52 protein-coding genes, 1 tRNA gene and 2 riboswitches (1 of these 55 cut by a window edge) are annotated in these 57671 nt (G+C 46.0%); of the genes, 26 read left to right on the forward strand and 27 right to left on the reverse strand.

Features of this window, described 5'->3' with window-relative positions; genetic code table 11:
- A partial coding sequence (locus QT973_RS02605; RefSeq protein ID WP_333390522.1) for a pentapeptide repeat-containing protein occupies positions 1-819 on the forward strand: 819 nt, incomplete at its 5' end.
- Between the two features lie 508 nt (positions 820-1327).
- On the opposite strand, the gene QT973_RS02610 is transcribed toward QT973_RS02605, so the two are convergent.
- Positions 1328-2209: a choice-of-anchor L family PEP-CTERM protein gene (locus QT973_RS02610; protein WP_333055039.1), complete on the reverse strand. Its 882-nt coding sequence runs from the start codon at positions 2207-2209 to the stop codon at positions 1328-1330.
- Between the two features lie 527 nt (positions 2210-2736).
- Positions 2737-4464, reverse strand: coding sequence for a gamma-glutamyltransferase (ggt, locus tag QT973_RS02615; RefSeq protein WP_333055038.1), 1728 nt, complete (start codon positions 4462-4464; stop codon positions 2737-2739).
- A gap of 1269 nt (positions 4465-5733) precedes the next feature.
- Here ggt and QT973_RS02620 point away from each other — a divergent pair.
- Positions 5734-6837: a site-2 protease family protein gene (locus QT973_RS02620; RefSeq protein ID WP_333208807.1), complete on the forward strand. Its 1104-nt coding sequence runs from the start codon at positions 5734-5736 to the stop codon at positions 6835-6837.
- A gap of 283 nt (positions 6838-7120) precedes the next feature.
- Here the strand turns inward: QT973_RS02620 and QT973_RS02625 are convergent, their stop codons facing one another.
- The 3 genes from QT973_RS02625 to QT973_RS02635 form a co-directional block, all read right to left on the reverse strand.
- Positions 7121-10705, reverse strand: a complete 3585-nt coding sequence (locus QT973_RS02625) for a PAS domain S-box protein (protein ID WP_333270003.1) — start codon at positions 10703-10705, stop codon at positions 7121-7123.
- A gap of 423 nt (positions 10706-11128) precedes the next feature.
- Positions 11129-11353 carry a hypothetical protein gene (locus QT973_RS02630; RefSeq protein ID WP_333055032.1) on the reverse strand — a complete coding sequence of 75 codons (225 nt, stop codon included), beginning with the start codon at positions 11351-11353 and terminating at the stop codon, positions 11129-11131.
- A 108-nt stretch (positions 11354-11461) separates the two neighbouring features.
- Entirely contained in the window at positions 11462-11851 is a 390-nt protein-coding gene (locus QT973_RS02635) for an AbrB family transcriptional regulator (RefSeq protein ID WP_015179394.1), read from the reverse strand.
- A 265-nt stretch (positions 11852-12116) separates the two neighbouring features.
- Here QT973_RS02635 and QT973_RS02640 point away from each other — a divergent pair, with 265 nt between their 5' ends.
- The 4 genes from QT973_RS02640 to pyrR all read left to right on the forward strand — a co-directional run bounded on the left by QT973_RS02640 (position 12117) and on the right by pyrR (position 15369).
- The gene (locus tag QT973_RS02640; protein ID WP_333055030.1) at positions 12117-12560 is read left to right on the forward strand and encodes an RrF2 family transcriptional regulator; all 444 of its coding nucleotides are present in this window, start codon (positions 12117-12119) and stop codon (positions 12558-12560) included.
- Between the two features lie 37 nt (positions 12561-12597).
- Positions 12598-12999 carry a GFA family protein gene (locus QT973_RS02645; RefSeq protein ID WP_333055028.1) on the forward strand — a complete coding sequence of 134 codons (402 nt, stop codon included), beginning with the start codon at positions 12598-12600 and terminating at the stop codon, positions 12997-12999.
- 344 nt (positions 13000-13343) lie between these two features.
- A complete protein-coding gene (cbiB, locus tag QT973_RS02650) occupies positions 13344-14423 on the forward strand; it encodes an adenosylcobinamide-phosphate synthase CbiB (protein ID WP_333055097.1) in 1080 nt (359 codons plus the stop codon).
- Between the two features lie 412 nt (positions 14424-14835).
- On the forward strand, positions 14836-15369 hold the full coding sequence (gene pyrR / locus QT973_RS02655) for a bifunctional pyr operon transcriptional regulator/uracil phosphoribosyltransferase PyrR (protein ID WP_333055026.1): 534 nt from the start codon (positions 14836-14838) through the stop codon (positions 15367-15369).
- Positions 15370-15631: 262 nt separating this feature from the next.
- Here the strand turns inward: pyrR and QT973_RS02660 are convergent.
- Positions 15632-15704, reverse strand: a tRNA-Ile gene (locus QT973_RS02660).
- 185 nt (positions 15705-15889) lie between these two features.
- On the opposite strand from QT973_RS02660, the gene QT973_RS02665 reads away from it, so the two are divergent.
- Together QT973_RS02665 and QT973_RS02670 are read left to right on the forward strand one after the other, a co-directional pair.
- Positions 15890-16579, forward strand: a complete 690-nt coding sequence (locus tag QT973_RS02665) for a hypothetical protein (RefSeq protein ID WP_333055025.1) — start codon at positions 15890-15892, stop codon at positions 16577-16579.
- 68 nt (positions 16580-16647) lie between these two features.
- Positions 16648-18126, forward strand: coding sequence for a hemolysin family protein (locus QT973_RS02670; protein WP_333390526.1), 1479 nt, complete (start codon positions 16648-16650; stop codon positions 18124-18126).
- A 7-nt stretch (positions 18127-18133) separates the two neighbouring features.
- Here the strand turns inward: QT973_RS02670 and QT973_RS02675 are convergent, their stop codons facing one another.
- Positions 18134-18748: a hypothetical protein gene (locus tag QT973_RS02675; RefSeq protein ID WP_333312486.1), complete on the reverse strand. Its 615-nt coding sequence runs from the start codon at positions 18746-18748 to the stop codon at positions 18134-18136.
- Between the two features lie 164 nt (positions 18749-18912).
- Here QT973_RS02675 and QT973_RS02680 point away from each other — a divergent pair, with 164 nt between their 5' ends.
- Entirely contained in the window at positions 18913-19242 is a 330-nt protein-coding gene (locus QT973_RS02680) for a tetratricopeptide repeat protein (RefSeq protein ID WP_333147054.1), read from the forward strand.
- 35 nt (positions 19243-19277) lie between these two features.
- Positions 19278-19607 carry a tetratricopeptide repeat protein gene (locus QT973_RS02685; protein ID WP_333208794.1) on the forward strand — a complete coding sequence of 110 codons (330 nt, stop codon included), beginning with the start codon at positions 19278-19280 and terminating at the stop codon, positions 19605-19607.
- Between the two features lie 386 nt (positions 19608-19993).
- Here the strand turns inward: QT973_RS02685 and queC are convergent, their stop codons facing one another.
- Together queC and QT973_RS02695 are read right to left on the reverse strand one after the other, a co-directional pair.
- Positions 19994-20668, reverse strand: a complete 675-nt coding sequence (queC, locus tag QT973_RS02690; RefSeq protein ID WP_333270012.1) for a 7-cyano-7-deazaguanine synthase QueC — start codon at positions 20666-20668, stop codon at positions 19994-19996.
- A 243-nt stretch (positions 20669-20911) separates the two neighbouring features.
- Complete coding sequence (locus QT973_RS02695) at positions 20912-22252, reverse strand: cytosine deaminase (RefSeq protein WP_333270015.1); 1341 nt, start codon at positions 22250-22252, stop codon at positions 20912-20914.
- Between the two features lie 318 nt (positions 22253-22570).
- Here QT973_RS02695 and QT973_RS02700 point away from each other — a divergent pair, with 318 nt between their 5' ends.
- From QT973_RS02700 to QT973_RS02720, 5 genes are all read left to right on the forward strand, one after another.
- Entirely contained in the window at positions 22571-23479 is a 909-nt protein-coding gene (locus tag QT973_RS02700) for a class I SAM-dependent methyltransferase (protein ID WP_333270018.1), read from the forward strand.
- Between the two features lie 488 nt (positions 23480-23967).
- Positions 23968-25215: a GTP cyclohydrolase II gene (locus QT973_RS02705; RefSeq protein ID WP_333208789.1), complete on the forward strand. Its 1248-nt coding sequence runs from the start codon at positions 23968-23970 to the stop codon at positions 25213-25215.
- 84 nt (positions 25216-25299) lie between these two features.
- Positions 25300-26382, forward strand: a complete 1083-nt coding sequence (locus QT973_RS02710) for an adenylate/guanylate cyclase domain-containing protein (protein ID WP_333055017.1) — start codon at positions 25300-25302, stop codon at positions 26380-26382.
- Positions 26379-27626, forward strand: a complete 1248-nt coding sequence (locus tag QT973_RS02715; RefSeq protein ID WP_333390529.1) for a URC4/urg3 family protein — start codon at positions 26379-26381, stop codon at positions 27624-27626. The genes QT973_RS02710 and QT973_RS02715 overlap by 4 nt, the downstream gene beginning before the upstream one ends.
- 47 nt (positions 27627-27673) lie before the next feature.
- Positions 27674-27856 carry a hypothetical protein gene (locus tag QT973_RS02720; protein WP_333208783.1) on the forward strand — a complete coding sequence of 61 codons (183 nt, stop codon included), beginning with the start codon at positions 27674-27676 and terminating at the stop codon, positions 27854-27856.
- Between the two features lie 154 nt (positions 27857-28010).
- Here QT973_RS02720 and QT973_RS02725 read toward each other — a convergent pair whose 3' ends face one another.
- Complete coding sequence (locus QT973_RS02725; protein ID WP_333231891.1) at positions 28011-28298, reverse strand: DUF4360 domain-containing protein; 288 nt, start codon at positions 28296-28298, stop codon at positions 28011-28013.
- Positions 28299-28514: 216 nt separating this feature from the next.
- Between QT973_RS02725 and upp the strand changes: the two genes are divergently transcribed.
- Both upp and QT973_RS02735 read left to right on the forward strand, forming a co-directional pair.
- On the forward strand, positions 28515-29150 hold the full coding sequence (gene upp / locus QT973_RS02730) for a uracil phosphoribosyltransferase (RefSeq protein ID WP_333208779.1): 636 nt from the start codon (positions 28515-28517) through the stop codon (positions 29148-29150).
- Positions 29151-29469: 319 nt separating this feature from the next.
- Positions 29470-29616, forward strand: coding sequence for a hypothetical protein (locus QT973_RS02735; RefSeq protein ID WP_332946242.1), 147 nt, complete (start codon positions 29470-29472; stop codon positions 29614-29616).
- Between the two features lie 507 nt (positions 29617-30123).
- On the opposite strand, the gene QT973_RS02740 is transcribed toward QT973_RS02735, so the two are convergent.
- Together QT973_RS02740 and QT973_RS02745 are read right to left on the reverse strand one after the other, a co-directional pair.
- A complete protein-coding gene (locus tag QT973_RS02740; RefSeq protein ID WP_333208777.1) occupies positions 30124-32046 on the reverse strand; it encodes a hypothetical protein in 1923 nt (640 codons plus the stop codon).
- Positions 32047-32080: 34 nt separating this feature from the next.
- The gene (locus QT973_RS02745) at positions 32081-33502 is read right to left on the reverse strand and encodes a glycosyltransferase family 4 protein (protein ID WP_333208775.1); all 1422 of its coding nucleotides are present in this window, start codon (positions 33500-33502) and stop codon (positions 32081-32083) included.
- An 80-nt stretch (positions 33503-33582) separates the two neighbouring features.
- Here QT973_RS02745 and QT973_RS02750 point away from each other — a divergent pair, with 80 nt between their 5' ends.
- From QT973_RS02750 to QT973_RS02765, 4 genes are all read left to right on the forward strand, one after another.
- Positions 33583-34053 carry a tetratricopeptide repeat protein gene (locus QT973_RS02750; RefSeq protein ID WP_333390533.1) on the forward strand — a complete coding sequence of 157 codons (471 nt, stop codon included), beginning with the start codon at positions 33583-33585 and terminating at the stop codon, positions 34051-34053.
- A gap of 200 nt (positions 34054-34253) precedes the next feature.
- The gene (locus QT973_RS02755) at positions 34254-35222 is read left to right on the forward strand and encodes a glycosyltransferase (RefSeq protein WP_333055096.1); all 969 of its coding nucleotides are present in this window, start codon (positions 34254-34256) and stop codon (positions 35220-35222) included.
- A gap of 499 nt (positions 35223-35721) precedes the next feature.
- Positions 35722-37395, forward strand: coding sequence for a bicarbonate transporter BicA (bicA, locus tag QT973_RS02760; protein ID WP_333055009.1), 1674 nt, complete (start codon positions 35722-35724; stop codon positions 37393-37395).
- 143 nt (positions 37396-37538) lie between these two features.
- Complete coding sequence (locus QT973_RS02765; protein WP_445242995.1) at positions 37539-38240, forward strand: diacylglycerol/polyprenol kinase family protein; 702 nt, start codon at positions 37539-37541, stop codon at positions 38238-38240.
- A 156-nt stretch (positions 38241-38396) separates the two neighbouring features.
- On the opposite strand, the gene QT973_RS02770 is transcribed toward QT973_RS02765, so the two are convergent.
- The 8 genes from QT973_RS02770 to QT973_RS02805 all read right to left on the reverse strand — a co-directional run bounded on the left by QT973_RS02770 (position 38397) and on the right by QT973_RS02805 (position 45594).
- Positions 38397-39245 carry an ABC transporter ATP-binding protein gene (locus tag QT973_RS02770; protein ID WP_333055008.1) on the reverse strand — a complete coding sequence of 283 codons (849 nt, stop codon included), beginning with the start codon at positions 39243-39245 and terminating at the stop codon, positions 38397-38399.
- A 229-nt stretch (positions 39246-39474) separates the two neighbouring features.
- The gene (locus QT973_RS02775) at positions 39475-40341 is read right to left on the reverse strand and encodes a methyltransferase domain-containing protein (protein WP_333261794.1); all 867 of its coding nucleotides are present in this window, start codon (positions 40339-40341) and stop codon (positions 39475-39477) included.
- Positions 40342-40360: 19 nt separating this feature from the next.
- Positions 40361-40801 carry a hypothetical protein gene (locus QT973_RS02780; protein WP_333261797.1) on the reverse strand — a complete coding sequence of 147 codons (441 nt, stop codon included), beginning with the start codon at positions 40799-40801 and terminating at the stop codon, positions 40361-40363.
- Positions 40802-40919: 118 nt separating this feature from the next.
- Positions 40920-41064, reverse strand: a riboswitch (cobalamin riboswitch).
- A gap of 43 nt (positions 41065-41107) precedes the next feature.
- The gene (locus tag QT973_RS02785) at positions 41108-41683 is read right to left on the reverse strand and encodes a Uma2 family endonuclease (RefSeq protein WP_333055004.1); all 576 of its coding nucleotides are present in this window, start codon (positions 41681-41683) and stop codon (positions 41108-41110) included.
- A gap of 420 nt (positions 41684-42103) precedes the next feature.
- The gene (locus QT973_RS02790; protein ID WP_333055003.1) at positions 42104-42922 is read right to left on the reverse strand and encodes an ABC transporter substrate-binding protein; all 819 of its coding nucleotides are present in this window, start codon (positions 42920-42922) and stop codon (positions 42104-42106) included.
- A gap of 819 nt (positions 42923-43741) precedes the next feature.
- Positions 43742-44542: a cobalt ECF transporter T component CbiQ gene (gene cbiQ, locus QT973_RS02795; RefSeq protein ID WP_333055002.1), complete on the reverse strand. Its 801-nt coding sequence runs from the start codon at positions 44540-44542 to the stop codon at positions 43742-43744.
- Between the two features lie 8 nt (positions 44543-44550).
- Positions 44551-44871 carry an energy-coupling factor ABC transporter substrate-binding protein gene (locus QT973_RS02800; RefSeq protein ID WP_333055001.1) on the reverse strand — a complete coding sequence of 107 codons (321 nt, stop codon included), beginning with the start codon at positions 44869-44871 and terminating at the stop codon, positions 44551-44553.
- A 3-nt stretch (positions 44872-44874) separates the two neighbouring features.
- Positions 44875-45594, reverse strand: coding sequence for an energy-coupling factor ABC transporter permease (locus QT973_RS02805; protein WP_333055094.1), 720 nt, complete (start codon positions 45592-45594; stop codon positions 44875-44877).
- Positions 45595-45655: 61 nt separating this feature from the next.
- Positions 45656-45802: riboswitch (cobalamin riboswitch) on the reverse strand.
- A 299-nt stretch (positions 45803-46101) separates the two neighbouring features.
- Between QT973_RS02805 and QT973_RS02810 the strand changes: the two genes are divergently transcribed.
- Together QT973_RS02810 and QT973_RS02815 are read left to right on the forward strand one after the other, a co-directional pair.
- Positions 46102-46800 carry a Uma2 family endonuclease gene (locus QT973_RS02810; protein ID WP_333055000.1) on the forward strand — a complete coding sequence of 233 codons (699 nt, stop codon included), beginning with the start codon at positions 46102-46104 and terminating at the stop codon, positions 46798-46800.
- Positions 46801-47048: 248 nt separating this feature from the next.
- On the forward strand, positions 47049-48623 hold the full coding sequence (locus QT973_RS02815) for an FAD-dependent oxidoreductase (RefSeq protein ID WP_333231893.1): 1575 nt from the start codon (positions 47049-47051) through the stop codon (positions 48621-48623).
- 166 nt (positions 48624-48789) lie between these two features.
- Here the strand turns inward: QT973_RS02815 and QT973_RS02820 are convergent, their stop codons facing one another.
- Positions 48790-50925: a pentapeptide repeat-containing protein gene (locus QT973_RS02820; protein WP_333054998.1), complete on the reverse strand. Its 2136-nt coding sequence runs from the start codon at positions 50923-50925 to the stop codon at positions 48790-48792.
- 15 nt (positions 50926-50940) lie between these two features.
- The gene (locus QT973_RS02825; RefSeq protein WP_333054997.1) at positions 50941-51267 is read right to left on the reverse strand and encodes a hypothetical protein; all 327 of its coding nucleotides are present in this window, start codon (positions 51265-51267) and stop codon (positions 50941-50943) included.
- Between the two features lie 97 nt (positions 51268-51364).
- On the opposite strand from QT973_RS02825, the gene QT973_RS02830 reads away from it, so the two are divergent.
- Positions 51365-51814: a hypothetical protein gene (locus tag QT973_RS02830; RefSeq protein ID WP_333054996.1), complete on the forward strand. Its 450-nt coding sequence runs from the start codon at positions 51365-51367 to the stop codon at positions 51812-51814.
- A 102-nt stretch (positions 51815-51916) separates the two neighbouring features.
- On the opposite strand, the gene QT973_RS02835 is transcribed toward QT973_RS02830, so the two are convergent.
- The 5 genes from QT973_RS02835 to folK form a co-directional block, all read right to left on the reverse strand.
- Entirely contained in the window at positions 51917-52564 is a 648-nt protein-coding gene (locus tag QT973_RS02835; protein WP_333261800.1) for a Uma2 family endonuclease, read from the reverse strand.
- Positions 52565-52581: 17 nt separating this feature from the next.
- Positions 52582-53193, reverse strand: coding sequence for a Uma2 family endonuclease (locus tag QT973_RS02840; RefSeq protein ID WP_333054994.1), 612 nt, complete (start codon positions 53191-53193; stop codon positions 52582-52584).
- Positions 53194-53400: 207 nt separating this feature from the next.
- Positions 53401-54846 (reverse strand): FAD-binding domain-containing protein, encoded by a 1446-nt coding sequence (locus QT973_RS02845; RefSeq protein WP_333055093.1) that lies wholly within the window; start codon positions 54844-54846, stop codon positions 53401-53403.
- A 149-nt stretch (positions 54847-54995) separates the two neighbouring features.
- Positions 54996-55544: an NUDIX hydrolase gene (locus QT973_RS02850; protein ID WP_333055091.1), complete on the reverse strand. Its 549-nt coding sequence runs from the start codon at positions 55542-55544 to the stop codon at positions 54996-54998.
- Positions 55545-55731: 187 nt separating this feature from the next.
- The gene (gene folK / locus QT973_RS02855; RefSeq protein ID WP_333054993.1) at positions 55732-56214 is read right to left on the reverse strand and encodes a 2-amino-4-hydroxy-6-hydroxymethyldihydropteridine diphosphokinase; all 483 of its coding nucleotides are present in this window, start codon (positions 56212-56214) and stop codon (positions 55732-55734) included.
- A 274-nt stretch (positions 56215-56488) separates the two neighbouring features.
- Between folK and QT973_RS02860 the strand changes: the two genes are divergently transcribed.
- Together QT973_RS02860 and QT973_RS02865 are read left to right on the forward strand one after the other, a co-directional pair.
- Positions 56489-56956: a hypothetical protein gene (locus tag QT973_RS02860; RefSeq protein WP_333054992.1), complete on the forward strand. Its 468-nt coding sequence runs from the start codon at positions 56489-56491 to the stop codon at positions 56954-56956.
- A gap of 372 nt (positions 56957-57328) precedes the next feature.
- On the forward strand, positions 57329-57671 hold the 5' end (the start) of the coding sequence (locus QT973_RS02865) for a PhoX family phosphatase (protein ID WP_333054991.1). Its footprint extends 2006 nt past the window's final position; 343 of the gene's 2349 nt are visible here — the first part of the coding sequence; its start codon is at positions 57329-57331; its stop codon lies beyond the right edge, outside the window.

Below are 57671 nucleotides of genomic sequence, written 5' to 3' on the forward strand. Positions count from 1 at the left end.
ACTACCCAGCAACAAAACGCTCAGTACAGAAACACTCAGCAACAAACTACCCAGCAACAAAACGCTCAGTACAGAAATACTCAGCAACAAACTACCCAGCAACAAAACGCTCAGTACAGAAACACTCAGCAACAAACTACCCAGCAACAAAACGCTCAGTACAGAAACACTCAGCAACAAAACACTCAGTACCAAAACGCTCAGCAACCCAATACTCAGTACCAAAACACTCAGTACAGAAATACTCAGTATCCAAACACCCAGCAGCAAAACACTCAGCCACCACCAGCCACCCCAAAAGAACCCCGCTACTCTTCTGAACCCTCTTCAGGGAAATATCCTGGAAATTATGCGGGAAACTATGGGGGAAACCCTGCAGGGCCCTATTCAGAGGCCTCCCGCTACCAATCGCAGCCCCCGCCATCTCAGTCTTACCGCCAAGCGGGGCCCCAAGCTCCCGATTTGAGCGGTTCCAACTTCAAAGGAGCTTCCTTAAAAGAAAAGGATTTTTCAGGGAGAAACTTGAGCAATGCAAACCTGAGTGAAGCCGACTTAAGTGATGCTTTTCTACACAACGTCAATCTCACAGGCGCGAATTTGCACCAAGCTAACTTGTTCAGGGCTAATTTGTTAGGAGCTTGTTTGATCAATGCCAACTTGAGAGAAACCAACTTAATCGGAGCCGATTTGAGCGGTGCTGACTTGAGCGGTGCTGACTTGACAGGAGCGAAAATTGGTTACGGCGATCGAGTTATGGTCAAACTTACCCGGACTACATTAACAGGTACAATCTTACCCGACGGTACTGTTCATAGCTAAATATATTTAGTTTTTAGTCAGTGGTGGTAGACGCGGGTTTTACCCGCAATATTTGCTGCAACTCCAAATACAAAAAAATCCGCCCTTTGCGAATTTGGGATAAAAACTTATATACTGTCCGCTAGAACAACCGCAAGAAAATTGGTTCGTAGTGAGGCGGTTCGTCGTCAGAATTCTATGAGGACTTGCATTCCTCGCTGCGTACCCATAATGCTTAAATTACTTGACATGATATTACGCGATCGCGATCGCACAAACCGAGTTTTTTTACCCGGTTCAACAACTGCAACGAGATTTGTTCGTTCATCAAACCCCCTTTCTGTCTCCCACACGGCTAATCGAGATTCATATTACAGCAACCGCCCAAATGGTTCTTGTTCTGTTTTTTCCTTCTCCCTTCTTCCTTCTTCCTTCTCCCTTCTTCCTTTTTCCTTCTTCCTTCTATCCTTTACATCCGTTATATCCGTTACATCCGTTACATAATCCGTTGCCGAACTTCCTTCCCTTATTAATTACTTCCACCACGGCGATTGCGTAACTTTCGTCCAGCAGCCAGCATAGCGCCTCCCGCCATCAAACCCCCCACAGTCATCGGTTCGGGAACCGGCTCAGGTTGAACCGTCTCCAGAGAACCGCCTTTAATAAATACAGCAGAATCTAAATAGCCATCGCCCACATCTTTAATGCGGATGCTGAGAACATTCGTCTGATTTTGCTTGAGCAAACCCTCAAAACCTAAAACTTTAGTAAAACCGTCGAGCTTAACGATGTTAGCAGCAATACCTGTCCAACTTGGGTTGTCAATATAGTCGGGGTGATCTTTAGAGCGATTATATGGATCGGGAACAAGATTATTAATCGTAACAGTTTTTCCGTCGCTCAATTTTGCCAAATTAGTGCCGTTCAGCAGCAGTTCAAAATTGTCATTATATTTATTAGAACCGCCGAACTCAGGAAACTCCTCAGAAGCAAATACATATTGAAAGAATAACTTTTGAACAGTGCTATTAGCAAAAAAGCTGAGGTTTAGCTGAGTCGTATCCCCTTGTTCACCCTTAGCACCAAAATCCGTGCTTAAATCGCTGTCCTCTGTCGTGAAGTTATCTTTCCGATTCTGACCCGGTATATCGGTGACTCTACCAGTGCTCAGAACAACTCCTGATGTCAAACCGAAGGGGTCATTAGTGAAAGTACCAAAAGCAGCAGAATTACCCGTAATTGAAACAGAAAAATTACTCAAGCCGACTGTATTAGCTCCCAATAAATTATTTTTCAAAGTCTCAGTGTTATTCGTTGCCCCTACCGAAAATGCCATGGCTGGCGCTGCCAACAAACTCAGAGCAGTAGTTAATGTAGCTGTTAAGGCAGCATTTTTGTGAGTAATTATCATAAATTTTTCCTAAAAGATACAAACCTGATTCTCTGCACACCTTAATTTTTACATTATATAACTATTAATGTCTAGTAGCTTTACAATAACTTTACATATAAGTAGATTTACGCTTTGTGTGGTTATTTTTTTTTGTAGTTATTGGCAGTTTGTCAGCCTATAAACCTCAGCGCAAAAATACGGAGGCAAAAATACAAGTACACAGACTAATAATTTTATCCCTTACGCACTGGCAACCCAAAAAACCTGGTTTTGATACCGTTGGGACTCTCCAAAATGACTCATGACTAATAGCTAAGGACTCATGACTCATGAAAGATGACTAATAGCTAAGGACTCATGACTCATGAAAGATGACCTCGCCCAAAAAAACCATACAAGCCCCCGATTCCTGTCGTAGAGAGATCAAAATTTTTGACCCTAGTTCAATATCCCAGATTGATCTCTGGAGTAAATCTAAAATCCTTCGACTGAGTGCGACTCGACGGCGCGTCGAAGTCTAAAATCTCTAATCGACTGACTGTTGACTAAAATCCCCTTGCTTCTCCTTCGCCGCGCCGATCGGCAGCCCCTTCCAACCAACCATCCGCAGTCAGGACGATCGCATTGGCATTGCCCCAGCCATCACCTTCGACAATCTGGTGTCCCCGCCGCCGCAACTCCGAAAGCGTCGCAGCCTCAAAACCTCCCCGTTCCACCATCAGGCGATCGGGCAGCCACTGATGGTGAATCCTCGGTGCGGATACAGCCTCACCAACATTCATGTCGTAAACCAACACATTCAGCACAATTTGCAACACCGTAGTAATAATCGTGCTGCCTCCGGGAGCCCCCGCAGCGAGGCGAAATTTGCCATTTTCTGTCACGATGACCGGCGTCATGCTGGATAAAGGAGTTTTCCCAGGGGCGATCGAATTTGCCTCCCCGCCCACCAAACCAAACAAATTCGGCACTCCTGGCGCCGCTGCAAAATCATCCATCTCGTTGTTGAGCAAAATTCCCGTACCTGCAGCCACGACTCCAGCCCCAAAACCGCCATTCACTGTAAACGTCAAAGATACCACATTGCGCTCTTTGTCAACTACCGTGAGGTGGGTAGTTTCGGGAGACTCCCACAGGAGACGGTTCAAAGTTTCAGCGTCAACAGCTTTTACCTCGCTGGAGGGTCTGGCTTTTGACATTTGGATTTGCGATCGTCTCAATTTGGCATAATTGGTGCTAGTTAGAGCTTTGACTGGTACACTCACAAAATCCGGGTCGCCCAAATACTCAGCCCGATCGGCATAAGCAATCCTCATACTCTCCGCCAGCAAGTGCAAAGTATCTGGACTTTGCCTTCCCAACCTCTTGAGATCCGTATCTCCCAGAATATTTAAGATTTGCAACAAATGAACGCCGCCGGAAGAAGGAGGCGACATCGCGCAAATTTCGTAACTGCGAAAGTTGCCACAAACCGGATTTCGCCAAATCGGCGTATAGTTTTTCAAATCTTCGAGAGTGATAATGCCGCCATTTTTAGCCATGTCGGCGGCGATCGCCCGCGCAATGTCCCCGGTATAAAAACTCTGGGGATTTTGTGCAATCTGCCGCAAAGTCCGCGCCAAATCCCGCTGCACCAAAAGCTCACCCGGCTGGTATAAAATGCCACCACGAGTAAAAATCTCCCGCGCCGCCCGGTTTTTTTTGAGCACCTCCTGTCGTCGCCCGGTAGCCGTGGTAAACCGCGAACTTACCGGAAAGCCTTTTTCAGCCAGGGCGATCGCCGGCGCCACCACCTGTGCCCAAGGCAACTTACCATACTCGCGGTGCACCGTATAAAGTCCAGCAACAGTGCCCGGAATACCCGCCGCCAAATGCCCGTCCAGACTTGCCCTTTGGCGCACCTTCCCTTGCTTGTCGAGGTACATATCCCGCGCCGCCCGTTGCGGAGCTCGTTCCCGGAAATCCAGCGCTTGCACAGTCCCCGTTTCGGCCCGCCGCAGGAGCAAAAAACCCCCGCCGCCGATACCCGCCGAAAAAGGCTCCACCACCGAAATCGCCAAAGCAGTAGCAGCCGCCGCATCCACTGCATTACCGCCCTGTTGCAGCAGGGCCAGCCCCGCAGCGCTCGCCAGAGGGTGAGCGGAAACTGCCATCCCCTGTTTGCTGCGCTGCTGCTGCAAGGTTGGCTGTAGCTGTTGCTGGCAGCCACCCAACACCAAGACTGTTAGGCAACAAGTATAAATTCGTACTTTAATCAATAAATTTTGCAACATTTTTTACGGGTGAGGCGAGGGTTTTTTATCAGAAGATTGGGTTTAAAACCCCGTCCTTTTACGACGGCTTTTTCCATTTCCAAGTAAAGTAACACATCCATCTAAACAAATGAATATGGTACAATAAGCCCGGTAAGCTCATCTAATTTGGTATAGAACCCATTTGACATCTTGGAGGGTGCGAGTCGATCGCCCGTTGTCTGTCGATCGCCATAAATATCTCAAATGGGTTCACAAGAACCGCTATTGACAGGATGCTCCTTTATATCTTGCCCCTAAAGTCAATCGATTTTAGATTTTAGATTTTAGATTTTAGATTAAAGAATTGACTTGCGCCAGATAAATGCGGGGGCTTGAGGATTTTCGATTTTGGATTGATTCCACGGATAAATCACGTGGCGGGTACCACATGAAGAAATTCGTGGTCAAGTACAATTTATAGAAGCCATTTGGGATCTTTTCCCTCATCAAGTTATAATAACGCTCTGCGATCGCGGAGGGTGACAAGGGAGCATCTCAATGAAAGCAGACTAGCTATAAATTAGAGTTTTGAGGCCATCTTGCTGCGGGGCAGGAGGAAAAAGTCAGAAGGAAGGAGCCAGAAGAAGTGTTTTTACAAATATTAAGATGCTCCCGAAAGATCGGATGAGTAGTACGAATACTCAACCCCTGCGCTTTAAGATTGATGGCTAACCAACTTGAAAATATCAGTGAGTTGCTTTTCGGTTTTCAGTGCCGAGATAAACCAGTTCAATCCTTCAGGTAACGTCAGCAATTACTCCAATCAGCTTAGTTGATTTTTCCGAAAATTAATTCACCCTGATTAGCAAGGGGGATGCGAGGAGGATCTCGCCCGGAATAAACAGTTTTAACCCAAGCGTAAGCTGTTCGGCATTTAAAAGACGATAGTAGGGTGCCCAGCGTACAGAAGTGTTTCCCTTGTAAGCGTAAGTGTTCACTCCTGACGCACCATACAAACTCGTTAGTGGTTTAAATGCTCCACAGCTTATTGAGTTAAAACCGACTCAAAACTCAAACAGAAAATAAAAGAAAATATCCTCATCAGCCCTCATAGCGAGGACTTCCGCTTTCAGACAGGGATTTTTAACCCCAGGCGGACTCAACCGCATTTGCCAATGATGATTCCGCAAACCGAACCTCCACAGACGGATAACACCCTAATGGAAGCATTAACATCGCCGTTACGTTTCGTTACGATAAGGAGACAGAGAGAAAAACCTCTCCTTCGTAAAATCAGAGGTAGCCATTATGAACGGTACATTTCGCGTCGGCAACCTGTTTGGGATTCCCTTCTTTGTCAACGCATCTTGGTTTTTAGTTCTGGGTTTAGTAACCTGGCAGTACGGCGGCGCATTAGCTGCCCTGTTTCCCACATTGGGCCCCGTAGCGCCCTGGATGCTGGGATTATTCACAGCGTTACTGTTATTTGCTTCCGTCTTAGCCCACGAATTAGGACACAGTTGGGTAGCCATTAAACAGGGAATTGGCGTGAAATCGATTTCGCTATTTCTGTTTGGCGGACTGGCTAATTTAGAAAGAGAATCCAAAACCCCAGCCGAAGCATTTTGGGTAGCCATTGCAGGCCCGTTGGTTAGCTTATTTTTATCCGGTTTGTTAACAGCCATAGGCATCGGTGCTGGACTCACAGGCCCCGCAGCAGCCATCGTGGGACTTTTAGCTTCCATCAACTTAGTTCTAGCCTTATTTAACTTAATTCCCGGTTTGCCCCTCGACGGTGGCAACATCCTCAAAGCAATTGTCTGGAAAATTACTGGCAACCCTTACAAAGGTGTAATTTTTGCTAGCCGCGTCGGTCAAATAATTGGTTGGATTGCCATTGCTACAGGCGTGTTCGGCAATATTTGGAATTTAGTAATCGGTTGGTTCTTACTGCAAAATGCCGGTCAATCGGCCCAATATGCCACAGTCCAAAATCAACTGGCAGGCCTGACAGCCGCAGATGCTGTTACCCCCGAAAGTCCGATCGTCTCCCAAGACTTGTCCCTCAGAGAATTTGCCAACAACTACGTTATCGGTAGCGCTCAAACCTGGCGCAGGTTCCTGGCAACAGATGATGCCGGACAATTGGTAGGGGCGATCGACCTTGATGACCTCAAAACCATTCCTACCGGACGCTGGCCCGAAGTTTTAGTCAAAGAACTCCTGAAGCCGATCGAATTTTCCACCACAGTCAAACCAGAATTATCCCTCCTTGAAGTCGTCACCCTTCTGGAACAACTCAAAGTACAAGAACTCCCCGTCATTCGCGAAAACGGTGTCCTAGTAGGACTTGTAGAAAAAGCTGAAATTGCCCGCCTGTTACAAAGACGAGCCGAAGCGAACCCTGCTTGATATCCTCAGATACTTGACAAATAAGAGTTAACCCCCTCGATTTACCCTTACCAAAAGGGCGATCGGGGGGGTTAACTTTAGCTTCAAAAAAGTCAAGTCAACCACTCAATTATTAGCAGTAAATCAAACATGATTATCATAGTGTATTGAGAGTCTGAACGAACACCTTATGCCATCTCATGACTCTTGTGGCAGCAGCTAAAATAACTGTTCGGGGAGCATCTATGCAGAACAGCTACTTTATAGATAAGGTGGGCTTCGGCGCACTCGAAAGCTCAGCCCCCTATCGCTCAATTTCAGCCATCAAATCTAGTATTTTTTGATAATCAAAATTATATAGATGATTCCTCAGAACTTCCGCAAAAACATCATTATCGCTGCCGATTTCCTCAATAGTTGTGGCAATCAAATCGAAGTCAGCCTCACGGACTGCCTGTTTTAGAGTTCTCGCCCATTCTGGGGAAACTTTCGGCTTGGAGTCCAGCGTAAATATTGCAGCACTATCAGATATTTTTTCTTGTACCATACTTGAACTCGGCGATAAATCCTTGACTTCAACATATTTATTGATGACTTCACCAGCACCCGTTGCGGTAACAACTTGAATATCAAACTTGAAGACAGTCCCTTGTCCCACTTCGCTCTCGACGGTAATGTCGCCCCCCATTAATCTTATGAACTCGCGGCTGATATTTAATCCTAAACCCGTACCTGTTTGAACTTTTTTTTCAGATGCAGTTTGCACCAATAATTCAAATATGCTTTCTAATTTGTCCGGGAAAATACCAACTCCTGTATCTGCTATGGCAAAGGAAATAATGACTGTCTTTTGAGTTTCCACAAAATCAAAAGCTTCGTTCAATATAGGCTTAATTATTTGTTTTTTATTCGGCTCCACAGTAACTGAAACTGAACCGGAAGGGGTAAATTTAACCGCATTATCTAATAAGTTAATTAGCACTTGTCGCAACTTAACATCATCAGTTTGCACGTATTGGGGAACATCGGAAGAGCAGTCAATAATTAATTGCAATCCTTTATTTTTTGCCGGAATTTGAAACATATTTTTCACGTCCCCCAGCAAGCGGTACAAGTCAAAAGTTTTGGCGTTGAGTGTCATGCGGCCAGCTTCTATTTTAGATAAGTCTAAGACTTGATTGATCACTTGGAGCAGGTGTTCTCCGCTGCGGCGAATAATTTTGATATTTTCTTTTTCCGGCAAAGTTAAATTAGTGCTGGGTTCCATTAATTGAGCGAAGCCGAGAATGGCGTTGAGGGGGGTTCGCAATTCGTGGCTCATGTTGGCGAGAAAGAGGCTTTTAGTTTTGTTGGCAGCTTCTGCGGCTTCTTTGGCTTGTTGAAGTTCTTGTTCTGCTTGTTTGCGATCGCTCGTATCAATAATTATGCCGTGCCAGACAATATCTCCATTTTCGCGCAATTCTGGTCGAGAATAACCTTGCAGCCATTTGAGTTTTCCCGATGCTGTCACAATCCGCCACTCGTGGGAAAATAGTTCTAGAACAGTGGCACTTTTGACAATTGCCTCGAAGTGACTGGATCGATCGTCCGGGTGCATTTGTTCGTAGAGTAAAGCAGAGTTGTTCTGGATTTCCTCCGGCTCTAATTCTTGAATCTCTCGGCATCGAGGACTGATATATTCCATCTTGACTGATCCGTCGGGATGCTGCACGAATATGTAAAGTTCTCCCGGAACAGTGTTCGCTAATTTGTGAAACAGAGCTTCGCTTTTTTGCAGGGCTAATTGTGCTTGTTTGCGATCGCCAATATCAATCCCAAATCCAAACAAGAAATCCAGGTTGCCACCTTCGTCGAGCACCGGTGTGCCGTGCCACTCCACTAACAAAGTCCGATCGTCCGAAGTGAGAATGCGATGTTCGTTAACCGTTTGCTCCCGCGCTGTTACGCCCGTAAAAATCGAATGCAATCCGGCTCGATCGCTTGGGGGTACAAATGTCGCTAAGTAATCTTTGCCTGCAACTTCTGTGGCAGTATAGCCCACCGCTTCCAGCATACAGTTATTCGCCAGCAGGATTTTACCCTCAGAGTCGATCGCCACAAAAAAAATCGGAGAATTTTCGATAATCTTTAAGTTAAAGTCGCGCTCTTGACGGATAATTTTTTCAGCTTGCTGGCGCTCCTCAATTTCGAGCTGCAAGCGGGCATTGATCGAGGCTAGCTCGATCGTGCGATCGACTACTTCAATTTCCAGGGTACGGTTGTAGTCAGCCAATATTTGCTCTGCGTGTTTGCGAGCCGTAATATCTTTAAAAACATTAAGAACATAAAGGATATTCCCCCCACCGTCAAACACCGGCAGCGCTCGCACTTCCAAACGAATATTTTTCCCATCCAGGCGAATATCCATATCTTCAGCAATCACCTCGAAGCCACTCAACGCCCGTGCAAACGGCATTTGATCTGCCGGGTAAAGTTGATCGGTTCCTGTTATATAAGTTTGATAAGCTTCTGCTAGCTCTGTTGCGGTAGCATCGGGCATTTCTCCCCTACCCAATATCTGCTCACCCGCCGAATTCATGAAAATAACTGCGCCACCCGGAGTCATCGCCGAGACTCCAACAGGCAAATTTTCTACCAGTTGGGCAAATTTTTCTTCACTTTCTGCCAAAGCTTGAAAAGACTTTTTCAGTTGAGCAGCCATCTCGTTGAAAGACTGGGCTAATTCGCCGACTTCCTCAAGCCTACTGACAGCCACAGCGCGATCGAACTCTCTGGCGGCAATATCTTTAGCTGCTTCATTGAGCCGCAACAGCGGCAGCGTTACCCACCTAGCTGTCAGCACTCCAGCAATTGTCGATAGCAGTAGCGCCGCCCAACAAAGTAAAATTGTAGTGCGCGTATTTTTGTTAATTTGCCCCATGAAATCGGATTCGGGCACTGCGATCGCAATCAGCCAGTTCAAACCGTAAACATCAGAAAACGGCAGCACTTCCACAAAATATTCCTGCCCGTCTCGGCTAAATTGCAATTGCTGTCGCTGCTTAATGTCGCCAAAGCCCCCGAAGTGTTCGTACAAATATTTAGCTGCGGTGCGAATGATAGGAGTTTGGCTGTCTAAAACATTCAGCCGCTGCAGTTGCGGGTTTCCCGACATCTTTCTAAAGGGTGATTCTTGACTTGAACTGGCAATCAGCAAGCCCGATCGTTCGATCGCGAAAATTTGTCCCGTTTTGCTAAGCTTGATGCGATGGAGATATTGCTGAAGCTCCGAGAGCGAAAAGTCTACGGCACAAACTCCCAGCAATTTACCATTTCGATCGCGAATTGGTTGGCTGGCAGCAATAAAAACAGTCCCAGGAGTAAAACCTCGATAAATACTCGTCCAAATCGGTTTATTAGCTGCGACAGCTTCTTTGTACCAGGGGCGGAGACGGGCATCGTAGGTTCCGGGTTCTGCCTTTAATTTAGCGGTGCGAGTGCCGTTGCCGTCTGTAGCGTAGTATATGTTCTGAAAGTTGGTAGACTTGTTCGCCGCGACAATTTGCAAGCTGCGATCAGTGGGGTTGCGCCAAATGCCGAGATATTCTCCTGATTTTTCAGCACCGAAGGAAATCCATTGAATGCTTTTAAAAGATCGCATTTGCTGCCAGAGGAACTTCTCTCCCCGAGGCTGGGGCTTTTCTAACTGTAAGTTTAATTCACCGCGCTCGATCGCCGAGGCGTTAAGTTGATTTACCCACTGGGTAGGTTCGAGAAAAGAAATCAGCTTTTCTTCAACTCTCTTTCCCGTCTCCGCGATCAATTTCTCGGCGAGCTCTTCGACTGCTTTGTCTCCGTTGCGAAAGGACAGATACCCGACAATCCCAACGGCTGCGACGATTTGCAGCACAAAAGAGGCCACTAGAAGGTGACGCAGGGGGATTTTTATTTGGTGTTGAGAAGTTTTGCTCGCGAATCGGGGCAACGGCATAGGCTGGTGACTAATTGCTCCCTAACACTTTAACTGTTCCAGCCTGTAATTTCACTTACGGGCGATCGAGGTGTTTCCTTCCCCTCAAAACCCCTCCCACACAGACACAACTCAGGAGCAAGCACGAGACTTATACAATTTTAGATTTTAGATTTTAGATTTTAGATTAAATAATTAGGGATGGATGAGGGAGCTCGTGCTTTCGAGCTTCGCTACAGTTGCACTCTTTTTTTCCACTGGTTATGATGCACTGTTAGCTGAGAATACCTCCGCCATTTTCTTGCTTTGGTGAGTTTCCGAGCTCAACCAAACCTAATTCTTCCTTCAAACCTCTTCGGTTCATCAATTACATCCGTTAAATCCCGTACACAATCCGTTGCCGAACATCCATCCGTTACATCCGTTACATCCGCTACACAATCCGTTGCCGAACTTCTCTTCAACAGCTACGCGGAAAATCCCCCGCTTGTCCAAACGGATATAGCGAGGGGCGAGAATAGGTATTCTCGCAAAATATAAAGTGGTGGCAGTGGCTTTTGTCGAGCCATTGCCATCTATAGAAGCCATAGTGTTTTAGGCTCGCAGAAAGATTTCAGAGCCAATTCTCTGCTCGCAGTCAATGCTTGAAGTCAAACCAACCTGTTCAAGCAAGAAGTCAAAGCAAGTCGTAAAAGCCTAGGATTCTTCTTCTTCGCGATCGATTTGGCGCAGGTGAATGTGCTTGCGTCCCAGAGAGATTTCAAATTCATCTCCTGGCTGGAGTTCCATCTGTTTGGTGTAGGCAGCTCCAATCAGTAAGTTGCCGTTAGATTGAACGCTAATCCGATAGCTGGCAGAGCGTCCGCCGCGTCCATTGCCGTTTTGCTTCCCGTCTAGCTGAATGCCTTCTGCATCAATCAGCGCATTCAGGAATTTCATCATGTTGACCCGTTCTACGCCGTTCTTAGTAACGGTGTAGTAGCCACAGGCTCTAGCTTTTTCTTCCTTGGTAAGGTTCTCTAGGTCTTTGACCTTTTTGATCAGATCTTCGCCTTCAAGGGGTTCGATATTTTTCTTTTTAGCCATTTACTGAGTCCTGAAATATTCAACTGGTGTACGGATTTTTTCTCGGTAGGTTTTTGGTTTGACCAAGAAACTTTAGCTTTATAGCTGGTCGTAAAACTATATTACACCGATCGGCTCAATTGTTAACCACTATTATCTAAATATTTTTAACAACCTGCAGTCTTTCTTGAGGAGTAGCAGCAGCAGGTGCGAGCAATCTCTAAACTCGGTAGCATAAGCTATCACCTATCAGCTAGCTGAATATTTGCCCCGCTCTTAAAATCCCATGAAGTTAACCACACGCGGACACTACAGTGTCAAAGCATTACTGGATCTAAGTTTGCAACCTCGCTTCGGCCCGACATCGGTGAAATCGATAGCGAAGCGACAGGAGTTACCGGCTCCTTATCTAGAAAAATTGCTGATTGAAATGCGACGAGCCGGTTTAGTCCAATCTGTTCGGGGTGCCCAAGGTGGATATCAATTAGCCCGTATGCCCGCTCAAATCTCTTTAGGACAAATCTTAGAGGCTGTAGGTGAAACTATTGAACCTTTACCTCGACATTTTCCCGACGCGACGCAAGCAGAGGACTGGGTAACATTCAGTTTGTGGAACCGATTGCACAAAAAACTTGCCGAAGCGCTGTACAGTATTTCCCTCGAAGACTTATACTATGATGTCCGCAGTTGGCAAGCGGCTCTTGGGGAAGAAACTAGCTTTATCATTTAAATGGTAAGTTCATTCATTCGATCGCAAGCTTGCACACATGGACGCAACACTTGTTACCTATTTTGGCGGCTGTCACTGCGGTGCTGTCCGCTTCCGTGTCGCCGTTGACAAACACGAAGCATCTGATTGCAACTGCTCTATCTGTCAAAAGAAGGGATTTTTGCATCTCATTGTGCCGCCGGAACGTTTTACCTTGCTCAGTGGCGAAGATGTTTTGACAACCTATACATTTAATACAGGAACTGCTCAACATACTTTCTGCCGAATTTGCGGCATTCACTCGTTCTATCGCCCCCGATCGCATCCCGATCATTTCGATGTCAACGTCCGCTGTCTTGACGACGATGCCATCAAACACTTTGAGATTCTACCGTTTGACGGTGTTAATTGGGAGGAGAACGTACACTTGCTGGGCGACTACAGTAATCTCAGCAGTTAGAGCAACCACGCCTGATGATGATGAGGTTTTGAATTGCTCAAACCCTTGCCTTTATTGCTTCTTCCTTCTTTCTTCTACTATAAAATCGCCCCTCAAAAAATCAAAGTCCGCAAGGGTAGCAGGAGTTAAAATCTGCTCTCTGGGGCGATAACTCCTGCTGTGACAATGAAGGAAGATGCTTCGAGTCCCCGGATTCATCCGTGGAGCGAGAAAAAAGATCCTCGCTCCCCATCGCCAGTCCCCGGATCTATCGGTGGAGTCGCTTTCTTCAATTCTAAAATCTAAAATCTAAAATCTAAAATCTAAAATGGATTGACGGACTATCAAGTTTGACACAATATATAATGATGCCGGATGAATTTCCTGTTTTAATTTTAGCTGCGGTGTTGGATTATTCGATCGGCGATCCTTGGGGTTGGCCGCATCCCGTGCAGGCGATGGGTTGGGCGATCGACCGTTATACTCGACTTGTCTTTAATATATGGAATAATCCCGCAGGCAAAATGCCTGAAGCCGGGGATAGTCCCGCTGGCGAGCAGCACAAACTGCTGCTGCGAGGTGCTGGTACAATACTAGCGATCGGGCTGATTGTAGGCAGTTATACTGTCAGTTGGTCGATCGTCCAAGCTGCTAGTTGGGTGCATCCTCTTTTAGGTATTGCCATACAGACCATTTTGCTGGCAAGCTGTTTTGCAGGTCGCAGTTTGAGGGCGGCAGCAGAGGATGTGCTAGCACCTTTAAATGTTGGAGATTTAGTCAAGGCGCGAGAAAGGTTGAGCCTTTACGTCGGCCGGGATACCGAAAACTTATCCGAGCCAGAAATTCTGCGAGCATTGTTAGAAACTGTAACAGAGAATGCAGTCGATGGCGTGACAGCACCGCTATTTTATGCCTTACTTGGGTTCGCTCTGCCACATCTATTATTAAGTGTTACCGGTGCGCCGATCGATCCTAACTCGATGTGGGCGAGTGCTATAGTCCCCTTGGCGATCGCTTACAAAGCAGCCAGCACATTAGATTCTACGATCGGCTACAAAGAAGCGCCATACACTGATTTAGGATGGTTTAGCGCCAAACTAGAAGACGTGCTGACGTGGATTCCTTGCCGGCTAACAGTGATTACTTTAGCCGTTATATCGGGCAAACCGATTTACATTTGGCAAATTTGTCAGAGAGATGCTGTTAAAGATGCCAGCCCGAATTCCGGTTGGAGCGAGTGCGTTTACGCCGCCATCTTGGGAGTGCAACTAGGAGGTACTAATTCCTATCGCGGAGTTCTCAAACACAAAGCGCTGTTAGGCGAGCCGGTTCACCCGATCGCAGCGCCGCTAATTTGCCAAGCATTGCAATTAACTCGGTATTGCTTTCTGATTTGGTTGGGACTATCATTGCTTTTTTATACCTTATTATGTTTGAGTCGCTAACTGATGACCTCACCCGCACAGTCCAGGAGACATAAATAACGTATTTCTGTCATTGTTCGCGCTCCAAGCATTGCAATCGCAGCATCTGCTTTTCATCCGTTCTGGGTAAGCCCAGCAGAAGACAGATATAAGCCACCGACAGAAGCAAAAAAAGTTTTGACCGAAAGCATCGAGGATACCCGCCACGTGATTCATCCGTCCAGAAATAAAAAACCTGTATCCGAGAAACTTGCCGAACGTATTTATCTCGCGCAAGTCAATGCTAAAATCTAAAATCTAAAATCTAAAATCTAAAATCGATTGACCTTAGTTCAAACCCCCAGATTCATCTGTCAAGTCAATCTCAAATCTCAAATCTCAAATCTCAAATTGTTCGATATGCCAACAGCCAACAATTAGCTCGCAGCAACCCATGACTAAAATTATCCAAATTTTATCCCCTGATGAAGTGAGGCGCACTCTCACCCGCGTCGCTTCCCAGATTGTCGAAAAATCAGGGAATCCCTCGGAGTTAGTGCTGTTGGGCATTCATAGTAGAGGAGTGCCTTTAGCTCAAATTTTGGCAGATCAAATTGAAGTCCTCGAACAAGTCAAAGTATCCGTGGGCGCTTTGGATATTACCTTTTATCGAGATGACTTGGATCGAGTTGCGATGCGGACACCGGCTAAAACAGAAATTCCTTTCGATTTGACGGGCAAAACCGTGGTGTTGGTAGATGACGTTATATATAAAGGCAGAACGAGTCGAGCGGCTTTGAATGCGGTAAACGATTACGGGCGGCCGGAGAAAATTTGGTTAGCGGTATTAGTCGATCGCGGCCACCGAGAAGTACCGATTCAGCCGGATTTTACGGGTAAAAAGTTGCCGACTGCAAAGGAAGAACAAGTTAAGGTTTACGTTCAAGATATCGACGGGCGCGACGGAGTGGAGTTAATTAAGGGATAATACGATTTTAGATTTTAGATTTTAGATTTTAGATTGGGCACAAATGACTGTTAAACAATGTCCAGCTAAATAAACTACTTAGGGTGCGCTGTAAGTAGCGCGTCAAGCCACTTTTTGCGTCCATCACCGAGCAAAATACTTCGTTTCCGCCCGCTGACAACGTAAAAAACCCGGTTTCTACCAGAATAGGGGCTTTTGGGTAAGCAATCCTCTAGGAAGAAACGGGGTTTTTCGGGCGCTGAGCGTCCTAAGTTATTAAAAATCGGCAGTGCAGGAGTTGAACCTGCCTGGGGCGAATTATGAGTTCGCTGCCTAAACCGCTCGGCCAACTGCCGTTAAATCGATTTCTTCGACCTAACTCAAAATGAATTATAACATAATTTCTCAGTCCGTGCTAGAACTAGAGAACAAAAATCAAAATCTTTAGAGCGGCTGAGTCCCGATCGCCTGTTAGCCAATCTTAGGCAAGCCGATCGACCGGACAAAGCAGTTTCTAGGACTCGGCATAAACTTATAGGCAATGGCAGTGAATTCGACGGTAGTGCTGACTCTAATTCTGCTCGCTCTCATGTTTGGAGCAGGCGTGACGAGTTCTGTTTGGGGATTTACTATAGGTCGCGAAGCCTTGCAAGGAACGACTCAACCCGATGTTCGTCCCAGCAACAATGCTGGCAGCGGCAAGCCTGGAAAGACCGCTAGCAAAGACCAAGTGAGCATTTTGAAAGAAAAAGACATTCTCACAACCGTCAAAGCACGGGTAGAAGGTCGCGATCCCGAAAAAACGGCCGGGGCAAATACTAAAACAGAGAAGGCAAGCTCTAAAGCAGCCGCGGCCAAAAAACCGGCGGCACAAAATGCCAGCGCCAAGTTTCCCCTGAACAGTCGCGACGGGGGAATAACCTTGGAGGTAAGCGCGTCCAGTCAGCGCAACAATTCCATGCTGCTAGACGTGAGCATGAAAAATGAAGGCTCCCAAGCTGTGAGGTTTCTCTACAGTTTCTTGAACGTCACTGACGATCGTGGCCGGGCCCTGAGCGCGACTGCCGAGGATTTGCCGTCGGAACTCCCCCCCAACGGGCAGGTGTTTTACGGTACGGTGAGTATTCCCACAGCTTTGCTAGAAAATGCTAAGGAAGTTTCGTTGACGCTGACAGATTATCCAGGTCAAAAACTTCAGTTGCAAATATCTGGCATTCCAGTGGCGAAGTAATATAAAAGAAGACCAAACCTGCAGACTGATTCTCAGGTTTGATCGAGAAAGTTTTTTTAGGGAGCATTGTGTCACTTTTAGGGGCGAGAGTGCAGGAGATATCTGATTTACCCGCGATGAGTTTGACAGAGGTGCTGTCGCGGTTGCTGTCAGTGCTGTTGCTGATTGCGATTAATGCTTTTTTTGTGGCGGCTGAGTTTTCGATGGTGACGGTACGCCGATCGCGCATCAATCAGTTAGTGGATGCCGGCGACGTGGCAGCTCAAACGGTGCAATCTTTGCAGCAAAGTATTGAGCGATTGCTTTCGACAATGCAGTTGGGAATCACTCTTTCTAGTTTAGCTCTCGGCTGGATTGGGGAAAGTACGATCGCCGTGCTAGTCCGAATGTCGATCGGCTATTTGCCACTGCCAATTTACATCAAGTCGGCGATCGCCCATTCTTTTAGCATACCAATAGTAACTTTTTTGTTGCTAGCTTACCTGCAAATCGTACTGGGCGAACTCTTTCCCAAATCTGTAGCGTTGCTGCATTCCGAACAGCTAGCCAGAAGTTTAGGGCCTCCGAGTTTATTGATTGCCCGTGTGTTCAAGCCCTTTGTGTCGTTTCTCAATCAATCTACTCGATCGCTTTTGCGGTTTGCGGGCATCGAATACGATCTAAGACATCGGCCGGTTACTCCCGAAGAACTGCAATTAATTATAGCTACTTCCAGCGAATCCAGCGGCTTGGAAGCAGAAAAGCGAGAATTGCTCAACAACGTGTTTGAATTTGGCGAAGTTTGGGTAGAAGAAGTAATGGTGCCGAGGCCTAACATTGTCGCACTTCCCAAGACGGCAACCTTTCAAACTTTGCTCGACGAAATGGCGATTTCTAACCATTCCCGCTATCCCGTGACGGGAGATTCTTTAGACGACATTATCGGCATTATTGGGTTCAAACAACTTGCGAAACCTCTAGCTGAAGGTTTGCTATCTCCCGACACGCCAATTGTAACTTGGATGGGTTCGGTGAGGTTTGTGCCGGAGATGATGCTGCTGGGGGAACTGCTGCCTTTGATGCAGAGTTCGTCGGAAGAAATTGCGATCGTAGTTGATGAATTTGGCGGCATTTCCGGTTTAGTAACACTGAGGGATTTGATTGCCGAAATTATCGGCCGCACTTACCAGTCGCCCGACAATAAAGAAATTGCTTTGCAAGTATTGGACGATCGCACTTATTTAGTGCAAGCGCAGTTAAATTTAGATGATGTGAATCAAATATTGAATTTGGATTTGCCAGTAACTGACGAATATCAGACAATTGGAGGTTTTCTGAGTTATCAGTTGCAAAGAATGCCGGCTGCTGGGGAAGTTTGGCGGGGCGAAAATGTTGAACTTACGGTTGTTTCTGTGTCCGGGCCGCGGTTGGATCAACTTCAAATTCACTTGTTGGAAGGGGCTGCGGGCGATCGAACTTTAGATGGAATTGCAGCAGCGGATGAGGAAGTTGTGGGGAAAGGGCGAAAGAATAGCGGGGTGAGTAGTGTGGCGAAATTTTCTAGTTGAGAATATTTTAGCGAATACCTACATAATCTACTCGCTCGAAGTCGCTGCGTACTAAATCATCTAACGTTGGGCCTTTGGGGCGTAAATTAACGCGATCGCCAGCCCTCACATTTTCGTAATATACGAAGGGAATGTAGATATCTTGCTCCTCCATAAAAGCGTAAGTAAAGCGAAAGGCACTGTCAATGTCCTCAGCTTTAACCTCACGAAAGTCAGAGAGGAATAGGAGATCCATTTCTTCCTCAAAGTACAGCATCTCCGCAAATGCACCTCTGTCGTAGCAGTTATAACCAATGTAACCGCAAGTGTCGCTGCATTTGTAGTAGATGGCGCGAGTGGATGGGAAGCTGGAAAGAGTGATCGCATCTCCTTCTCCAAATACAAGGGAACCGGGATGATGATTCAGTTGCTCAACGATCGTCCAAGGGTGTCCTCGGAACTGAAATACAATATAGCTTTCGGCGGTAATTTCGATTTCGCGATCGTAGATATCCCGTTCCCAGACATCCGCGCGTCTCGCCCTACTAAGCTTTTGCGCCACTGACTCAATAGGAGCGCGAACGAGAAGTAGATTTTGGTTTCTGTCAATTGTTTCAATACCTCGGCGCTCTTCAATAGACATAATTTTTAGCTTGTAAAAAACAATCAATAATTAGTCTACCTCTTTTTCAGACTCTAGCGAATGCTCAGGAACAACCAGGGTGCTTTATAATTGATTCATCAGGTCAAGTAAATAGACTCGATCCTTTATGCAAGCGAGATGAACAGCAGAAATTAAAGAATGCCATGAAAGCTCAAGAACTTTATCAACAAGGATTTGACCTCGGTCGCAAAGGACAGTATAAGGAAGCAGTTGAAGCTTTTACTCAAGCAATTAATCTCAATCCTGATTTTGTAGAAGCTTATATTTACCGTGCTTATGCTCGGACTGGAACTGGAGACCAACATGGGGGAGTTAAAGATTTTCAGAAAGCTATGGATATCTACAGGGCTAGAGGACGATCAGACATAGCTGATCAGCTTTTAGTCCCATTGAATACGCTGCAAAATGAAATTAAGGATGAACAGGAAGACCAGGGTCAACCGGAAGTTGAGGATGAGCCGGAAGACAAATAAGCAGCCTACTGATTCAAAATAAATTAAGGAATGCGATGGAAGCTAAAGAACTTTATGAACAAGGATTTGACCTCGGTCGCAAAGGACAGTATAAGGAAGCTGCTGAAGCTTTTACTAAAGCAATTAATCTTAATCCGGATTTTGTAGAAGCTTATATTATCCGTGCTCGTATGCGAGCTGTAATTGGAGAAAAACAGGGGGGAGTAGAAGATTTTCAGAAAGCGATAGATATCTACAGGGCTAGAGGACAATCGCAAATAGCTGATATGCTTTTAGTCCCATTGAATTCGCTGCAAAATGAAATTACGTTCGGACAGGAAGACGAGAGTCAACTGGAAGTTGAGGATGAGCCGGAAGGTAAATAAGCACTCGGATGATTCAAAACTAACTAAGAATCAATTTTAAAAATTTTAGTCATGCACGACTTACCCATCAAAACCCAAGAAACCGGGTCTTTGGCAGTTTCTGCCATCTGTAACATATTCTTGCGAAAAAACCCGGTTTCTGACCAGGAATTTCTTGATGGTACAAGCCCCCGGATTTATCCGTGGAATCAATCCAAAATCGAAAATCTAAAATCCTCAAGCCCCCGCATTTATCCGTGGGGTCAATCTAAAATCTAAAATCTAAAATCTCAAATCGATTGACCACCCGCTGCGATGCTTAGAAACCGGGTTTTTTACCGTTTCGGCGGGCGAAGCGAAGAGACTCGAAAAAACCCGGTTTCTGGGCCGTCGTGCGTAAGTCATCTTTAAGCGTAAGGCACCGGATCTTTCAATCCCAATTCCTCAAAAGCAGCCAGCCGCAACCGACAAGAATCGCAAACGCCACAGGCATTTTCCCCGCCTGCATAGCAAGACCAAGTTTGCTCCCAAGGTACTCCTAATTTGTTGCCTAATTGAATAATTTCGGTTTTTTTAAGTTCGATCAAAGGTGTTACAATATTAATAGCTTCTCCTTCTCTTCCCTGCTTTGTTCCTAACCGAAATACTTCCTGCATGGCTTGAATGTAATCGAGGCGGCAGTCGGGATAGCCGGAATAATCTAAAGCGTTGACGCCGATGTAAATACGATCGGCTTGTAGAGTTTCTGCGTAGGCGAGGGCAAAACTGAGAAAGATCGTATTTCTAGCTGGAACGTAGGTAGTGGGGATGTTTTGAGACATTTCTCCAAGAGTGCGATCGCGAGGCAATTCCATCTCATTATCCGTCAAAGCGGAACCGCCCCACAGTGTTAAGTCAAAGTTTACTATCTGATGTGCCTTAACCGCTGCCGAAAGTGCGATCGCCCTTGCTGATTCCAACTCCCGCCGATGTCTTTGCTTGTAGTCAAAGGAAATAGCATAACACTCGCAGCCGTCGGCTTTGGCTTGATACAAAACTGTTGAGGAATCTAGCCCTCCCGACAATAAAATAACTGCTTTCACTTAAAACATCCTCACTCGAATTAGCTTTTATATTTATATCAAAATAGTTGCAAATTGACAATATACCAAGGCTAAATGATTTTTGAAACCTACATATTACACGATTGTCAAGAACGGGCTCTCCGGCCCGTTCCACAAAACTCAATTAACTGCTTTCCCGGCTCTGCCTAGTAACGAGTAGAAAGAAAATTCATCTTTTGTGGAACAGGCCGGAGAGCCTGTTCTTGATATTCGTACAAAATGTCAGATTTCAGTTGCTAATAAATCATCGAGTTCCCGGTAATCGGGCAAAGTTGTATCAATTTCTTTACCCTGCCGCAAGACTGTACGATCGCCCTGCGCTCTAGATAACAATTCGCTGAAATTCCGCGCCTTAAACAAAATCAAATCTGCTGGTAAACCAACTGCAATTCGTCCTAACTTCGGCAATCCCATTAAATCTGCAGGAGTCTTTGTCACTGTACAGGGCCAGTCTCCATAGGGCCTATCTAAATGAGCGATGCGGACTGCCATATTAAAGACTTCCAAAACATCATGATCGCCAAATCCGTAAAACGGATCGCGACAATTGTCGCTAGCAACTGCAACGGGAATTCCGGCTGCTTTGAGTTCGTGCAGCAGTGTCACTCCTCGCCAGCGAGGTGTACGCTGAGATTCTCGGTCTTGCAGGTAAAGGTTGCACATCGGCAAGCTGACAATGCCAATATTTGCTTCCTTGACTAATGCGATAGTTTCTGTTACTAAATCTGGCGGTTGTACAGCTAAACTACAGCAGTGTCCGCAGATGATTTGACCGGAAAATTGATGGCGGATGGCGGTTTTTGCGACTTCCCGCAGTGTTACTGAATCTGGATCGTCGTTTTCGTCGGTGTGGAAGTCGAGGTTTAAATTTCGTTCTTTGGCTAAGGCAAAAACTCGATCGAGTTGTTTGTCTAAGTCGGGGTTGATATAGGCGACTCCGCCGAGAATGCCGCCGGTTTGGGCCATGCGATCGGCTAATTTTTCGCCGGCTGGTGTCAGGAAATAGTCGAGGGAAACCAGGGAAACTGCTTGCAAGATCAGCCGATCGCCCCATTCGGCTTGCAGCGCTTCAAATACTCCCCAACTAACGGTTCCCTGTTTGCCCGCGCTGTCAATGTGAGTGCGGATAGCCTTGGTTCCGTGGGCGTAGCTGCATTTGAGGCCGAACTCCATTCGCCGGTAAACATCGTCTGCATTCCAGTTTTTTTGAGCGTCAGCGCCTACCGCTTCGATCGCGCTGGCAAAAGTTCCATCGGGATTGGGCGATCGTTCCCAAATGTGGCCTTTGTCTAAATGGGTGTGCATATCCACAAAACAAGGCCAAACTAAGCCGCGGTGCAAATCTACAACTGGGATATCTCCAGAGGAGGATACAGGTTTTCTACCTACTGGGATAATTTGGGCGATCGTCCCTGCTGCAATTTCCAAATCCACCAAACAAAAATTGTTCTCACTCCCCGTTGTGGCGACAGTAGAAGCTGACGGGGCGATCGATTTCATCTCTAGAAGAGACGTGGGTACGCGACCATTTTTGAGCAAATAATTAGATGTACTTGGCAACATTAATTTTGTGAGTTAGTATTTTTGTAAGAATTTAGCCCAACCGCAAAAACGCTACCGACAATCATTGTCTGTTGAGCGTCGGTTGTCTTATAGGTAACAAATGCTACCTTCTCAGTCTAACCATTTAGACATAAAATTGTACAGCGCCGCTTAATCGGGGGGCGAGCGCCAACAACCCAAGCATCTACAAATACTGATTTGCAAATAAACCTAGTTTTCGATCTGTTTGCAGTGGTGCACTCTACCAGCTCAGCTAATGGTAATAAATTGTGGTCGTTCCACTGCCCTTAGCAACTGTACAAATCGTGAAACTGAACCATGCAAAAATTTACAAATTGCCCAGTTTGCAGCTCCCAAAAAATCAGCTTCCAGTACACAGCCGGGACAGCCCGCCAACCAAAAGAGGCTCCTAAATGGTCAGTTTACGGATGCGAAGATTGTGGCTTAGTATTCGTAAATCCCCGCCCGACATGGGATGAACTGAGCGATTATTACCCCGAGGGCTGGCAGTGCTACAATACTTACGTACCAGAGGAAGAAGACGTAGTAAAACAAGCTAAAAAACTCAATGAATACCGACACATTCCTATCCCTGTAGGCAAGCGGCTGTTAGACGTAGGATGCGGGGGAGGTTCCATTATCCAAGTCTTCAAAAAACTCGGAGTTGAGGTAGCAGGAATTGAGCCTAGCTCCTCAGCAGCAGCAGCAGCCCGCGAATGCGGTGTCGATGTTTTCACCGGCACTGTAGAAGAATACGTTGCAGAAAAAGGTACTGACGAAAAGTTTGATGTCATACTCTGTTCACACGTTTTGGGAGCAACGCCTTTTCCCGTTGAAACACTCGACTGCATGAGGCAGTTGCTGGCTCCAAACGGTTACATTTGGGTGGCTGTACCGAACGCTGATAGCGAATACGCGCGCAAGCTGGGCTGGCGCTGGCACAGCACCGATTATCCCTACAATCTGATCGGTTACACTCCAAAAACTTTGGCTCTAGCCGGGGAAAAGGCTGGTTTGGCAATTCAGCGAAATTACACATACTCTTTGCCGGATGCCCTTCGTTACTCTATCTGTTTGTGGCAGCGCTATCGGTGGTTTGTACCGCACAAAGTTACCCGCTTCTTCCTTTCGGAAGAACGTGTTGAGTGCATGGCGAAGGAATTGGACTCGCGCGGCGAAGGTGAGGCAATTTTAATGGAATTCTGTCACCCTCAAAGCCTGGATTAAGACGTTTTTACCAAAAGTATTTGATTTGAGATTTGAGATTTGAGATTGAGTGCACGTCGGCGGCTCAGAATCTCAAATCTTTTTTTTTCGCGCATCTCTTAAAACTTCACACTTGCCATTTGGCAGTTGTGCTGTCTTTGGTGTTGGCTATACTGTCCAAGATCGAACTCTGGACTTAGGAATGAGAATTAAATAACTTCCACTCTTGAAAGTGGGATGGGCTCTTATAGCCCGTCATGAGTGGACGGGCGGGACGCCCATCCCACAATAACAATTAAAATTGTAAGTTATTTAATTCGCGATCCTTATATCAAATCCGACGAAAACCTCTTGTTATCGTGCAACCCAAGCCGAGAAAGGTTTGTGTGTGTGTAGCGCGATTGTTTCAACCAGGGAGGTGTGTACGGTTGGTATGATGAATCACTGTTTCAGATTGCGATTCGGCTTACAACTAACAGCAGCATCCATAGCAAGATCCCAAAAAAACTGTGTCTAAACCCAAGCATATAGTTTTAACATCCCATCCCGACAGATCCGGCACAAAACCTCATCCCATTTACTGGGGAGAAATCGATCCCCTGAAACGGGGGCCTGTTATTGGTAGCCTTACCAAATCGTCTCACCGGAATGCGATCGGCACTCATTCGGGTTCCTACTCTGTTTATCGCGCGCTAGCAGTTGCTTCCGGCGCACTCCAAGCCGATCACCGCCCCGATTTTACCAACACCTCTCCGGCGGCACACATCGGGCCGCATCCGAGTTGGGGCGATCGCAATTTGATTGTTTCTCTCGATCCCTTTGGGGGTTTGGTTAGCGAAGTTTATACTTCATTTCTCCAGCAGGGATACGATATTCGACCGACAATTGCTGTCACTAAAGCTCACATTAATATGCCGGAATTGCAAGATGCCATCGCTAAGGGGCGAGTGCAAATTGATGGCAAAATAGTCAAAGCAGGTGGCAATTTAGCAGTAACTAAAATTGCGATCGATCCGGTGTGGTATTTGCCGGGAATTGCGAGGCGAATCGGCGCCCAAGAAAGCGTTCTCCGCCGTGTCCTGTTCGAGCAAACAGGCGGAATGTTCTCGGATTTAGTGACGCGGCCAGATTTACACGTTTTCTTGCCACCAATTGGCGGAACTACGGTTTATATTATTGGCGATGTCGGGAATATTTCTGACACCGATAAGCAGTTGGCGGTACGGGTACACGATGAATGCAACGGTTCAGATGTCTTCAGTTCGGATATCTGCACTTGTCGCCCTTATTTGGTACACGGGATGGAAATTTGCATCCAAACTGCACAATCCGGCGGTTCTGGGGTAATAGTTTACTTCCGCAAGGAAGGGAGAGCTTTGGGGGAAGTGACTAAGTTTTTGGTGTACAATGCCAGAAAACGGCAGGAAGGCGGCGATCGAGCTGATGCCTATTTTACGCGCACTGAATGTGTTGCGGGAGTTCAAGATATGCGGTTTCAAGAACTAATGCCAGACGTGCTGCACTGGTTGGGGATCTCTCGCATTGACAGTTTAGTTTCTATGAGCGATATGAAATACAATGCGATTATCAATTCTGGCATTCAGGTGGTCGATCGCATCCCCATTCCTGAAGATTGGATTCCTGCAGACGCACAAGTCGAAATCGTCGCCAAAAAAGCCGCCGGCTACTACACGCCTGACCCTGTGCCAGATGCTACAATTCTTGCAGAAGCGATCGGACGCGATTTAGGAGATTGAGAGGGCTAAGACGCGATCGGACGCGAACTATCGCGTCTTGGCCACATAAAATTATTGCTGGTTTTTGATCAGTCAGGGTAGGTTATGGCTAATTTGCGTTCTAGTGTGATCGTAAAAACAGATATTTGTGGATATACCGCCAGAGTCAAAAAATTATCTCAGTCGGACTTAAGTAGTTTGTTAAACGAGCATAAAACTTTTGTTTCAGATATTAGCGCCAGAAATGAAGGCAGCGTGATTAAAGGGGAAGGTGATTCATTTTGGATAATTTTTCCCAGCGTCACAGCAGCGGCGGTAGCAGCCATAGAAATGCAGCAAGAATTGAGAGCGCAACAATCTAGCAAGGCGAACGACGAACGATTGGCTATTCGCGTGTCGATTACATTAGGAGATGTCTTGCATCAAGATAAAGATATCTTTGGCGATACGGTGAATTTAACAGCGCGCATAGAATCAGTAACTCCGCCGGATGAAATATATTTGTCCCAAGCAGCATGGCTAGCGCTCAACAAAGCAGAAGTGCAAACGTCTTTTGTCAACGAGTTTTCTTTGAAAGGGATGAGCGAACCTGAAAAAGTTTACAAAGTTGACCAAAGTTACAAAACGCGAATTATCAAGAATCAAGCAATAATTAAAGCAGATTTGAGAGGTTTTATAGCCTATCAAGAATCTAATTCGATCAAAGATGTGGAATATTTGCTCACCAACTTTGATACTTTTGAAAAAACAATTTGCGAAGAATACGGCGGCACAATTCGGAGTATTGTTGGCGATTCGCATTTGTTGACTTTCCCGGAAGCTCACTCAGCCTTAGCGGCAATGGAAAGTCTGTGCGAGAATTGGAAACTTTTTATTGACGCCAATCAAATACCTTGCGGCTTGTCGGTGGGAGTTGCTAAGGGAAATTTATATATATTTAGGTCTTGCACTTACGGAAAAGATATTCACATAGCCGACAGGCTGGAAGATTTAAGTAAAATAGTATGTCCGGGTAGAGAAAGAAATTCGGTCATAGTTTCCGATCAAATAAAACGCGAAGTCAGCGGGTCTAAGTGGGAATATAAGCTGATCAAAATCGATAAAAATGCGATTTTAGATAATCTTTTAGATTACAGTCAGTTTGACTTTTTTCAAGAAAATGATGTTTACCGCTGTTTGGTAGTATGAACTTGGGCAATAGTGAACTTGAGACTGTAGAATATCTGAGAACGCCGGCTGCTATTCGTCAAAAGTGCGATCGGCTTTTTGATTTAGCCAGCCACGACAAACTTCGCTACTTCCGTGTCGATTTATCCCAACTCGACAAAGCAGCAAATTATGTAATTGACACCACGCGCCAACAATATCCCGATTTTAACATTCCCTTTCACAGTCGCTGGCGACATTTTGAAGCCGGCAACTTGTCGCGAATCGCCGAATTGGATGCAGCAATAGCCAAATTTGCACTCATAGAGCAAGCTAAGATCAAATTTGATTTAGCCATTGTCAGCGTTTTGCTTGATGCCGGTGCTGGTGCAGATTGGCAGTATTGCGAATCCGAAACCGGACAGGTTTACCGCCGTTCTGAAGGGTTAGCAATAGCCAGCTTGCGGATGTTTTGTCAAGGTGTTTTTTCCAGCAATCCCGATTTTCCTTGGCAAGCTGATTTTCGCGGACTTTCTCAATTAAAACTAGAAGCCTTAGCTGCTGGATTTCAGGTAAGTCGAGACAATCCGCTAGTTGGTTTAACAGGCAGATTAGAATTATTGCAGCGTTTGGGGAAGGCGATTTGCCAGCATCCATTATTATTTGGTAGCGAAAACCCGCGTCCCGGCAATTTGGCAAAATACTTGCTCGACAGTCGGGTTTCGGGAGACAAAACTGTGAATGCTACTGAAGTATTGAGCGCTGTTTTGACAGGTTTTGGGGAAATTTGGCCGGGAAGATATGCAATTGGTGGCGTTAATTTAGGCGATGTTTGGCGGCATCCGGCTTTAACAGGAGAAAATCTGGGAGATGAATTGGTGCCGTTTCACAAACTCTCGCAGTGGTTGACTTATTCGCTGTTGGAACCGCTGCAAGAAGTTGGTTTAGAAGTCGCGGGATTGGATGAGTTAACGGGATTGCCGGAGTACCGCAACGGCGGTTTGTGTTTGGATATCGGGCTGCTGCAGCCCAAAGATTCGGCTATTTTTGCACAGAGTTACTTGCCTGGTTCGGAAGTTATAGTAGAATGGCGATCGCTGACTGTGAATCTTTTAGATAAAATTGCCGCTGCTATTCGAGAAAAGCTGCATTTGAGTGCGGAAGAATTGCCGCTGGTGAAGATTTTGCAAGGAGGAACTTGGGCGGCGGGGCGGAAAATTGCGGGCGAATTGAGGCCTGGTGGAGTGCCGCCAATTCAGATTGAAAGTGACGGGACTGTGTTTTAGAGGGAAGAAGGAAGTTCGGCAACGGATTCGCTCGACGGATATAACGGATGTCAGGAAGAAGGAAAAGGGAAGTTCGGCAACGGATTCGCTCGACGGATGTAACGGATGTAACTCACATCTTGCACCATTCTCAAGAACGGGCTCTTCGGCCCGTTCCACAAAGAGTAGATTTTCTTGTGGAACAGGCCGAAAAGCCTGTTGCTGACAATGGTGCAAGATATCAGATGTAACGGATGTCAAGAAGAGGGAAGAAGCAAGAGGGAAGAAGAAAGAGGGAAGAAGCAAGAAGGAAGAGGGAAATTTATTCCCTCTTCCAACTTAAAATTAAAAATTCCAAATTCAAACCTGAAAACTATACCTCACACTACACTCCCAACAAGCTGCTTAGCGGCAAGTGCGATATTTGACGTGATAAACTAAACCGCGATGAGCCAAATCGAAGGAGTCAACGGTGGCCATGCCGGCACCGCGGGCTGTCATTGCAGCATTTACTCTCATATTTACACTATCACCACAGCGAGACCAAACATTCGCTATAGTGGCTAAGCTATCTCGAACATTGTAGTTAGTTTGGCCCCTGAGATTCCGATTTAAAACTGGCTTAGGATCGCGAATTAAATAACTTACAATTTTAATTGTTATTGTGGGATGGGCGTCCCGCCCGTCCCACAATCTTGTGGAAGTTATTTAATTTTCATTCCTTAGTGTCGCTCTGGGGGGATGAAAGGTAATTGTCGGAGCAATTTTATTCGCGCGGTATTCGTGTTTTCAATAGGGTTTGATATAAGTAGTCCAGGACGCAGGGGCCGCAGAAATCGGTTTTTTTTTGCGTCAAGAATGCCTCGATGGCTGATAAGTTATAATAAAGCCAATTAATTATTCAAAAAAATGAGTGCTAAAGTTACTGTCATTGACCATCCTTTGATACAGCACAAGTTAACTCTGATGCGGCAAACTCAAACGAGTACGGCGAAATTTCGCCAATTGCTCAAAGAGATTGGAATGCTGCTAGCCTATGAAGTGACGCGAGATTTGCCGCTAAAATACGAACAAATAGAAACGCCGATCGCGAAAATGAATGCACCGGTGCTGGCTGCTGAAAAGAAAATTGTGATTATTTCGATTATGCGTGCTGGTCAGGGACTGTTAGATAGTATTTTAGAGCTGATTCCGTCTGCGAGGGTAGGACATATTGGTTTGTACCGCGATCCGACAACTCGGATGGTGATTGAATATTATTTCAAAGTTCCCCAGGATATCGAACAGCGAGATGTTTTAATTGTCGATCCGATGCTGGCTACTGGTAATTCAGCAGTGGCGGCAGTGGATAGGCTGAAAGAAGTTCATCCGAAGTCTATTAAATTTTTGTGCTTGCTGGCGGCACCGGAGGGAGTGGGGCACTTTCACGAACAACACCCTGACGTGCAGATTTATACGGCTGCTGTTGACGAGTGTTTGGACGAGCATGGCTATATTGTACCCGGACTGGGAGATGCGGGCGATCGACTTTACGGGACTATGTGAATTCAATAAAATTATTTTCTGCTGTATATGTCAATACATTCATTTAAAAATAACTTTACTAACATAAGCAGTGGTTTGATAGTGCGATATAATGTAAGTTGTAAAATTTTAATGTCAAGAAAAGCCTATATATAACATGGCTTGTAGGGTTTTATTACATTAAATTCGTAAATTGCATGATCTAGATGTATTTACTGCATTTTATGGTTAAATTCTATGCCTTTAGTGTAATTTCTTGCCAGAATTAGTTATTAAAATAGATGTATGATGCTAAGCGTTTGCGAGCGACTACTAACATTTTTTGACGAGGGAAAAAACAATGGAGACTACAGCACAGAAGGAAGCCCCAACTCAGCCTGTTGAGGAAGTGAAAATTCAGAATATCAACAGTTTGGAGTTTGAGCTTTGGGCTAAAGCAGTGAAACGGCAGATGATTGCAGCACTCTCTAAAAAGGGCGCGATTTGACATCTGTGGGTTTTTTGTGCACAGGTTGTGTTAATTAATTAAATTAACAAAATTTTTGTCTGCATTGTTGTCCGAGTTGCGGGAGAGGCAAGAGAAAGAATTTTCCTTTTTCCGAGTTTTGGACGTACAGGTGGAAGGAAGCCGGGTTTTTTTACGAAAATACTTCTGTTGCGATCGGCAGAAATGGTAAAAAAACCCGGTTTCTTTGTGTCATATCATGTCCGATCGAGTGACCGCGATTAAAAGGGCGGGTTTTTGAGATTGTCATTTATTGGCAGATATTTTTCGTGAGGGGATCCCCTACCGTATTATGGGTAATCGACCGGACATACAGCACTTTCCAGGTAAGTGAAGTACAGAGAAACCGGGTTTCTTGAATAAAACCGGTTTCTGGCGAGAAATCCAGAAGAAACCCGGTTTCTGGGGTGTACTTTATAAACCTGGAATCCGCTGTAATATCAAGAGTGTCTCCGGGACTGTTCTATCTGCCGAAGGCTTTCTGCCAGATTACGATCGCTTGTCAACCGCCGCCAGCAAGCGCAGACTTCCGTCTTGAATCTGCACTGCTTTCACCGTTCCCACAGCAACTCTTTGTTGACCGTTAGCCATCGCTACCTCAATCTTAATCTTGGGGTCAGCCTGTAATCCTAGCCGCCCCCAGAGCCACTTGACTTGAGTAGCAGGAAAAGAACTCACTTGTACATCAGAAAATGGTGAATTAACCCAGCGGCTACCGTCGTAAAAACTTGCTACCTGCACCTGATACCAAACTTGTTCTCCTGCCAATTTTAACTCATTGTTCGGTTCTGGTTCCAGCCACTCAGCGGGATTGACACTGTTAATTAAAGTAGCAGAACCCATAATTTGACTTTTGTGGTCTTCTAAACTTTCCGCCTGAGAAACTGCTTCCTGAAGTTTGTTGACCAAATTCCGAATTCGAGTTCTTGTTTCGCTGTCAGTATCTGATTGCTGGTCGAGCCAATTCATCGCTTCGCGAGTGCCGTCTTGAGAAGCTACAATCAGGGCGCCCCAAGCCTTGACATCGGCGTCAGCGGCATTCACTCTCAAGGCGGCGTCGATGCGGTTCCAGATCCGCCCGCTGTCATTTTTGAGGGTTGTGGCTATTTCGTGAGAGTTGCTCGGATCGGCTTCAAATACTTGCAAAGCTTCAGTCCAGCGGCCGTCGATTAATTCTGCGAGAACTTGTTGACCGGGACTGGCCCAAGATGCGATCGCCTGAGCCCGAGTGATTTTAGCGTGAAATTCGATCGTTTCTAGCTGAGCTTGCGCGACTGCGGGCCAATTTTTGCCGGCTTTCCCCTTCGCCACACGCATGACATTTAATGCTGGAGACCACAGGCCGCTTTTCGCCAGTCGCAGCCCATTTTTGTAAGTCTCGTCATTGAAGGCAATTTCTTCTAAAGAAATCGCCGTTAACTGAACTGGGTTGGGCAAAAATTTGCGCGGGCCAATTTGATAAAGGGTAAATTGCGGCTCTAAACCAACTGTTTGGTCGATCGCCAACTGCGGGTTTTCGCCCTTAACAATTTGCTGCCAATTCGGCGGTTGTCCAGCCGCACTCGCCCACTCCAACAGCGGCATTAAATGATTTTGGCTGGGGTTGTAGCGAACGACTTGTCCGTAGGGAATTTTCTTGTCGCCCTGCTTTAGTTGACCGCTGACATTAAACCAAATGCCCGATGCGGGGGGCTTGCCATCAAAGCGGCGCAGTTCTGTTAGGGGTAGCGACTGATTGGAGGCTTGATTGTTAGATGTAGAGTCAGCTAAAGAAGCAATGACAAAAGATTCTGCAGGGCCTTCTACATTCACAGAACTTGCTAGTTGGAAATACTGCTCTTTATCGGAACTGCGATCGGGAAATTGCACTCGCTTGTACACCCGAAGTTCGACAATTTGACGACAAGGATTTTTGCAAACAGTAGAAGCCTTAACAGTTCTTTCTACCATCACCGGTAATAGCAAATCGGCAATAGAATTATCGCGGGATTGATCGACGGGAAGCGGCAGGGCTTCTCCGGTTACGAATCCCAATTTGCGGATGCTGGCTTTGATTTGATCGAGAGTTTGGATCGAATCTCTGCTACCTGTAGGCAGGCGCGACCATTCCGGCACAAATTGAGAGATCAACTTGTTGCCATTGGGATCGACAATTAGCTGATAACTCAGCCAAGCGCCGCCTCCCATTAAAGCTGCACAGCCACCCAAGATGCTGAGGGCTGTCAAATTAGCTATCAGTCTTTTCCAGGGATATCTGGCGCGAGTTCGGGGAGTAGGTATTGGAAGCGGGGACTCTTGAAGATTTTTGGGGCGTCGGGTTTGGCGACGGCGTCTTGTCGGGGGAGGAGCAACTTTGGGATTTTCTGGGGGTTTGGCTCGATTTTTTGAGGGGTTAATTTTGTGTTCCATCATGCCATTTTAGAATTTAGATTTTAGAATTTAGAGTTTAAAATTGCAATAGCCGATCGTACTGCCGACCTATGATATCCCAAGTGTATTGGCTGTCAACGAGCGATCGCGCGTTGACAGAGAGCTCCTGTCTTAGCTGCTGATTTTCAAACAAACTGGCGATCGCCTCAACATACTCCTGAACATTGTTCGCCCGCAAGGCCCTTATCAGTTGTGGGCCGCCATCGACGGCTAAACCCTCCAAACCTCGATCGCTAGCAACCACGGGAGTTCCCGCAGCCATCGCCTCCAAAGTTTTATTTTTAATCCCAAAACCTATCCGCATCGGCACCACACAAACAGCAGCTTGATGCAAATATTCTGCCACCCTTTGCACCCGACCTACTACTTGAATTCCGGGAAGTTCTCCCAAGGCGAGCACTTCCGGGACTGGCGAAGCCCCGACTAGGGTGAGGGTAGCATCCCGATAGCGCTGCTGCAAAGGCGGCAGTATTTGCAAACTGAGAAACCGCGCCGCGTCAATATTGGGCAAATTGTTCATTGCGCCTGCAAAAATTAAGGTGTGTCCTCCCGGATCGATCGACCGGTACGGAAATTGAGTTAAATCCACGCCGTTAGGAATTACATCTATGGGAGGTACAAAAAAATCTTGTTTTCCTGGCACTCGAACCGGAGGCAACAGTAATTCGAGGAGTTGCTCTCTGTCTGTGGATGTTGTCGCCACAATGCGGGAGAATTTGGAACAGTAGCGTTTTTCGTAGCGGGCGAGTAGGGGTAAATTTAGTCGATCCCGCAGGGGTTTTTCCGAGGTGCCGGTTGCTAACATTTCCCTGCAAGTTCCCCAAACGGAACTGTGAATGTTTGCCACTGTCAGCACTTTTTGTCGCCATTCTGGACGCACGTAAATCTCGTTAACGCTGTGCTCGCAGGTGACAACATCGCATTTGCCTGCTGTTACTAATTCGTCTGCCCAATTCTGCATTGCTTGGGAGTAGCTTGAGAGGACGTTCGGAGGTGTCCCGGACAACAAAAATCGACCGAATCTGTGGAATTTTCCTATTATTTCAGAGAAACCCCCCTCAGTCCCCCCCTTGTTAAGGGGGGGAGGCAAGAAGCCCTCCTCAAGCCCCTGGTTAAGGGCAGGAAATAACCCCCCCTCAGTCCCCCCCTTGTTAAGGGGGGGAGGTAAGAATCCTTCCTCAGTCTCCTGGTGGAGTCTTAGCCCCCCCTTAGCAAGGGGGGGTTGGGGGGGTAATCGCGGGTTGGGAAAAACTGCTAATTCTGTGACTTGCTGGCGCAATGCGTCGATTTGTGCGTCGGTGACATCGGGCGATCGTACAGTGCCGAGAATTACCTCATGTCGCTGGCTCAAGTATTGTAATAAATTAAACGTCCTTACCTGAGTTCCTCCGCGGCTGGGCGGATAGGGAAAAGTTGAGGAAAGCATTAAAATCTTCATGGGATGTGGGATAAATAAATTTGCCGCTTGCGCGATAAAATTGATTGATAAAACGTTTTTTTTTTACAATCTTCGCACCTATGGACGAATTATCTCTTAAGGCGCTGCTGGAAGACTTGAAAAAGTCCGACGAAAGTGTTCGCGATCAGGCAACTACTGAACTCTGGCACACTTGGTTTAACCAGAAAGGTGACTATGGGATGCAAATTCTCAGGCGAGCGCAAGTTTCGCTGGATGCAGGCGATGTTCACCACGCTTTGGATTTGCTGACGAAATTGATTGCGGAAGCGCCGGATTTTGCGGAAGCTTGGAACCGACGCGCCGTACTTCACTATACTCAAGGAAATTATAAAAAGTCGATCGACGACTGCGAAATTGTCCTCAAACTGAACCCGGTGCATTTTGGGGCGTTGCACGGTCTGGGTTTGTGCTACGCTGCCTTGGGAGAATACCTAAATGCTATTCAAGCTTTTCGTCGCGCTTTGGAAATTCAACCGTTTGCTTTGGTGAATCAAAAGTTAATTCTCGAATGTACGGCTCGTTTGAGTTAAAGTTAATTTTCCTGGACCCAAAAGTGTTAATACCAAATTGTAAGCTGCTACGCATTTAAATTGAATCCAGATCCGGGTTCTGGGGCCAGTTCCACAATAATAATTGTATAAAAAATGACTGTCAAATTAGATGTACAACAGCTTAGTCACTTTTTAGCAATCTAAAATCTAAAATCTAAAATCTAAAATTGTCTAAGTTAGTGCCTAAAATTAGCGTTTGCATTCCTACTTACAATCGAGTGCATCTGCTGGCTTGTGCGATCGCCAGCGTGCTAGATCAAACTTATACAGATTTTGAATTAATTATCTGTGATGATGGTTCTACTGACAGCACTCCTTTGTTGATGTCGGAATTTGTCGTAGCTTGCGGGGCGGGACGCCATCGCCCGATTCGCTACATTCGCCACCCGCAGAATATCGGCAAGAGTAATAATATGCGATCGGGCTTTGCTGCTGCAAGGGGCAAATATTTTATCAAGTTTGACGATGACGATCGCCTCAGCCCGCAATTTCTAGAGCGGACATCTGCTATTTTAGATAAAGACCCCAGCATCGATTTTGTCAGTACAGATCACTGGGTGATCGACATTAACAATTATATAGATGAAAACCAGACGAAACTCAATTCGCAGCGGTGGGGGCGCACCGAGTTGTCGGCTGGAATTATTGAGGATTTGCTATCTGCTGTTTTTCTCAGACAAAGTTTGCAAATAGGGGCGACTTTGTTTCGGCGCCGCGCCCTGGAAGAAGTGGGATTTCTGCGGCCGAATTTGCAAAATTGCGAAGATAACGATTTGTTTGTAAGACTTGCGATTGCTGGCAAAAAGTGCTATTACTTGCCGGAGCTGTTGATGGAGTATCGAGTTCATGCAGGACAGCAAGGAGTCGATCGGGCAATTCCGTATTTAAGCGATAAATTGCGCTATTTGACCGGCTACGAATTTGATTCCGAGAAGTTGGAAACAGTCAGGCTCAAAAGGATTGCAGAAACTCAATTAGCGCTGGGTTTGCGGCTGATTGAGGTGGGTGAAACTGCAAAAGGACGCCGGATGGTGCGGGAGGGAAAGTCTGTTTCTGCGGCGAAAATGTGGGCAGGTTTGGGATTGTCGCTGCTGCCGGTCGAGTTGCGTCCAAAAGCGTTTGAGTTTGTGCGAGAGTTGATTAAATAAGGCATGAGAATTAAATAACTTAGAATGCGTGATGGTTCTTGTGGGATGGGATCTTATAGCCCGTCCAGAAACGGCGGGCGGGACGCCCATCCCACTTTCAAGAGTGTAAATTATTTAATTCGCGATCGTAACCATCAATAAGAGTTATTAATTATCAGCAGGATATAAGATATTAATTTATTAGAGTAGGGGGTTTTGTTTGGCATTGAGATTTGCTCAGATTTGGCTCGATAGAAAACTTTTCGGGGAGCCTTGAGAGAGTAGGCTAAAAATAAAAATTCGATCAGACACGTTTTAGATTAAATTAAGAAATTAAGAAATACTGAAAATTAAGTATTTACGACTTTGACATCGATCGGGGACGAGTACAGACCTTTCCTTGGGTCTGCCCTGCTTGTGCTATCTGTCAGGCGATTAGGGAAAACTTTTGCCCTGAGAGTGGGTGAAGGGATCAAAGTCAGCATTGTTAAATTCTGTCTATTTTATTAATGCACCACTCATGTCAATAACTAATCGGATTAGTTTCAATAATCTCCAGGGCGACATCTTCGGCGGTGTCACGGCTGCCATTGTCTCGCTGCCCCTGGCCCTCGCCTTCGGGGTCGCTTCGGGAATCGGGCCGATCGGGGGACTGTACGGTGCCATTTGTGTTGGCTTCTTTGCGGCGCTGTTTGGCGGCACCCCAACACTGATTTCGGAACCCACAGGGCCGATGACTGTGGTGATGACTGCGATCGTCGCATCCCTCACCGCCAGCAATCCCGAACAAGGGCTAGCAATGGCGTTTACCGTTGTGATGCTGGCGGGGTTGTTTCAAATCATCTTTGGTATTTTCAAGCTAGGGAAATACGTCACCCTGATGCCATACAGCGTGATTTCGGGCTTTATGTCGGGAATTGGCGTGATTTTGATAATTCTGCAAATTGCACCGTTTCTGGGTCAAGCCCCTCCCAAAGGAGGTGTTTTGGGCACTTTTATGGCAATTCCGCAGTTGCTGGCAAACGTAAATCCGCCGGAAGCAATTCTCGGTATCTTGACGGTGGCAATTATTTTCCTGATGCCCAAAAAGCTGAAGAAAATCGTACCCCCGCAATTGATAGCGCTGATTGTCGGCACGGTAATTTCCCTGACTGTGTTTCAGGGCGCGGATATTCGCCGGATTGGAGAAATTCCGGTGGGACTGCCTCCCTTGCAATTGCCGACTTTTTCCGCCGGTCAACTCACGGTGATGTTTGTGAATGCGGTGATGCTGGGGATGCTGGGCTGTATCGATACCTTGCTGACGGCGGTGGTGGCGGACAGTCTGACGCGGACTGAGCACAAGTCCGATAAGGAGTTGATCGGTCAAGGAATTGGCAATATCATGTCGGGGATCTGCGGTGGCTTACCGGGGGCCGGGGCAACGATGGGAACTGTGGTCAATATCCAAACAGGCGCGACTTCGGCGTTGTCGGGTTTAACTCGGGCGTTGGTGCTGCTGGTGGTGGTTTTGGGCGCGGCGAAGTTAACTGAACCGATTCCGATGGCGGTGTTGGCGGGGATTGCGCTGAAGGTGGGGATTGATATTCTTGACTGGAGTTTCCTGAAACGATCGCACAAAGTATCTGTTAAGGGTTCCCTGATCATGTACGGGGTGCTGTTTTTGACTGTGTTTGTGGATCTGATTGTGGCGGTGGGTGTGGGCGTCTTTATTGCCAATATCCTGACTATCGAACGGTTGAGTAGTTTGCAGTCTGCGGGAGTGAAGCTGATTTCCGATACGGATGATGATGTGGTCCTCAGTCAGGAGGAGAAGCAACTCTTGGATCGGGGTAGGGGGCGCGTGTTGCTGTTCTGCTTGAGCGGCCCGATGATTTTTGGGTTGTCGAAGGCGATTTCCCGCGAACACAATGCTATGAAGGATGCGGATGCTTTGGTGATGGATCTGACTGCTGTGCCCATGCTGGGGGTGACGGCTTCGCTGGCGATCGAAAATGCGATTCGCGATGCCTGCGATAAGGGTTTGCAGGTTTACATCGTCGGTGCCAGCGAGAAAATTCAGCAGCGCTTGCAGAAGTTGGGATTGTTGGATCTGATTGCGCCAGAGCATGTCATGAGCGATCGTACCGCAGCCTTGCGACAAGCCGTCGCTGTGGTTGACAACAAAGGCATCCCCTTGGGAGCGCCTGTGTAACAAGGCGCGAATTCGCCAAAATAGTAGTGGTTTAGCAGGAGTGCCCGTTTTTCCTGCTATTTCTATGGCTCGATCGATCGTTTCACCTTCCTATTTCCACTAAAGTTATAAACATTGCCCGCTCTAAGTTTTTCCTAAATATCGTGTCTATATTTTCCGAAATTCCCACTGTATGGCTGCAAATTTCCCTCGTGGGTATCTGGCTGGGTTTGATTTTACTGGTCGCTGAGGGGTTAAATCGCTTTACTTCTGTCAATCCTGAAGTATCGCGGAAGGTGGTTCACATCGGTACTGGAAATGTGATTTTGCTGGCTTGGTGGCTGGAAATACCCGGTTGGGTGGGGATTTCGGCGGGAGTTTTAGCAGGTGCGATCGCCCTAATTTCTTACCAAGTTCCGATTTTGCCCAGTCTTAACAGTATCAACCGGAAGAGTTGGGGGACTTTTTTCTATGCTGTTAGTATCAGCGTTCTCGTAGCTTGGTTTTGGCCGCTGCAACATCAGGAATACGCTGCTTTGGGCATTTTAGTGATGACTTGGGGCGACGGATTGGCTGCTGTCATCGGCCAGAAATACGGCAAACATATTTATCGAGTTGGGGGAATACAAAAGAGTTGGGAAGGTTCTGCAACTATGTATTTGGTGAGTTTTGCTATTAGTAGTTTGATTTTGCTGGCGGTTCAAGGCAATATTTGGCAAACTTGGGCTGTGTCTGCTGTTGTAGCTTTGGCTGCTGCTACTTTGGAGTCGGTTTCCAAGCTGGGAATTGACAATCTGACTGTGCCGATCGGCAGTGGGGCGATCGCCTTTTTCCTAAATCAATTTTTGATAATTGGTAATGTGTAATCTGAACTTCCCCCCACGGGGGGCGTTACTGGATACAGGTAGGAATTCAAGATTTTGCAATTGCTATAAACCAAGTCGGGTGAGTTTTGTAAATTCCGATCAAAGGTGATTCATACCGTGAATCAGCAACCCCAATTATCAATTGTCTAAGTCCCGTTAAAGCAGCCGACGTGCTTGTAAAATTTGTTGTTGCCATTGCTCGAAAACGGGGATTTTTGAGCGATCGTCTGTTGGAAACATCGCCCTTATTTGCTCGATTAGCTCGATCGCCAGCGGTACGCCAAGCTGCAATTGTTCCAAGACATCCCGCTGAGCAAAAACGGTTTCCGGTGTTCCTTCTAAAATCAATTTTCCTCGATCCATTACAAACACCCAATCAGCCCAGCGGTAGATGAAATCGAGGTCGTGACTTGCTAAAAGGATAGTGGTTCCGGCGCTGTGAATTTGTTGAAGTAAACCGATCAGTTGTCGGGTGTGACGCGGATCGAGATAGGCGGTAGGTTCATCTAACAGCAGCAGTTTGGGCTTGAGAATCATGATATCGGCGATGGAAACCCGCTTTTTCTGGCCCAAACTGAGATTGTGAATTGGTTCGCGGGCGAGTTCGCTTAGATCGAATTGCTCGATCGCCTGCTGCACCTGTTGAGCAATTTCGGATTCTCTCAAGCCTAAATTGTACAATCCATAGGAAATATCTTCTTCTACCGTCGAAGCTACTAATTGATGTTCGGGATTTTGAAAGACGAGTCCGATTTGTTGGCGCAGTTGCATCAAAGATTTGCGATCGTAGCGCAAGGGTTCACCGTGCCAGCGAATCATTCCCTGTTGCGGTTGATATAAGCCATTTGCTAACAGAAAAAATGTGGTTTTGCCACAGCCATTTTGACCGATCAGCCCGCACCGTTTCCCAGCGGGAACTTTGAGATTTAAACCCTGAATTGCCACTCGCGAACCGCAGGGATAGGAGTAGGAAGTGCGATCGAATTCGAGAATCCATTCAGACATATTTGTTATTTTTTATTTTTTGTTATTTGTTATTTTTTATAGCCTTCCAGGCTCTGCCTGGGAATACATACCCGGAGGCTATGCCTCCAATTACCAATTACCAATTACCGATTTCAATTGTATAGCAATCCTTGCAGGAGTCGTAAACTTTTTACCCCACCCCAACCCTCCCCTTATCAAGGGGAGAGAGTAAGAAATTCACAAATGATTTATAATTGCTAAATTTGTGTCAGTCTCGATCAGATTTTGCCAACTGCCAAAGTTGCATTTCATAACAGAGATGTTGCTCAAAAAGTTGACTTGCCTCCAATCCTTCAACCACCAGCTTCTTGAACCAGCGACGAAATATCCAGCGCAGGAATTTGTGGACGGGGGGAACTGTAATCGCAATCAAATCTGCAACATAAATCATTGTATTTAGTCCATATCGGCGGAAAGTATCGACATACAAATCGATTGTTGGCAAAATATGGGCGGAAATATCCTCAGTTTTTACTAAAGTGAATCCAGCTTGCTTTAATGCTGCATGAAGTTCCGTAACAACATGACAATTAGAGAACATTCCCTCTTGATAATTAGCATCAGATCGCAGCATATCAGCCAGCAAAACGTAACCGCCGGGATTGAGGATTTTGGCGGCACCGTTAGCAATATCAACAGCCGACATATACTGGCTACTTTCGCTAAAGAGAATAAGATCGTAGAAATGGGTTGCTTTGAAGTCTTCAAACCTCGTGAGGTGGAAGATTGCCCGATCGCGCGTACACTTAAGAAAGCGCTGTTGTTGGAAAGGATCGGGTGCGAGCCCTTCGACTGCAAAACCTCGATCGAGCAAATAAGCCGCATTTCCGCCAATCCCGCAGCCCACATCGAGTATCGTATGAGTGCCTTTGGGGATTGCATCTAACAGTTTTACAGTATAAGCTTGCTGAGCGACGCGCAATCGTGCGATCGTGAGTTCGTCAGCGGGCACAGGTAGGGTTTCCCAATAGCCGTAGTGAAGGTAGGGCGAATCTGTCAAGCCCAAATAGTAATTAAGCGCTGCATTTTGGTAGCGAGTTACTTTAGAAATTTCGATAGATTTTGGCTGCGACATTGGGAAAATTTAGTAAGTTTTAGGATTTAGGGCTGAGTTGAAATTCTTCCCAGCGCTTGCATACTTGTTCATAGCACTCAACCGGAGAAATTGCCAACTTTTGCAACAAATTGATATCAATGTTACCGTGGGCGATCGACAAAAATATAATTGCTTCCTTGGGTTCGTAGCTATCAATGATTTGGAGCAGATTTGAAACAGTATTTTGCTCGATTTCTAGTTGTTGCAAATAAACGGTTGCCTCCAAGTCGGAAATAAATTCCAGATCGTACTTGATAGTATCTACGCTCCAATTCACATAGCCGTTAATGGGAGTATTGATTTTGCAAGCAACCAAGCCTCGTCCTTGATGCAAAAAGCCATTCCAAGCGGTATGTCCGATCGACAAAATATTCTGATGAATAAACAAGTTTTGCCAGTAGCCAAAACTACCCTGCCAAACACTATCTTCGATTCGCATTTTTTTAGTTTCCCGCTGCCTAAAATTTCGTTATTGTCGATCGGGAAACGGAGCACAACAGCAGATTATTTGTAAAAATATTGAACTCACCATCATCCATACCTCGCAGATGAAAAACATGATTGTAAACAAATCGGCGGGCATCCTGACTCAGAGATGCAATGATCTCATTACAGTTGCGGGACAGCGCCGGATTCGCACCGAACTTTCCCCCTTACGTCTGATGTGTGTTTTTCATCAGAGCCGATCGATATACGGGGATATTACCACTATTTGGGATATTTGACAAAAAAAGCCGTGTGCCTATTAACCAAACTCAATATTTTCATACAAATCAGCCAGCGAAATCTCCACAGCAACAGATGTTAAACTCAGCCGATCGCCCATACAGCTATATTCCGAAAAAATCCACTTATTCGCATCAGTTTTAGAATATTGCTCCACCTGTAGCCGATATTGGTCGATTAATAAATACTCCTGAAAACTAGGAATACTGCGATAAGCAGCAAACTTTTCATCGCGATCGTAAGCTTTGGTACCTTTAGACAGCACCTCAGCAATTAGCAGCGGATTAGTAATTGTATCCGTCCGTCCAGATTGCATCTCGATCGGGCGCGCTACCACCATCACATCCGGGTAAGTATAATTATTAAGCTGCGGAACCCAAAGCCGCTGATCCGAACTAAAAGTCCGATATGGTTTCCCTTTTAACGCCAGTTTCAGCGCAACAACTAAATTAGTGGTAATTTCATTGTGATCCGGTGTGCCGCCAGCCATCAGAACAATCTCCCCATTGATAAATTCATGCCGATCCAGAGAATTGATTTCTAATTCTAGATATTCCTCAGCGGTGTAGGTTTTGGTTTCAACTTGCGCGATCATACACAACGCTCTCCTTTAATCTACTCATTTCAGTTTATCTTAAAAATCCTTAATTAGAGGGATGATTTGTTATCTTTATTTCGATATTATTTGGATACCGCAGCTTCGGCTACGCATTCCCACGAATAGTCTGAGAAAAAGAAAAAGCCTGTAGGGGCGGGTTCGCCAAAAGCTTTCTCATGGTGCAGACAGGTTAAATAAACCCGCCCCCACCCCACAAACTAGCCCTTTATTAATAAAAATGATGCAAAATATGAGTCCGATCGCACTTAGGAAACTTATATTATGTCCGATCGATCGCGCATAATACATAAGCTGGGGCGGGTTTTTGAGATTGTCGGTTTTTGGCAAATATTGTTGGTGAACCCGCCCCTACAGGAATCATGGTCAATCGACTGGACATGATATTACTTAACAAACTTACCGCAGCGGGACAAAGTTATAGCCAGTGCTTCCTCCTTGTTTAACTTGCACTAAAATCGGCTTCCCAGCCCGATCGCCCGTGGGCAAAAACTTCACATCCTCGCTCGATCCTGCTGTTGAAAAACTCCGATTTCTGAGTGCTTGTTGCAATCCTTCCCGCGTATTGCTTTGCCGCAAGCCAGCGATGACAGCTTGAGTCGCGTCAAAACTCGTTGCTGTTCGCCAATTCACAATGCCTCCCCAACGCTGGCGGGCATTTTCTGGGAAACGGCTACCGGGATTAGTTTCAGGATGCCAGGGAACGGGCAAAACAATCCCGTCAACGTCTTTTTGTCCGTCTTTTAAAGTTTGAAAGGTGTAGAGCGTAGTGCTGCCGTAGAGTGGCAATTTGCCTCGATTGATGCGAGCCAGAGAAATGGCACGGTCAATGCGATCGATGTGGGGCGCTACCATCAATCCTTGTGCACCTTTGCTGACAGCATCGGCGATCGCACTTTCGGGATTAAAAGAGGGTAAATAAAAGTCGCAAACAGTGGGAACTAATTTGCCACCAGCAGCAGTAAGAGATGCCACAAATTCATCTTTAAATGATATGTTATCCGGTGCTTGGGAATCATAACAAACCGCAATATTAGTTTTGGCTGCTGTTTTCACTCCATATTCTGCTAAGGGAGCTGCCATTAAGCTAATATTGGGTACTGTCCGAAAGATGTAGCTGCCAAATCCTGATAGATTATTGGCAAAGCTCGTCTGGCGCTCCGGGTGCGATCGTTGCCGATGTAGATGTAGATGTAGGTCTATTTTAATTTTTGGCATTCAATAAACCGGGAAGGAACTTGTAGGCGCCCAACCAAATTAAGCCGATGGCAATAATAAAAATAATGGGGGGCGGGCTGTTGTTTTTGTTAGTATCTTGATACAGAATTTTTTCTATTTATTTTGATACTGTAATTATTCATTCAACTAATGTTCACGTCAATTCATATAATTCATTAATTAAGTTCATAAAAGTCATACAGCACTTTCCAGGTAAGTGAAGTACAGAGAAACCGGGTTTCTTGAATCAAACCGGTTTCTGGCGAGAAATCCACAAGAAACCCGGTTTCTGGGGTGTACTTTATAAACCTGGAATCCGCTGTATTTGTAATAGCTGTTGCAAGAAGTGCGATCGCCCTTATTCAAATCCGGCCCGCTAAACTAACGAGAATAGGAGAATTATCAACAATATTCCTGGAGGCGCGGGTGTTCAGAAACCGGGTTTTTTGCGAGAATACTTGGTTACAACTCACATCTTGCACCATTCTCGCTTAACAGGCTTTCCGGCCTGTTCCACAAGAGATAAATTTTCTTGTGGAACAAGCCGGAAAGCCTGTTCATAAAAAGATTATTGAGAATGCTGCAATATCTCAGTTACAACCCGCAGATTCTGTAAAAACCCGGTTTCTTTGATTGTGATGCGTAACTCCCGTTGATATTAACCACCGCCACCGTCACCGGCACTAATCGTGAATATCATGCAGGACTTACCCACTCCGACCAAAGAAACCGGGTTTTTTACGAAAAGACGCGTTAGATCGCAGATTAGGTCAAAAAACCCGGTTTCTGACCCCCATTCGTCCAGGAATAACAATAAATTTAGCGTTGAAGTACCGCGCTTAACAAAGTTAAAACCGTGCAACCAAACACGGCTTCAAATGTATATCTTCGCGAAGGTTTATAAGGGTAAGAATTCCAAACGCGCAATTCTCCATTAAAGCCGCGCGACGCTAAACTCAACGAAACTTGACGGTAGTTTTCCAAAGTTCGCTGAAGCAATTGCCCGATTAAAATGCTTAAACTCTGCATTCCCCGCTTCCAAGTGCGGTAGCCACAGCGCGAGTTTTGTGCTATCCAAAGTTCATGGGCGATCGCCAATAAGCTAAAAATAAACCGATACATTAGTAATAGCAGTTCTGTGACTAACTCTGGACAGCGTAATTGTCTGAGAATCTGCAAGATTTCGGTAAATGGAACCGTCAAGAGAATGAAATACATACAACTTGTCGATGCGAAGGCGCGGGCAAACAGCAAGCTCACTTGGTATATTCCAGTGCGGCTCACATACAGATAAAAAGTGCCGATGCTAATGCCCCAACCTTGCCAAATATCCCACTGAATTTCCTGAATTTGACTTAACTCAACCGCACCCAGCGCCAAAGCAGGCAAACTTGTCAGCAAAAACATCAACGGTAGCGACAGCAACCGCAAATACAGTTTCGCCGGAATACCCGCATAGATGACGATCCAGACGGTTAACCAAAAGCCGATCGACAATTGGACGATCGCCCCAGAAACGAGAGACAGAATTAAAAGGGCGATCGCAAAGGATAACTTGTGAGATGGCGGCAACCCCCGCAAGCGATTTGTATAAGCCAGACTATCAATCTGATGGTTCATTCTGACGGCTATTCATCATCAGATTTTTGTCGCTGCGATCGCCCCTTGTACAGCCCGATCGCATATCCAATTACGCCAGCCCCCAGCGCCGCTTGAGTCGCAAACAGCAAACTTTCAATTTCTCCGCTAGCAGGCTCAAAAAAATGGTTAAACCAAGGTTGATAGTCAGGTTGAATTTCCGCAATCGCTTTCTGTGCTTCCCCATCCGATCCGCCGTATTCACCCCGGACAAAAACTAGGGGAATAACGGCAAGCGCGATAACAGCAATTACCAACATCCAATTTTGTTGTGAAGTAGCTTGCTGATTTCTTGTGTTTTTTTGACTCACGGCTTATGACTCCTGTCTCAATAATTTCAAAGTTTCCAACTCCGGCTTCCCGTAAGAATGCAGCCAATTCCAGACCAATAGAGTCAGCAATCCTTCACTAATCGCCAGGGGTACTTGAGTGATAGCAAAGATGCCAGCCAACTTGAGAAACGAAGCCATAAAACCGCCAATTGCTGCCGGAAAAGCTAACGCTAATTGAATCGAAGTCGTCACATAAGCCAGTAAATTTGCTAAAGCCGCCGCACAAAAAATTGCCGCCCGTTGCCTGCCAGTTCGCATCAGCAATTGATAGATAAAATAGGCAGCGAAAGGGCCGACGATCGCCATCGAAAACATATTCGCTCCCAGCGTTGTCAGCCCGCCGTGAGCTAACAGTAACGTTTGAAACAGCAGAACTAAAGCCCCCAGTACAGCCATCACCGAAGGGCCGAACAAAATTGCACCCAAACCGGTACCCGTCGGGTGAGAACAACTGCCCGTTACCGAGGGAATTTTTAAAGCAGAAAGCACAAAAGTAAACGCACCCGCCAAAGCAAGCAATAATTTAAGTTCCGGGTGTTCTTTTGTAATACGAGTAATCGATCGCAAACCTACTGCAAAAAAAGGCAACGCCACCATCCACCAAAACGCCGCCCATTGCACCGGCAAAAAACCTTCCGAAATGTGCATAGCTGCGGCGGGCGTTGCCGAACCCAGGACAATATAACAACTCAAGCCAGCCATCAATCCCAAGCTGACCAATTTCCGATTTCTGGCCTTCACGCTGAACCTCGCAGATGAGACTATGTAAACTAACACATCGGCGGGCATCCTGACTCAGAAAGCGACAAAACTCTCATTACAGTTGCGGGACAGCGCCGGACTTGCACCGAACTTTCCCCGTTTCCTCTAACGGCTGCTCCCCATTAGAACCGACTGGTTACACATAGTTTAGTCGATCGCGTAAGTCTCAGCAAATCTTTTACAAAAATTACTTCAGATTAACTAAGGAATGAGAATTAAATAACTTCCACTCTTGAAAGTGGGATGGGCTCTTATAGCCCGTCATGAGTGGACGGGCGGGACACCCATCCCACAATCACAATTAAAATTGTAAGTTATTTAATTCGCGTTCCTAAGTCAAAATTACCTCTCATCTTCTCTTCCTTCGCGTCTTCGCGGTTCGTTCCATAAATACTATTGCCCAACAAATCAACGGTATAATATTAGTGAGTTTTGAGGAAAGCCGCCATGTTAGATTACAAATTTCCGAGGCACTGGCCCTCAGCCGATGAACTACCAGACTCAGATGAAACTCCTGTGGATAACGAACTGCAAGAACTAATACCAGGGTTGTTAAAAGCAATATTGCTCATACTTTGGGCAGAACGCATGGACTGGTTTTTTGGCATAGATATGGGTATTTATCATCACCCTGACGAACCGCCCATTGTCCCCGATGCTTTCTTAAGTTTAGGAGTAGAACGATTTTACGACGAAGAATTGCGCCCCAGTTACGTGCTGTGGGATGAAAATGTTCTGCCTACTTTTGTGCTGGAAGTTGTTTCCCCAACTTATCGCAAGGAATACAGCACAAAATTAGACACTTATCAAGCTTTAGGCGTACTTTATTACGTCATTTATTCTTCCCGCCGCCGCCGTAAACCTCATTTGGAAGTACACAAGTTAGTCAATGGGAAGTACGAGTTACAGCCAGAACATCCAGTTTGGATGCCTGAAATTGGTTTGGGGATTGGTTGTGAAAGGGGAAGTTATTCTGGGGTGACAAGAGAGTGGTTGTATTGGTATGATGCCGATGGAAAACGTTATCTGACACCTGAAGAACAGGTGAAAGAATCAGCGCAGCGCGCCCAACAGGAATCCCAGCGCGCCGATCGACTGGCTCAGCGATTGCGGGAGTTGGGGATAGATCCTGATAATCTGGGCTGATGGCAATCAAGAGTACCTCAGTGTTGTACTCTAGACGCTCACAAACCGGGTTTTGCAACGCCCGATCGATCGTCCTCAAAGGAGGATTTTCTGGAAAAAACCCGGTTTCTGCCTCCAGAAATGTGTGAATATTATCGCAAAAATCAGGAAGTATCTAGCTAGATTTGGGAAAAACAGAAAGTTGGACGGCAAACATTGAGATGCAGCTCGAAAACATGAAAATCAACAGAGGTTATTAAATAATGGTCATGAATCTGCGTTCTTACGATATCATCTGTTTTGGTGATGAAGTTCCAGGAGTTCTAGCTGTTATCTCTGCCTCCAGAGAATATCTTCGCCGAACAAAGCGTTATCCGCGAATTCTACTGATGTCTAAAGGAAGCTTGCAAGAAGGAATTGGCGGGCATTTGGTAAGAGGCGGTCTTGCTTATTTAGATAGAAGTCAGATTAGTGAAGAACTTCAAAAATCTTTAAAGTTAGATACCTTTGGTTCACCAGCGACAATCTATAAAGAATTCTTACAAAAATCCGGTGTCACCGCAATTGCACTTGACCCCCGCAAAGCCAGTGCAGCCCTGAAAGAAATGCTGGTAAAAGCTGGGGCCGATCTCCTGAGCAAAGTAGAAATTAAATCAGTCAGTAAAGAAGGTCAAAAAATTGTCAGTATAACCACCTCTCAAGGCGTAGTTTATGCCGGCAAGCAATTTATTGATGCCACTGTCAATGCCGAATTAGCTCAAGCTGCCGGTGTGAGAAAGCTGAAGGGATTTGAAACATTTGGTCTGCCTAATTCAGAACTTCCAGTCACCCTCGTTTTTGAAACCCAAGGACTCAGTGCAAGAGCACTGAAAGAATTCGATTATATTTATCTAAAACGCTTTACCAACCTGGCCGATGCAGAGAGTCAAAAATTTTTGCTGTACGCCGCAGGCAAGGATGCCAAACTAGCAGAAGAGCTGCGGCGGGAAATGAGGGACACTCAAGGCAATCTCAAAACTCTGTGGGCGGGTAACGATTACATCGATGTTCGCGCGCCGGCTCTGTCTGTAGCTTACCACTCATTTAGAGGAAGAAAACTATCTTTTTCTGAAACTGGCATAATTTTAGATGAGGGAAATATAGCAATACTTCCAAATGACCGACTTTCGTGGAATGCGCTTTTATTTGCAGTCACAGCCAGCGAAGCCGAAGCCTTAGCTAGAAGCGGGAGCAAACCCACGGCTAATATGCAAAGAGAGATGTTATTTATTACAACTTGGCTGAGGAGTTTGGGGGCTACTTCTGTTACTTATGCCTCAGAACTTTATATCAGACACGCTGGCAATGTGACGGGAGTTGTAGAACCTTTAACTGGCGCACAAATGCTGTTAGGTGGCGTACCTGCTAATGAAGCCCTGGCAACATTTAGCTATCATTTTGATGTACGGGGAGGCATCCAGGGTATTGGCGAGAAAGCAAACAGTCTAGGATGGTTTAAAAGTCTGAGTTTTAAACAGCCTATCTTTAATATTGGCATCCGCCACGCATTAATTAAAAACGTTCCTAACTTGGCAGTAGTCAGTCCGTGTTCGGGATTTGAAGGGTTAGCCTGTTCTGTCGGCAGAATAGTTGAATTCAACGCTGCAGTTGGTCAAGGTGTGGGTATCGCTGCGGTTAATGCCATTCTAAATAACAAAAATCTAGCCGATGTATCTAACCAAGAAGTGAGACAAGTTCTCGCCCAAACAGGCCAGTTACCTAAAATTTTTGGAACTCCCAATAGTGGTGAGGCAATGCTATTGGCGCAATTCGAGACTCTTGTCACTTCGGATGCTATTGCATAATCTCAATCCCGGTTGCACTCCTCATGATTATTGATTGTTGACTAAGCTGTTGTGGCATTTAAATTGTATGTCAAAAAATAATCAAACTTTTTTGGGGTGTCCCACCCGCCGTGAATATACAATTTAAATGCTCAACTGTATTAGCCTACTCGCTAACAACAAATCCTTACTTCTTCTGCGGGCACTTTGGATGAATCCCCCCCTGCAAACAAATGTAAGCAATTTGACTTTTATCTAAATTCTTAGCCTCCGCAAAATCAACTCCTAGGAATCTACCTGATTTACTACCAGTCGTGGGATTTTGAATAAATTGCTCCGAAGCTGCTTTCCCCAGAAACACCGCGCCTTTAAAATCCGCTCCCGCTAAATTCGCGCCCCGAAAATCAACCGAACTCACCTCTGCATTCCGAAAATTGGCATCTTGCAACCGAGCATCTTTTAAATTCACGTTGGCGAGTTTAGTCGAAGTCAAATTGGCATTTTGTAAGTTTGCGCCGCTCAAATCAGCACCGGATAAATCAGCACCTTGCCATTCCGATTTAGACAAATTTGTCAAGGACAACTGAGCGCCTTGAGCCTTAACTTTGCCCAAACGTGCACCGGACAAATCCGCTCGCGACAAATTCGCGCTTCCTATATCGGCTCCGGTAAAACGGGCATTTTTTAACATTGCTTCCTGTAAATTGGCTCCAATTAAAATAGCACTGCTGAAATTAGCTGAATTCAAATTGCCGTTTGACAAATTAGCTTTGTTCATGACAGCGCGCACAAAATTAGTCCCGTTCATTACAGCACTGTTCAAAGACGCCCCGGTCAAATTTACTCCTTCCAAATTAGCGCCGCTCAAGTCAGAAATCCAATCGTCAAATGTACCCGGACGCCTGTCTTCGCCGGTGCCGTAAAAGCGAGATCCCTGCAAGCTGGCATTGGTTAAATTGGCATTTCTCAACTTAATTCCCGACAAGTCAACTTTGTTTAAAACTAAAGTAAACTGAGATGGGCCGGCAGGACTTTGAGCTAAATCCGTGCGGCTGAGATCGACACCGTTGAGTTGGCTGCTATACACTGTGAGAATTTTGCCGATCGCCCTTTGTACTGTTCGCTGGCGGGCGGCCGCTAACTCGCGTTCCGGGGCCTTGCCGTCAAACCGCAGGGAATCGAGGTCGTTGCTGAGGGCTTGGTTCAACCGCTGCAAGTCAGGCAAAGCTTTCGGCCCGCTACTGACTAAAGCTTGCTGGATCGCGTCCAGCATGGCCCGGTTGTCTTCTTGAGCTAGCAAATCCGATAGCAGGGGTAGGGCGCGGGAGTCTTCCACCGCCCCCAAAGCCAAAATTGCCGATCGCCTGCCCGATGCCCCGCTAGCCGATGTGGGAGACAATTTGCTGACTAAAGCCACAAATAATTCGTCGTTCCGCTGCCGGGAATCCCGCATATTTGCTTGACTTTGAGTGTAGATGAGAGTGCCGACAAACAAAGTTAAAATCAATCCCGCGCTGCCGACGGTAACTATTACTAAAGTTGTGCCTGGGTGTTGGCGCATCCAATTCCACAAACTGGCATTTACTTTCAGGCCGCTTGGTGGAGTCACAACCAAAGCCGCAATCTGCGCGTCTTCCTCAGTCCAATCTTGAGTCTTGACAGGATTGGCAGACAGTTGATGGGATCGAGCGTTGACGACCAAAGTATTGGCGAGGCGATCGTGTCCCGTTTGCCGTTTGTAGCGCCATGCAAAAGCCCCGTCTGCGAGCACTGCCAAGCCGCTGAGCCCCCCTAAAATCAGCAAATCAGGAAACGCTCCCGTCAAGCGCCAAATGCCGTAAGCGACGCCCAGAGGCACTCCCCAGCGCCCCAAACTTTCGCGAATTAGCACTTGCCCAAAACCCGGAGGAGTACCCGACGCTGTGACAACTTTGACGCCGAACCAGCGTTTGGGGATAGTTTGACCGGTTCTGGCGAGCAAAAACAGTTGCCACCCCGCTAAAACTGCCGGTGCCAGCAGCGCCCCCGACCAGAATAGATTAGTTAGGGGTGCTACTCTGGGGCTGCGATCGCGCACGGGTATGCCCAAGGTACGGGCGACGGTTTCGGATGCTGCTGCTACTGAGGAATTGAGCGGTACGGTTTGAGATTCCTGGTTGACTAATGCCCCGATACTGAAGGGAACGAGGGCGCTGGCCGCAATTAACGAAATTTCCACAGCCCAAGCGCCGCACCTGCGAACCAGCAGTGGCATTTGCTTGGATTGTGTTTGCCAAGACGGATCGGGTTGATTGATGCCGCTGGGCGCGGTGGGGTTAGCCATATTTAGAAATTCCTATTATTTGTCGTTAGTATTTGAGGACTGGGGGGAAATTGCCAATTTATACGCTATGTAGATTAGCACTCCGAGAACGGCAAGAGTCATCAGCGCTGAAATTAGCTGTACGACGCTATTGAAGACTGTCAGGACAATTATCGCTCCGACGGCAAAGGCTGCCACCTGCCCAGGTTTGGGGAGTCTTTGAAACTTGTCCAGTAATTGATTGTAGAAGGTTCCGACGGCTTGATAGCTGTCTGGATTTTGTGTGATGAGTCGCGATCGTTCTACTTTAGCTTTTAGTTCTCCGAACGCTTGCTGCCAATTGAAGTTATTTTGAGGATTCATAAAAAAATTCGGAAGTTATTTTAGATTAATGTGTTTGGAACTGCCATTATCCCCTACCGTCAAAGAACTATAACCAAATGCCATTGTGTGAGGAAACATGAAGATAAATTATCCGGGCGATCGCGGCAAACTGTGGTTTAGCTCGATCGTGACCGTAGCCTTGGCAATGATTTTAGCGGATGCGGGTGCCCTTCGGAGCCAACCGCTACAAATTGCTCCGGGATTTCCCGAACCGCTGGGAGTTTCTGGAGTTTCCGGCGGCCCGAACAATAGTGGCGACTGCGGTTTTGTCTCCCAAGGGCCGAACCACGTCATTGAAGTAACGCAGGATTTGCCTTACTGGCGGATTGCAGTACAAACCGCTGGAGCTCCGAGTTTGATGATTCAAGGGCCGAGGGGGCGTTTCTGCGTGCTGCCGGCGAATGCTGCTGCGGGGAATGTAGAATTTTCCGGTTATGGGGACAAGGGGACTTATGTTATTTTTGTGGGCGATCGAGCTCAAGGTCAACACCCTTACTCTCTCTCTATTTCCCAAAAGCGAAATTAAAAATAAAACGGAATTAGGACGCTTGCTGTGAGAAAATTGCTTTTTGGCGATCGTAAATAAGCCGGATTCCTTACAGCAAGTCCGTGGAAGACCGATTTCATATCAATTTTGTATTTGGTCTCTAACCCACTTGCGAAACAATCTGAGAGTTTGACTCGTGCCCACTGTTTGGCTTTGTTCGCAATATTGAGAAATAGCTTCAATAATTGGCAGATTTGGAAAAGTCGGACTAATTTCCGATTCAACATATTTCCCATCTTGAAGCACATTAATCTGAAGCTTTTTATTTTCATAGCGCCATATTTCAGGTACTCCCAAAGCTTCGTAAGCATCGAGTTGAGTTTTGGAAGTTATATCCACTTCAATAGCTAAGTCAGGCGGCGGATCGATAGTTAAGTCTATCCGCTTTTTGCCAATCATTAGAGCATAATTCTGAATGTAAAAGCAATTGTCAGGTTCAATTCCTTGTAACATACTTTTTCGCTGAAAAGTCGTCGAACCAAAACATTCTCGATCGATTTCAAGTTCTTCGAGTAATATTTTCACCATATCGCCAATGATTTCCTTATTGAATTCATGTTCTGGTAGTGGCATCCTAATCTCCAAAGTTCCTTGACTGTAAGCTATTCTAGAGCCACGGTGTTCTCCCAACTCTTCTAAAATTGCTTCAAATTCCTGCCAGTTGACATCATTTAACAGCACTCTCTGTCCAGGTGGTACAATGATTTGCCTTAATTGCAGCGTTACCATTTCAACCTCCGATTTATTTAAATTATAGAGCTAAAAACCTGCTCAACAGTCAGATTAAGTTCCCCGAAGGCAGACGAAATAATCGTATCGCCCTCTCGGAACTGGCTAACCTGGTATTCCCCCTCTACCAACTGGTAAATCGAGACAGTAGGTTGTTTGGGATTGCCGATGAACCGCCGACCACCCAAGGCAGCATAGTCAACAACCCAGTATTCCGGGATACCCAATCTTTCATACTCAGCCACTTTTACCAGGTAATCATCTTGCCAGTTAGTGCTAACTACTTCGACAACAAGCTTAACAGAGCTACCTTGAGAAATAACTGATGATTTTTTCCAGAGTGGCTCTGACATTAAGGCTGGTTTGTCTAAGACTATAATATCCGGCTGGTAGCCCGTGGTCGTTTCGGGAGGTCTGACAAAATAAGTTGAAGGTGTTACATAAGGAAGATTTAAACGGTCAATTTCTACGTTAATTTTACGAAGCAGAAAACCTGTAACTTCCTCATGGTCTCCATTTGGGTTCATCTCAACTATTACTCCATTGCGTAGCTCGAAACGTCCTTTTCCATCTGGATACCATTCTAAAAAGTCTTCAAATGTTATAGATTTGATTATGGTTTGAATCATGAAAAATTCTCCGTTCATATAGCCATCAATAGTTCGTAGTGAGGACTTGAGTCCTCGAATAGAGTCAACAAGGACTCAAGTCCTTACTACAAACAATTTTTTTAAGGGGAATTAACAGAACATGATATCACATATTAATTAGGTAGGTGTAATAAGGGCAGCTAGAAACCCGACTTCTTCAAAAAGTCGGGGTTCTGGGTGTGATGTTTAAATTTTTTGCTGCGTGTACAGTTCCTTAAACTTGCGCTGCTGCTCGTTGTGATCTACGATCGGAGAGGGATAATGAAGAAGTCGGCGTTCTAAAGACGAAATATTTCCTGTTAGCAAAAATTTAGTATCAACGCGACGCAATTCGGGAACCCAGTGCCGAATATATTCCCCTTCCGGGTCGAATTTCTGAGCTTGACTCGCCGGATTAAATATTCGCAAAGGTTTCGGGTCCATGCCGCTAGATGCACTCCACTGCCAGCCGCCGTTATTAGCAGAAAGGTCGGCATCTATCAATTTTTGCATGAAGTATTTTTCACCCCACTGCCAGTTAATAATTAAATCTTTGGTGAGGAAACTGGCGACTATCATGCGACAGCGATTGTGCATCCAACCTGTCTGATTTAACTGCCGCATTGCTGCATCGATAATAGGATAGCCTGTTTTGCCTTTACACCAAGCTTGAAAGAGTTTTTCATTGTTCTCCCAAGGAAAGTCTTTGAATGCTTGACGGTAGGGGCCGTCTGCTAATTCTGGGAAGTTATACATGGCGTGTTGGTAAAATTCTCGCCACGCTATTTCCTGTTGCCAAGTACGGATGCTTGTAGACGCTTCTTCGCTGCTGCAAGTGTCCATTACTATTTGGGTAGCTTGCCAAACAGTGCGGATGCCAATTGCACCAAATTTGAGGGCTGCGCTGAGTTTGGATGTGCCGTTAATGGCGGGAAAATTGCGCTGTCCTTGATATTTGTAAATTGCCCGATCGCAAAATTCTTCTAATTTTTTTTGCGCTGCATCTTCTCCTGGTTCTATTACTAATGGGTTTTCCCAAATAAATCCTAAACTAGAGGCAGTTGGCACTGTTTCCCTTGCACCTGCTTGGTTGGCGATTGCTTGTTCTTCGGCGGTTAATCCGGTCATTAATTCCAGATAAGTTATCGGCAGTGTCTCTACTGGTTGGGCTTTTCGTTGACTGTTCCATTTTTTCCAAAATGGTGTATAAACTGTGTAGGGAGTCCCTGTAGCGCTGCGAATTTCATCTGGGGCGTGCAGGAGTTGATCCCAGAAATTTTGAACTTGAATTCCTGCTTGTTGGAGGGCGTTTGAGACGGCCAGATCGCGCTGTTTGGCGTAGGGTTCTACATCCCAGTTCCAAAATACTGCTTGGGCATTTATAGCTGTTGCTAATCTCGGTATTCCTAGGATCGGGTCATCTTGAATTATCAGCAATTGGCTGCCTGCTTCCCTGTAACGCGAGGAGAGTTTTTGCAAGCAGCCGATCATGTAGGTGACTCTGGCTGGGGCTACGTCATCGCGATTTAGGATATTGCGATCGAGACAAAAAATTCCGACTACTTTCGGGCTTTGCTGGCGCGCTGCTGCCAGTCCGATGTTGTCAGAAATACGCAAGTCGCGGCGGTGCCAAAATAAAATTAGATTGGATATATCAGACATTCGATTTTAGATTTTAGATTTTAGATTTTAGATTTTACAGTTCTGGACACAAGCGGGTTCAAAAACCCGGTTTCTAAGTTAATATTTATCGGTTGGACGCACGATTTTTATAAGAAACCGGGTTTTTCCGTCAGTCAGATTTACATCAAAAAGGGACGTGCCAAGAAAAAGCTAGAAATAGATTTTGCATCAATGGGTTCCCCAGCTAAGATAGCTTTTTCTAATTCTTCAGGGGTGAATAGAACTGTTTCAATGTCTTCGTCATCATCTTGTGCTGGCGGCTGTTCCAGTTTTTCCAAATCTTGGGCTAAGAAAGCATAAATGATTTCGTCGGAATAACCGGGGGCGAGAAAAAATTGCCCTAATTTCTGCCATTTTCCGGCGCGATATCCGGTTTCTTCTTCGATTTCTCGTTTGATAGTTTCGGCGGGATTTTCATTGATTTCTACTGTACCTGCGGGAAATTCTAAAATTCGCCCTTTTGTGGCAAAGCGATATTGGCGTACCAAGACGAGTTTACCTTCGGGTGTGACGGGAACTGCAAGTGCTCCGCCTGGGTGGCGAATACATTCCCACTCGCCTTCGGAACCGTTGGGAAGACGGAGGGTGGCTACGTCAAAGTTGAATTTGCGCCCTTGGTAAAATAGGCGTTGTTTGAGGAGTTGGGGTAGTTCTTGACCGATCGACATAAGCGACAAGCGAATAATGTTAGGGTGCACCGATTTAAGACATCATAGGCGATCTAATACGATTTTAGATTTTAGATTTTAGATTTTAGATTGGGAATGACTGATGACTATCACAGTTGGCAGCTTAGCTACGGTTGCATTTTTTTTGAAACTGGTACGATCGGTGAATTGTACTCACTTTTTACAGTTACAATTTTTGCACTCCCGAACAGTCTGCGGTTTGCAGGAGTTGGACGATCGCACTTTTCGTCACCGGATGCACCCAATCCGGGGCAATTTCTGCTAAAGGTACTAATACAAAAGCTCTTTCGGTCATCCGGGGATGAGGTAGAGTCAGTGTGGGAGTTTCTAGGATTAAATTGTCGTACAGCAGCAAATCTAGGTCGAGGGTTCTTGGCCCCCATTTTTCTCGGCGAATTCGATTAAATTTTATTTCAATTTCTAATAATTTTGCTAGTAATTGTTCGGGTTCTAGTGCAACTTCTAGGATGGCACAGGCATTGATGTAATCGGGTTGGGGCGGCCCGACGGGGGCGGTTTGATACCAGCTTGAATGGGATTTTACTGCTATTCCTGGGGTGTTGTTTAGGGTTACGATCGCGCTAGAGAGTGTGGCTAGGGAGTCGCCTAAGTTGCTACCGAGGGCGATCGCACATTTTGTTAGTTTCATAAGGAAGGTTCGGCAACGGATTGTGTAACGGATGTAACGGATGTCAGGAAGAGAGAAGATTAAGGCGGCGCGGGTTTATCAATATTCTTTGATTCCTAAACAGATTTCGGGTTTAACCCGCCCATACAAGTTGTATTTTTACGAAACTTTCCCCCTAAAGCCTGCATTTTTGGCGCATTCTGATAACACAAAATATTATTTTAATTTAAGCTTAACAGTATGTTAAATTTTATTAACTATTATTGACAAGTGTTAGTATTTAGTTTCAAACATAATGAATTTGTACCTACGCTTATTGTCGGCTGTCATTCTAGCAATTATCAGTTTAACAGCAAGTATATCAATAGGTTTGGCTGAAACAAAAGAGCGCTACCTTACCCTAGATTCGGACGGTAGTCAATCTTTTGCGAGTTTAGTGCAGCAGGCGGAAGATTTAGCGAAAGAGTCGATCGCCCGCGAGTTTCAAGAAAATCCGGCATTAACAGAAGTTACAGTCATTATTACAGCCGATCGCAGCCGACAAAGAGTTCCAGTTTTGCGATCGAGAGTATCCCGTCGCGACTGGCAACAAGATGCGAGAATCGAACAGTGGACTAGATATTTTGCCGATGCTCAATTGCTGCTGGGATTCAGAAACGGCGGTATTTCGTCCCCAAATTCTGGATTTTCGCAAGTGAGGAATGTACCTGCGCCTAGTCGATCGACCTCCAGAGAAAATGATCCAGGTTTTCGAGATGATTGAAATCGGGCATCGGGCATGGGGCATCGGGCATCGGGCATTGGTAACAGATAACAAATAACAAATAACCAACAGCACGACACGGAAATCACGGATACACGGATAGATATTTTTTCCTAAATATCTCTCTCATACTATAGCAATCCTAAATGACTCGTGAAATTTTTACCCCACCCCAACCCTCCCCTTATCAAGGGGAGGGAGTAAGAAATTCACAAATGATTTATGATTGCTATAATTTCCTATTTTTAACTTGTTGTTAACCTAAATATCTCCCAATGTTAATTAACCTTCAGGTTAACTTCCCTTAATTGAACAGTGATATAGTTTCATACGGAATCATCTGATTAGGGAAGTTGGGCTGAACAGGAATTTATGTCTAAAATAACTCGCCGACAACTGCTAATTTTCTTCGGCAGCAGTGCAGCTACCACTGTGCTTGCCCCTCAAGTAACTAAAACACTATTCGGCATCAATTCCACCTCGGCCGAAGCTGTAGTTCCGCTATCTTTCACTCCGTTAAGACTTCCCCACCCGCTGCCGATTTATCGAGAATTGTCCAGCTTTATGCCGATGGGCTTAAACGGACAGGGAACTGTGATGGCTGCCTCACAGGATACTAGATTAACGAGTTACAGCATTGTTGACGATGTGGTTGTGCCGCCGGAATACGAACGTTACGTGATTGTCCGCTGGGGCGATCGAGTTTTTCCCAATC

This window comes from Microcoleus sp. Z1_A1, from assembly GCF_036700305.1.
In the GTDB taxonomy this organism is placed as follows: Bacteria; Cyanobacteriota; Cyanobacteriia; order Cyanobacteriales; family Microcoleaceae; genus Microcoleus.

Excerpts from the sequence above, each read along its gene's own strand:
- bicA (WP_333055009.1), top strand. The coding sequence starts at position 35,722 with ATGTCAATAACTAATCGGATTAGTTTCAATAATCTCCAGGGCGACATC.
- folK (WP_333054993.1), bottom strand. The coding sequence starts at position 56,214 with ATGAAACTAACAAAATGTGCGATCGCCCTCGGTAGCAACTTAGGCGAC.
- QT973_RS02785 (WP_333055004.1), bottom strand. The coding sequence starts at position 41,683 with ATGATCGCGCAAGTTGAAACCAAAACCTACACCGCTGAGGAATATCTA.
- QT973_RS02850 (WP_333055091.1), bottom strand. The coding sequence starts at position 55,544 with ATGTCGATCGGTCAAGAACTACCCCAACTCCTCAAACAACGCCTATTT.
- QT973_RS02840 (WP_333054994.1), bottom strand. The coding sequence starts at position 53,193 with ATGATTCAAACCATAATCAAATCTATAACATTTGAAGACTTTTTAGAA.
- QT973_RS02820 (WP_333054998.1), bottom strand. The coding sequence starts at position 50,925 with ATGGCTAACCCCACCGCGCCCAGCGGCATCAATCAACCCGATCCGTCT.
- QT973_RS02620 (WP_333208807.1), top strand. The coding sequence starts at position 5,734 with ATGAACGGTACATTTCGCGTCGGCAACCTGTTTGGGATTCCCTTCTTT.
- cbiQ (WP_333055002.1), bottom strand. The coding sequence starts at position 44,542 with ATGAACCATCAGATTGATAGTCTGGCTTATACAAATCGCTTGCGGGGG.
- QT973_RS02645 (WP_333055028.1), top strand. The coding sequence starts at position 12,598 with ATGGACGCAACACTTGTTACCTATTTTGGCGGCTGTCACTGCGGTGCT.
- QT973_RS02745 (WP_333208775.1), bottom strand. The coding sequence starts at position 33,502 with ATGAAGATTTTAATGCTTTCCTCAACTTTTCCCTATCCGCCCAGCCGC.
- QT973_RS02790 (WP_333055003.1), bottom strand. The coding sequence starts at position 42,922 with ATGCCAAAAATTAAAATAGACCTACATCTACATCTACATCGGCAACGA.
- QT973_RS02810 (WP_333055000.1), top strand. The coding sequence starts at position 46,102 with ATGTTAGATTACAAATTTCCGAGGCACTGGCCCTCAGCCGATGAACTA.
- QT973_RS02695 (WP_333270015.1), bottom strand. The coding sequence starts at position 22,252 with ATGTTGCCAAGTACATCTAATTATTTGCTCAAAAATGGTCGCGTACCC.
- pyrR (WP_333055026.1), top strand. The coding sequence starts at position 14,836 with ATGACTAAAATTATCCAAATTTTATCCCCTGATGAAGTGAGGCGCACT.
- QT973_RS02715 (WP_333390529.1), top strand. The coding sequence starts at position 26,379 with ATGAACTTGGGCAATAGTGAACTTGAGACTGTAGAATATCTGAGAACG.
- QT973_RS02770 (WP_333055008.1), bottom strand. The coding sequence starts at position 39,245 with ATGTCTGAATGGATTCTCGAATTCGATCGCACTTCCTACTCCTATCCC.
- QT973_RS02815 (WP_333231893.1), top strand. The coding sequence starts at position 47,049 with ATGAATCTGCGTTCTTACGATATCATCTGTTTTGGTGATGAAGTTCCA.
- QT973_RS02750 (WP_333390533.1), top strand. The coding sequence starts at position 33,583 with ATGGACGAATTATCTCTTAAGGCGCTGCTGGAAGACTTGAAAAAGTCC.
- ggt (WP_333055038.1), bottom strand. The coding sequence starts at position 4,464 with ATGTTGCAAAATTTATTGATTAAAGTACGAATTTATACTTGTTGCCTA.
- QT973_RS02630 (WP_333055032.1), bottom strand. The coding sequence starts at position 11,353 with ATGGCTTCTATAGATGGCAATGGCTCGACAAAAGCCACTGCCACCACT.
- upp (WP_333208779.1), top strand. The coding sequence starts at position 28,515 with ATGAGTGCTAAAGTTACTGTCATTGACCATCCTTTGATACAGCACAAG.
- QT973_RS02675 (WP_333312486.1), bottom strand. The coding sequence starts at position 18,748 with ATGTCTATTGAAGAGCGCCGAGGTATTGAAACAATTGACAGAAACCAA.
- QT973_RS02635 (WP_015179394.1), bottom strand. The coding sequence starts at position 11,851 with ATGGCTAAAAAGAAAAATATCGAACCCCTTGAAGGCGAAGATCTGATC.
- QT973_RS02610 (WP_333055039.1), bottom strand. The coding sequence starts at position 2,209 with ATGATAATTACTCACAAAAATGCTGCCTTAACAGCTACATTAACTACT.
- QT973_RS02805 (WP_333055094.1), bottom strand. The coding sequence starts at position 45,594 with ATGGCTGGCTTGAGTTGTTATATTGTCCTGGGTTCGGCAACGCCCGCC.
- QT973_RS02700 (WP_333270018.1), top strand. The coding sequence starts at position 22,571 with ATGCAAAAATTTACAAATTGCCCAGTTTGCAGCTCCCAAAAAATCAGC.
- cbiB (WP_333055097.1), top strand. The coding sequence starts at position 13,344 with ATGATGCCGGATGAATTTCCTGTTTTAATTTTAGCTGCGGTGTTGGAT.
- QT973_RS02735 (WP_332946242.1), top strand. The coding sequence starts at position 29,470 with ATGGAGACTACAGCACAGAAGGAAGCCCCAACTCAGCCTGTTGAGGAA.
- QT973_RS02640 (WP_333055030.1), top strand. The coding sequence starts at position 12,117 with ATGAAGTTAACCACACGCGGACACTACAGTGTCAAAGCATTACTGGAT.
- QT973_RS02720 (WP_333208783.1), top strand. The coding sequence starts at position 27,674 with ATGTCAGGAAGAAGGAAAAGGGAAGTTCGGCAACGGATTCGCTCGACG.
- QT973_RS02835 (WP_333261800.1), bottom strand. The coding sequence starts at position 52,564 with ATGGTAACGCTGCAATTAAGGCAAATCATTGTACCACCTGGACAGAGA.
- QT973_RS02860 (WP_333054992.1), top strand. The coding sequence starts at position 56,489 with ATGAATTTGTACCTACGCTTATTGTCGGCTGTCATTCTAGCAATTATC.
- QT973_RS02775 (WP_333261794.1), bottom strand. The coding sequence starts at position 40,341 with ATGTCGCAGCCAAAATCTATCGAAATTTCTAAAGTAACTCGCTACCAA.
- QT973_RS02830 (WP_333054996.1), top strand. The coding sequence starts at position 51,365 with ATGAAGATAAATTATCCGGGCGATCGCGGCAAACTGTGGTTTAGCTCG.
- QT973_RS02685 (WP_333208794.1), top strand. The coding sequence starts at position 19,278 with ATGGAAGCTAAAGAACTTTATGAACAAGGATTTGACCTCGGTCGCAAA.
- QT973_RS02740 (WP_333208777.1), bottom strand. The coding sequence starts at position 32,046 with ATGATGGAACACAAAATTAACCCCTCAAAAAATCGAGCCAAACCCCCA.
- QT973_RS02680 (WP_333147054.1), top strand. The coding sequence starts at position 18,913 with ATGAAAGCTCAAGAACTTTATCAACAAGGATTTGACCTCGGTCGCAAA.
- QT973_RS02780 (WP_333261797.1), bottom strand. The coding sequence starts at position 40,801 with ATGCGAATCGAAGATAGTGTTTGGCAGGGTAGTTTTGGCTACTGGCAA.
- QT973_RS02710 (WP_333055017.1), top strand. The coding sequence starts at position 25,300 with ATGGCTAATTTGCGTTCTAGTGTGATCGTAAAAACAGATATTTGTGGA.
- QT973_RS02825 (WP_333054997.1), bottom strand. The coding sequence starts at position 51,267 with ATGAATCCTCAAAATAACTTCAATTGGCAGCAAGCGTTCGGAGAACTA.
- QT973_RS02665 (WP_333055025.1), top strand. The coding sequence starts at position 15,890 with ATGGCAGTGAATTCGACGGTAGTGCTGACTCTAATTCTGCTCGCTCTC.